At 54.9% G+C, this 44,071-nt stretch carries 42 protein-coding genes, 1 tRNA gene and 1 pseudogene; 31 read left to right on the plus strand and 13 right to left on the minus strand.

The window, feature by feature from the left end; translation table 11 throughout:
* Window positions 1-94: transposase (locus C8D90_RS20625; RefSeq protein ID WP_077273424.1), on the minus strand; the 94-nt coding region annotated here is incomplete at its 3' end.
* A 517-nt stretch (window positions 95-611) separates the two neighbouring features.
* Window positions 612-686 (minus strand) — tRNA-Arg (locus tag C8D90_RS20630).
* 343 nt (window positions 687-1,029) lie between these two features.
* On the opposite strand from C8D90_RS20630, the gene C8D90_RS20635 reads away from it, so the two are divergent.
* Entirely contained in the window at window positions 1,030-2,448 is a 1,419-nt protein-coding gene (locus C8D90_RS20635; RefSeq protein ID WP_115460356.1) for an AAA-type ATPase lid domain-containing protein, read from the plus strand.
* Between the two features lie 50 nt (window positions 2,449-2,498).
* Here the strand turns inward: C8D90_RS20635 and phsC are convergent, their stop codons facing one another.
* Genes phsC through C8D90_RS20655 form a run of 4 tightly spaced genes read right to left on the minus strand, consistent with a single transcriptional unit; the run spans window position 2,499 to window position 7,896 of the window.
* Window positions 2,499-4,169 carry a thiosulfate reductase cytochrome B subunit gene (gene phsC, locus C8D90_RS20640; protein ID WP_115460357.1) on the minus strand — a complete coding sequence of 557 codons (1,671 nt, stop codon included), beginning with the start codon at window positions 4,167-4,169 and terminating at the stop codon, window positions 2,499-2,501.
* Window positions 4,170-4,191: 22 nt separating this feature from the next.
* Entirely contained in the window at window positions 4,192-4,608 is a 417-nt protein-coding gene (locus tag C8D90_RS20645; protein ID WP_115460358.1) for a cytochrome c3 family protein, read from the minus strand.
* A 1-nt stretch (window position 4,609) separates the two neighbouring features.
* Complete coding sequence (locus tag C8D90_RS20650; protein WP_115460359.1) at window positions 4,610-6,184, minus strand: flavocytochrome c; 1,575 nt, start codon at window positions 6,182-6,184, stop codon at window positions 4,610-4,612.
* The gene (locus C8D90_RS20655) at window positions 6,184-7,896 is read right to left on the minus strand and encodes an HAL/PAL/TAL family ammonia-lyase (protein WP_115460360.1); all 1,713 of its coding nucleotides are present in this window, start codon (window positions 7,894-7,896) and stop codon (window positions 6,184-6,186) included. The genes C8D90_RS20650 and C8D90_RS20655 overlap by 1 nt, the downstream gene beginning before the upstream one ends.
* A 532-nt stretch (window positions 7,897-8,428) precedes the next feature.
* On the opposite strand from C8D90_RS20655, the gene ccmA reads away from it, so the two are divergent.
* From ccmA to mlaA, 10 genes are all read left to right on the plus strand, one after another.
* Window positions 8,429-9,061 (plus strand): cytochrome c biogenesis heme-transporting ATPase CcmA, encoded by a 633-nt coding sequence (gene ccmA / locus C8D90_RS20660; RefSeq protein ID WP_115460361.1) that lies wholly within the window; start codon window positions 8,429-8,431, stop codon window positions 9,059-9,061.
* Window positions 9,055-9,714 (plus strand): heme exporter protein CcmB, encoded by a 660-nt coding sequence (ccmB, locus tag C8D90_RS20665; protein WP_115460362.1) that lies wholly within the window; start codon window positions 9,055-9,057, stop codon window positions 9,712-9,714. Before ccmA ends, ccmB begins: the two co-directional genes overlap by 7 nt.
* 178 nt (window positions 9,715-9,892) lie before the next feature.
* Window positions 9,893-10,657, plus strand: coding sequence for a heme ABC transporter permease (locus C8D90_RS20670; protein ID WP_115460363.1), 765 nt, complete (start codon window positions 9,893-9,895; stop codon window positions 10,655-10,657).
* Window positions 10,654-10,902: a heme exporter protein CcmD gene (gene ccmD / locus C8D90_RS20675; protein ID WP_115460364.1), complete on the plus strand. Its 249-nt coding sequence runs from the start codon at window positions 10,654-10,656 to the stop codon at window positions 10,900-10,902. The genes C8D90_RS20670 and ccmD overlap by 4 nt, the downstream gene beginning before the upstream one ends.
* Before the next feature lie 2 nt (window positions 10,903-10,904).
* Window positions 10,905-11,408 carry a cytochrome c maturation protein CcmE gene (ccmE, locus tag C8D90_RS20680; RefSeq protein WP_115460365.1) on the plus strand — a complete coding sequence of 168 codons (504 nt, stop codon included), beginning with the start codon at window positions 10,905-10,907 and terminating at the stop codon, window positions 11,406-11,408.
* Window positions 11,405-13,366, plus strand: coding sequence for a heme lyase CcmF/NrfE family subunit (locus tag C8D90_RS20685; RefSeq protein WP_115460366.1), 1,962 nt, complete (start codon window positions 11,405-11,407; stop codon window positions 13,364-13,366). Before ccmE ends, C8D90_RS20685 begins: the two co-directional genes overlap by 4 nt.
* On the plus strand, window positions 13,363-13,914 hold the full coding sequence (locus tag C8D90_RS20690; protein WP_115460367.1) for a DsbE family thiol:disulfide interchange protein: 552 nt from the start codon (window positions 13,363-13,365) through the stop codon (window positions 13,912-13,914). The genes C8D90_RS20685 and C8D90_RS20690 overlap by 4 nt, the downstream gene beginning before the upstream one ends.
* Window positions 13,914-14,399, plus strand: a complete 486-nt coding sequence (locus tag C8D90_RS20695; protein WP_115460368.1) for a cytochrome c-type biogenesis protein — start codon at window positions 13,914-13,916, stop codon at window positions 14,397-14,399. Before C8D90_RS20690 ends, C8D90_RS20695 begins: the two co-directional genes overlap by 1 nt.
* Complete coding sequence (gene ccmI / locus C8D90_RS20700; protein WP_115460395.1) at window positions 14,399-15,616, plus strand: c-type cytochrome biogenesis protein CcmI; 1,218 nt, start codon at window positions 14,399-14,401, stop codon at window positions 15,614-15,616. Before C8D90_RS20695 ends, ccmI begins: the two co-directional genes overlap by 1 nt.
* 64 nt (window positions 15,617-15,680) lie before the next feature.
* Window positions 15,681-16,436, plus strand: a complete 756-nt coding sequence (gene mlaA, locus C8D90_RS20705; protein ID WP_115460369.1) for a phospholipid-binding lipoprotein MlaA — start codon at window positions 15,681-15,683, stop codon at window positions 16,434-16,436.
* 115 nt (window positions 16,437-16,551) lie between these two features.
* On the opposite strand, the gene yeiP is transcribed toward mlaA, so the two are convergent.
* A complete protein-coding gene (gene yeiP / locus C8D90_RS20710; protein ID WP_115460370.1) occupies window positions 16,552-17,124 on the minus strand; it encodes an elongation factor P-like protein YeiP in 573 nt (190 codons plus the stop codon).
* 197 nt (window positions 17,125-17,321) lie between these two features.
* Complete coding sequence (gene mtr, locus C8D90_RS20715) at window positions 17,322-18,575, minus strand: tryptophan permease (protein WP_115460371.1); 1,254 nt, start codon at window positions 18,573-18,575, stop codon at window positions 17,322-17,324.
* Between the two features lie 245 nt (window positions 18,576-18,820).
* Here mtr and C8D90_RS20720 point away from each other — a divergent pair, with 245 nt between their 5' ends.
* From C8D90_RS20720 to dagF, 10 genes are all read left to right on the plus strand, one after another.
* Window positions 18,821-19,075: a YkgJ family cysteine cluster protein gene (locus C8D90_RS20720; protein WP_115460372.1), complete on the plus strand. Its 255-nt coding sequence runs from the start codon at window positions 18,821-18,823 to the stop codon at window positions 19,073-19,075.
* Between the two features lie 475 nt (window positions 19,076-19,550).
* Window positions 19,551-20,210: a hypothetical protein gene (locus tag C8D90_RS20725; protein WP_115460373.1), complete on the plus strand. Its 660-nt coding sequence runs from the start codon at window positions 19,551-19,553 to the stop codon at window positions 20,208-20,210.
* Window positions 20,207-20,851, plus strand: coding sequence for a helix-turn-helix transcriptional regulator (locus C8D90_RS20730; protein ID WP_115460374.1), 645 nt, complete (start codon window positions 20,207-20,209; stop codon window positions 20,849-20,851). The genes C8D90_RS20725 and C8D90_RS20730 overlap by 4 nt, the downstream gene beginning before the upstream one ends.
* A 94-nt stretch (window positions 20,852-20,945) precedes the next feature.
* Entirely contained in the window at window positions 20,946-23,738 is a 2,793-nt protein-coding gene (gene dagR, locus C8D90_RS20735) for a transcriptional regulator DagR (RefSeq protein ID WP_115460375.1), read from the plus strand.
* A 157-nt stretch (window positions 23,739-23,895) separates the two neighbouring features.
* Window positions 23,896-24,330 carry a PTS sugar transporter subunit IIA gene (locus C8D90_RS20740; protein WP_115460376.1) on the plus strand — a complete coding sequence of 145 codons (435 nt, stop codon included), beginning with the start codon at window positions 23,896-23,898 and terminating at the stop codon, window positions 24,328-24,330.
* An 18-nt stretch (window positions 24,331-24,348) separates the two neighbouring features.
* Complete coding sequence (locus C8D90_RS20745) at window positions 24,349-24,834, plus strand: PTS system mannose/fructose/N-acetylgalactosamine-transporter subunit IIB (RefSeq protein ID WP_115460377.1); 486 nt, start codon at window positions 24,349-24,351, stop codon at window positions 24,832-24,834.
* Between the two features lie 24 nt (window positions 24,835-24,858).
* Window positions 24,859-25,611, plus strand: a complete 753-nt coding sequence (locus C8D90_RS20750; RefSeq protein ID WP_115460378.1) for a PTS mannose/fructose/sorbose/N-acetylgalactosamine transporter subunit IIC — start codon at window positions 24,859-24,861, stop codon at window positions 25,609-25,611.
* A complete protein-coding gene (locus C8D90_RS20755) occupies window positions 25,605-26,465 on the plus strand; it encodes a PTS system mannose/fructose/sorbose family transporter subunit IID (protein WP_162844440.1) in 861 nt (286 codons plus the stop codon). Before C8D90_RS20750 ends, C8D90_RS20755 begins: the two co-directional genes overlap by 7 nt.
* Window positions 26,466-26,468: 3 nt before the next feature.
* The gene (gene dgaE / locus C8D90_RS20760) at window positions 26,469-27,593 is read left to right on the plus strand and encodes a D-glucosaminate-6-phosphate ammonia lyase (RefSeq protein ID WP_115460380.1); all 1,125 of its coding nucleotides are present in this window, start codon (window positions 26,469-26,471) and stop codon (window positions 27,591-27,593) included.
* Entirely contained in the window at window positions 27,580-28,323 is a 744-nt protein-coding gene (gene dagF / locus C8D90_RS20765) for a 2-dehydro-3-deoxy-phosphogluconate aldolase (protein ID WP_115460381.1), read from the plus strand. Before dgaE ends, dagF begins: the two co-directional genes overlap by 14 nt.
* A gap of 60 nt (window positions 28,324-28,383) precedes the next feature.
* Here the strand turns inward: dagF and C8D90_RS20770 are convergent, their stop codons facing one another.
* Window positions 28,384-29,301, minus strand: coding sequence for a LysR family transcriptional regulator (locus tag C8D90_RS20770; protein ID WP_115460382.1), 918 nt, complete (start codon window positions 29,299-29,301; stop codon window positions 28,384-28,386).
* A gap of 265 nt (window positions 29,302-29,566) precedes the next feature.
* Between C8D90_RS20770 and C8D90_RS20775 the strand changes: the two genes are divergently transcribed.
* Together C8D90_RS20775 and C8D90_RS20780 are read left to right on the plus strand one after the other, a co-directional pair.
* Entirely contained in the window at window positions 29,567-30,604 is a 1,038-nt protein-coding gene (locus C8D90_RS20775) for an alpha/beta hydrolase (RefSeq protein WP_115460383.1), read from the plus strand.
* A gap of 68 nt (window positions 30,605-30,672) precedes the next feature.
* The gene (locus C8D90_RS20780; protein WP_115460384.1) at window positions 30,673-31,101 is read left to right on the plus strand and encodes a cyclophilin-like fold protein; all 429 of its coding nucleotides are present in this window, start codon (window positions 30,673-30,675) and stop codon (window positions 31,099-31,101) included.
* Window positions 31,102-31,220: 119 nt separating this feature from the next.
* Here C8D90_RS20780 and C8D90_RS20785 read toward each other — a convergent pair whose 3' ends face one another.
* Window positions 31,221-31,820, minus strand: coding sequence for an NAD(P)H-dependent oxidoreductase (locus C8D90_RS20785; protein ID WP_115460385.1), 600 nt, complete (start codon window positions 31,818-31,820; stop codon window positions 31,221-31,223).
* 263 nt (window positions 31,821-32,083) lie between these two features.
* Between C8D90_RS20785 and C8D90_RS20790 the strand changes: the two genes are divergently transcribed.
* The 7 genes from C8D90_RS20790 to phrB all read left to right on the plus strand — a co-directional run bounded on the left by C8D90_RS20790 (window position 32,084) and on the right by phrB (window position 41,294).
* Window positions 32,084-32,989 (plus strand): LysR family transcriptional regulator, encoded by a 906-nt coding sequence (locus C8D90_RS20790; RefSeq protein WP_115460386.1) that lies wholly within the window; start codon window positions 32,084-32,086, stop codon window positions 32,987-32,989.
* A gap of 559 nt (window positions 32,990-33,548) precedes the next feature.
* Window positions 33,549-34,091: a fimbrial protein gene (locus tag C8D90_RS20795; RefSeq protein ID WP_115460387.1), complete on the plus strand. Its 543-nt coding sequence runs from the start codon at window positions 33,549-33,551 to the stop codon at window positions 34,089-34,091.
* Between the two features lie 161 nt (window positions 34,092-34,252).
* Complete coding sequence (locus C8D90_RS20800) at window positions 34,253-34,981, plus strand: fimbrial biogenesis chaperone (RefSeq protein WP_115460388.1); 729 nt, start codon at window positions 34,253-34,255, stop codon at window positions 34,979-34,981.
* A gap of 23 nt (window positions 34,982-35,004) precedes the next feature.
* A complete protein-coding gene (locus C8D90_RS20805) occupies window positions 35,005-37,563 on the plus strand; it encodes a fimbria/pilus outer membrane usher protein (RefSeq protein ID WP_115460389.1) in 2,559 nt (852 codons plus the stop codon).
* 15 nt (window positions 37,564-37,578) lie between these two features.
* Window positions 37,579-38,778, plus strand: a complete 1,200-nt coding sequence (locus C8D90_RS20810) for a fimbrial protein (protein WP_115460390.1) — start codon at window positions 37,579-37,581, stop codon at window positions 38,776-38,778.
* Window positions 38,779-38,891: 113 nt separating this feature from the next.
* Window positions 38,892-39,845, plus strand: coding sequence for a YbgA family protein (locus C8D90_RS20815; protein ID WP_115460391.1), 954 nt, complete (start codon window positions 38,892-38,894; stop codon window positions 39,843-39,845).
* A gap of 15 nt (window positions 39,846-39,860) precedes the next feature.
* Complete coding sequence (phrB, locus tag C8D90_RS20820; protein WP_115460392.1) at window positions 39,861-41,294, plus strand: deoxyribodipyrimidine photo-lyase; 1,434 nt, start codon at window positions 39,861-39,863, stop codon at window positions 41,292-41,294.
* 80 nt (window positions 41,295-41,374) lie between these two features.
* On the opposite strand, the gene C8D90_RS20825 is transcribed toward phrB, so the two are convergent.
* Entirely contained in the window at window positions 41,375-41,899 is a 525-nt protein-coding gene (locus C8D90_RS20825) for a lipocalin family protein (RefSeq protein WP_115460393.1), read from the minus strand.
* Between the two features lie 456 nt (window positions 41,900-42,355).
* Here C8D90_RS20825 and C8D90_RS22125 point away from each other — a divergent pair, with 456 nt between their 5' ends.
* Window positions 42,356-42,496, plus strand: a complete 141-nt coding sequence (locus C8D90_RS22125; protein ID WP_162844439.1) for a hypothetical protein — start codon at window positions 42,356-42,358, stop codon at window positions 42,494-42,496.
* Window positions 42,497-42,940: 444 nt separating this feature from the next.
* Here the strand turns inward: C8D90_RS22125 and C8D90_RS20830 are convergent, their stop codons facing one another.
* Both C8D90_RS20830 and C8D90_RS22435 read right to left on the minus strand, forming a co-directional pair.
* Window positions 42,941-43,687, minus strand: a complete 747-nt coding sequence (locus C8D90_RS20830; RefSeq protein ID WP_115460394.1) for an SDR family NAD(P)-dependent oxidoreductase — start codon at window positions 43,685-43,687, stop codon at window positions 42,941-42,943.
* A gap of 70 nt (window positions 43,688-43,757) precedes the next feature.
* Window positions 43,758-43,847, minus strand: a pseudogene (locus tag C8D90_RS22435) (helix-turn-helix transcriptional regulator); the annotation flags it as partial.
* Window positions 43,848-44,071 lie beyond the last annotated feature (224 nt).

Here is a 44,071-nt window from a genome sequence, read left to right on the forward strand (position 1 = left end):
CGGCTTCGCGGCAGACATCTTTGACGGTTCGTCCGGCTTCGACGGATTTCAGAACGGCAATAATCTGGTGTTCGGTGAATCGGGCTTTACGCATGATGATCTCCTCAGGGAACATAATCAGTATGTCCGGAAGATCTCTAAAAGTGAATGGTTCGGTTTAGTGGGATACTTACATACGTACGATATTCTGGGACGGCGCGTTGGTAAACGGCTGCCCCACCAGAGAACGTCACGTTTTACTGGAGCGGTATGCGTTTGTGCGGTGAAAAGCGGGATGGCTCTTTGTGGGAGCAATGCCTGTATGTTTACAATGCAGGAGGCTATGAGCCACTGGCGCGGGTAGACACGTTGAGTCATGATGGTAAATCCCGCAAGGAAATCCACTATTATCACGCACATCTGAATGGCCTGCCGGAAGAGTTGACCAGTGACGGGGGGTGAGATTGTCTGGCGTGGCGAGTATGAATTATGGGGGAAGATCACCATCAGGCATACCATCAAATGTATGAGATGCAACGGATGATCATTTAACGATAGGAGACGTGAACCCTTTATTAATTAATTTAAATCAACGGGATAGCTACAAACTGAGGCGTCATGGGAAGAGATTCTGGCGTCCCCGACAGGAATCGAACCTGTAACTAGCCCTTAGGAGGGGCTCGTTATATCCATTTAACTACGGAGACAGCGCGCTACATTATACGCATTTTTTGCCGGAGAATAAGACGCCGGCATACCGTTTGCTCACTATAGCGGCAAATATGCCGCAGAAACCGGTTGGCTACCCGTTTTGCGAAGAGGTCCGCATCGTCATCCGAAACCCGCTTCTCCTTCCCTCTGTGGTTATGGCATAGTTATCTATGTCATTATTTTCTATCAAAATTATTTTAATAAAGAACGTTAGTTGTTACTAATGATGACTAAATTTTGCAAATTGTATTCAGCACAGTGAACAATGGGTGCGCTATGGATCGGAGTTCGTCACATTTGCGGGCGGCGTTATGCAGTAGTACACAGTTGGAGAAATCCATGTACGCCTGCCTGAAGTCTATTCCGGATTCTGTTGTCTGCGACGGCATTTTCTTCAATTATTATCGCCATGATATCCGCAGCATTCAGTTTCTGGCACTGGCAACACATAAGGCGGCGCGGCTGAAGTGGGATGTGGTTCCGATCCCGGAGAATATCGCCCGTCAGTTTGATTGCATGGATAATTTTTCAACCCAGTTGATCAACGATCTCAGCCAGGATCCGTTGACGGAGTATGTCGTCAGCACCAGCTTTCGCAATATAAAATCGCTGATTCTGATGCGTATGCACCTGGATGGACTGCGTCTGGGCGCTCTCGGCGTGTTCAGCTATCGGGCCAATGCCTTTACGCCGCAGCACGTGGAGTTGTTTGAGTCGGTGCGCGGCGAGCTTTCCCTGCTGGCGTTTATTGCGTTGTCGCGCCATAACCTGTTGGCTCGTGATGATGCGTTACCACAGGCGACGCCGGTGCCGGCGTTGCTTGATGTGGCAGAGGACGAGCCGTTCGTCGTTAGCCCGGCTAATGGCCCGTTGTATCAACTTTATACGGCGCTGGATGAACTGGCGCGCAGCGAGCAGCCGGTATTAATCTTGGGAGAAGAGGGCGTCGGGAAAAAAACCTTTGCCGCCTGCCTGCTTCAGCGTATGCCCCGTCATAACGGCTGGCATGGCGTTCTTGATGCCATCGGAAGCCGTTTAATCATCATTAAAGACGGGGAAACGGAGCGCAGTGTGTCGCTCGATTTTAGTCAGCCGCCGGATATCGCATTGTTCCTGCCGTTACATCAGGGATCGCTGCAGATAAATGAGCTACTTACGTTACCGGAATGCTGGCAAACCTTTTTACTGCGGCTGGCCTCGTACTATCGCGCGTATTGCCGGATACAGGTGATCGCGCTTCAGACGCAGTCTTTTTCTTCCGCTCAGGTCAGCCATCGGCAGGGTGGCTATGACGCCGATCCCTGCTACCTGACCAGCCGTCGCTATGGCGATGTTTTTTGTCAGGTGATTACGCTGCCGCCGCTGCGTCACCGCCATGAAGATATTCCCCTGTTATTAACGCACTACCTGACCCGGTTAGCGCGGCTTAACAACCGTACTTCGCTGCCGGTGCTGGGAAATGAAACCCAGCGCCTGCTGTGGGAATATCGTTGGCCGGGTAATATTTCTGAGCTGATCGCCCTGCTGGAAAATGCATTTTTTCAGGGAGCATCCCACGAACTGAATATTTCGCTGCCCGGCCCGCAGAACAGCGACGCTATCGTTCCGCTTGATGAGGCTATGCGTCAGCATATCTTGCTGGCGTTACGTCAGTGTCAGGGAAAAATATCCGGCAAAGGTGGGGCCGCAGAGCTTCTGGGGGTTAACAGCAACACGCTGTACAGCAAGATAAAAAAACTGGGGATTGTAGTTAAGTAACGATGAGCCAAGTGCGGGGGAAAACCTTTCGGTTTCCCCCGCAGCCTGAATTAGTGGTGCTTATTTGTCTCCTTCTTGGCCGCATCCGGTGATTTCAGCGTACGGTGGAAGCCGTCAATCATGCCCTTCACGAGTGCGCCTACTGTGTCGCCGGTACTGCACAGGTAGAGGTGTACCGCAATAAACATCACCATAATCAGCGCAATGCCGTAATGCAGATAGGCGATGACCTGTTTACCGGGCAGGGTGAAGATATGCTCCGGAGTCAGGTGCGGATACATCATCAGCAGCCCGCTGGCGATCAATAACGGCACCAGAATGAACATCACGCCGATATATCCCAGCTGTTGCAGAATGTTGAACTTGGCATCCGGCGATGCGTGTTCTGGATGCGGTTCACCGCGGAAAATACCGTATAAGTAATAGTGTGTCTGACGGATCAGGCGGCCGGTAATTCCCTGCAAACGTACCCGGTAGTGATGCCCGTTGCCGCACAGCGCCACGATGATAAACCCGACCCAGATCGCACACAGCGTAAGGCCGGCGGCGTTATGCACGTCTACCCACAGCGAGAACTTCCCGCTCACCCAGTGCAGGGCGAAACCGCTGATGAGCAACACGGCGAAGCAGATGGCATTCAGCCAGTGCCAGAAGCGTACCGGCAGCGTGTAGAGATAACTTTTCTCTGTCACGGCGCCAGGCGCAGGCCGGCGGCGGGTGATGAACCGCCCCAGTCCATGGCAGAGCAGAACGCCGATCAGCCCGGCCAGCGCGTAAGCGTAGAGCCCGTCAAAGCGGTCGCTGCCGTTGTTGCCGATCATATAGCTATCGCTGAACCAGGTGCCGTCAACCTGACGTACGGCGGGTTTGTCTGCGGGAACCGCCGCCAGTTTGGCAATCAGCGCCCGATCGTCAAACAACTTCTTGCCCAGCATGCTGCCCGCCGTTGCCGCTTCGTCTGGCGCCGGGGTTTTCAGCCGTGCTGTCAGGAGGGCGCCATCCTGGTGGCACTGCTCGCAACTGACGGCTTGTTCGGCAGGAAGAATGCGGTGCAGGGTGCTGTCCGCGGTGTCGGCGTGACAGTCGATGCAACGCAGGCTGTCCAGATGCTGTGCCGCATAGGGCAGGGCGGCATGTGCCATATCCTGAGTTTTGGACGCTTTCCCTTTAGACAATTGCGTATAAACGCCGGCGCGTGAATGGCAGTCGGTGCATATCAGGTTGCTTTCCGCCATCTGGCGTTTACCGGGCTGCGTGATCTCGCCGGCCGTCATGGTGTGGGCATCATGACAGGAGGTGCAGGAGAACAGATCCTTCGCGATCTTCTCACCGTGTACGCTTTGCTGTACGGCATGCACCGTATCGCGCATCGTAACGGCGTGACAGCTTTCGCACATCGCTTCAGGGCGGGGTTCCAGCTCGTGGGGCGTTACCGCAAACCCCTTACTGCCGGGCGTACTCTGGTGGCAGGCGATACACGGCACACCGCCGTGTACGCTGTCATGATATTTCGCAGGGGCGACGAACAACTGCCCCTGCGGCTTATCTGACGAAGCGCCCTGAATATCACTGTCGGCATGACATTCCATACATGCCCGGTTCATATCCTCAACCTGTACGCCCAGCGGGATAGGCGTGGCCAGCGCGGGAAAGACCATCAGCCCCAGCAGGAGGCCAAACAGGCTTTTAAACCGGAATCCGTTTCTAAACAATCCGCGCATTAAGTACCTCATATGGAACCTCTCATGGCTTCATGTTCGGATATTTGAAAAGATGGCAACTGTTGCAATAAATTTCCGAAGGCCGGTGTTCGTTATGGCACATGGTACAAGGAGCATCCTTGCCGTAATGCATGGAATCATGCGGGTTCGGCTCGGCGTTTTTGTCCTTCGGGTCCGGCAGGGTCAGCGCGGCGACTTGATCGCGCGATCCGTGGCAATTCAGGCAGGTTCTGTCGTCCGGCGCAGAGACCGGCGTTTTGGTGCCATGGCAGAGCTGACATGACGTATCGCGGCCGGTTGCTCCCAACGACTGGTGATAAGACTTCACGTTCATATCGTTCAGCCTTTGGTGAAATGCCGCTTCGCCATCTGCGGCAAACAGGGGCGCAGTGAACATGCCCGCCAGCAACATCAGTAAGGCGGTCCAAATCTTTGTCATGTTAAATCTCCCCGGCGTTATACGAATTGTCAGTAACCGGCGCCGCCGTAGCGGCGCTGGCGCCGGCGATGCGGCCGAATACCAGGCAGTCGGCAACGGCGCAACTGCCGAGACGACTGCCGCCGTGCGATCCCGCCGTCGCCTCTCCGGCGGCATACAGCCCCGGAATCGGCTTGCTGTCGGCGGCGTTAAGCACCTCGGCCTTCATGCTGATCTGAACGCCGCCCATGACGTAATGCACCTTGGGCCAGACGCGCACTGCAACGTACGGCCCGCGTTCCAGCGACACGGCGCGGCTGACGTCTTTCTTCATCTTGTCGCCGCCCTTGCGCGCGACCGCCGCGTTGTATTCGTCCACCTCTTCCTTCAGCGGTGCGTATGGCGTACCGAAATGGGTTGCCAACTGTTCCAGCGTGTCGAACTGCCAGGCGACGTCGTAATGCAGGGCATGCACCAGGCTTTGCGCCTGTTTGGCGCCTTCCAGCGTGGTGAAGCAAATCGGGTATTCCGGGTTCCCTTGCTCATCCACCTGCGCCAGAATGCCGTCTTCGCGCTCTTTGCGGTCGGCCAGTTCGTTGGTGAAGCGCCGCCCGGTACGTGGGTTGACCATGATGCCGTGCGGAAAACCGGCGATGGTGTTGAACTGCGATACATAGCCGAAACCTTTCTCATCCGGCGATGACCAGGGGCCGAGCTGAATCAGGTCGAGCTGTACCGGCGTGGCGCCGATGCGCATCATCTGCACCAGGCATTCGGCGGTGGCGCCGGGATGGTTGGTGGAGTCCATGCGCTCGTCCAGCTTCGGGTTTTGCATTTTGCGAAAACGCAGGTCGTTGGAGAAACCGCCGGAGCACATCACCACGCCGTAACGGGCGCCGTAATGGCGGATCTGGCCGCTTTGTTCATCGGGGAAGCGATAGCCGTCGCGCACTTTGACGCCAATAACGCGCCCGTCCGCATTTTGAACAAAAGACTCCAGCTTGCAGCGGGTACGGAACATAACGCCCAGCTTTGTCGCCGAATCTTTCAACGGCCGCGTGATGCCAGCGCCGGAGCTTTGCACGGTTTGCAACGTGCGCGGCACCGAGTGACCGCCGAAGTGCTGAACGAACGGCTTGTATTCCACCCCGTGCTGCAGGGTGAACTCATAGGCGGCATTGGTGTTATTGACCAGTATTTTTAGCTGCTCTTTATCGTTCAGCCCGCGTCCGGCTTTCAACATGTCCTGGTACATCAGTTCTGGTGAGTCGGTGATGCCTTCTTTTTGCTGCAACGGCGAACCGGCGACGGCCACCGCGCCGCCGTTAATGGCCGAGTTGCCGCCGCAGACCGGCATTTTCTCAATCACCAGTACGCTGCGGCCCGCCAATGCGGCCTCCAGCGCGGCGGCCAGGCCGGCAAAGCCGCTGCCCACCACGATGACGTCATAGATTTTGTGATAGCGGACGGCCGGCGCCAGCGCACGATCTCCCAGCGCCCGTGCCGGGCCGGTCAGCGCCGCGAGGGCGCCGCCGGTAGCTAAAACCGTGCTTTTGGTCAGAAAAGCCCGCCGCGAGGCATTGACGGTTTTTTTCATTATTTCCCCTTACTTCCCGTTTCATCGCTCACCAGTTTTCCGGCCGGGAAAGTTTCAACCAGCGTGGCGGAATCCTGAATGTTGTCGCTGAAAATCCGGTCCTGAGAAACGAAGGGCACCTTCTCGCGGTAGGCTGCATAGATTTTGCCCGTCTGCTCACCCAGCTTCAGCGCCGGATTTTTCTGCTTGCGCAGATCAATCGCCTGGCTGGCGTGCAGCAGTTCCAGCCCGTAAATATTGCTGAGGTTGCCGGCGATCTGGCTCAGGCGTTTGGACGCGCGCAGGTTGTTGGTGTAGGTGTCCTCAATGGTGCCGGCCATCGGCTGCCCGTCGAGGGAAACCGGGTTTGCCAGATCGCGGATGTCGGCCAGCAGTGCGACCTGGGGTTTCTGAATCGCGCCGAAGGCATGGCCCTGCTGATTGGTGTCCGCCGCCAGGAAACGACTCAGGCCGGTGAAATGATCGTCAGAAAGGTGCAGCGTGCGCTGTACGCTGTTGTGCGCCAGATGCCCCAGAGAGAGGGACAGGTTCTGGATGGCGAGCGCCAGCGGCAACGGCTCGAAGTTGGACGTTGGGAAAATCGCGCCGCTGAGGGTTTCTCCGCTGGCGTCTTTTGCGCTGACGAAGTATTGCGCCACCTGGCTATTGTCCGCCAGCGTCCGGTCGGCGTCGACGATCACCGCCGGGTTGTCGTCAGAGCTGTTCATCTGGATTTCCAGCATCTGATAGGCTTCGTTCCATTCCCGCCGCGCTTCGTTCAGAACAAAGACCGTGGTGCGGAATGAAAGCGGATCCTGCAACGGACGGCCTTCCTGATGCTGCCAGAGGTAAGAGCCTTTCAGCGCATCGCGCAGGTGGCCCGCGGTGTCCTGAATACCGGGGAAGGGACGTACGCTCAGGCTTTGCGCCAGGAACGGCGCGACGTTGCCGTTGAGCGCTTCCAGCGACAGCCCGAACACCGCCGGCGTAATGTTGATGATTTGACGGGTTTCCAGCAGTGCCTGCGCAGAGTAGGCAACGGAGATTGCGTTGGTGGACAAAATGGACAACGCGTCTTTACCGACCGGATCGAGTTTGGCGATACCCGCTTGCTTCAGGGCGCTGGCGGAGTCAATTTCCTTGCCGTTGACCCGCACGCGCCACTCGCCAATCATCACATCGCCGATGTGCGAGGCCAGCGTGATATCGGCTTCGCCCACCGAACCGCGAGAAGGAACGACCGGGGTGATGTTTTTATTGAGTAACTGCTGATACAGCGTAGCAACCTGCGGCTGGGCGCCGGTGCTGCCGACCAGCAGCGTGTTGAGGCGAATAACCATCGCCATACGCACCAGCTCATCCGGCATGGCGGGGCCGACGCCGGCGCCGTGGGCGCGCAGGGCGTTGACGTTAAATTCGCGTGAGGCCTGAAGCACTTCCGGCGTAAGCTGCCCATGGGCGTCGAACAACGATTTGTCTTTGTTCAGCCCGACGCCGACGGTCAGCCCGTAAACCGGAACGCCTTTCCCCGCCGCGATCATCAGCAATGCGTTGGATTTTTCCACGCGTTTCATGGCGTCCGGCGCAATTTCAACTTGTTTTTCCCCGCGGGCGACAGCCCAGGCATCTTCCAAAGTGAGTGAATGACCATCCAAAGTAATGGCGGAGGCGGAAAACGCCAGCGCGGGAAAAAACAGTGAGGCGCACAGCGTCGCAACAACCGTCTTTTTCATTTCTTATACTCCTTTATAGTTAAATATGGCGCGATATTAGCTAAAAAGGGAACGGTGAAGTTTGAGGTGTGCCCTGCATTTCGCCGGATAATTTTTGATATATCAAAAATAAATACAGAGTATTATGCTGGTTTTTTTACTGATTGATTTTTATGGGGTTTAGTCAAACAGGATTTCATTATGACAGTGATAGGGGATAATTATTAAGAGGTATTTGTTATTTTGACGTTAATCAAGGAAATAGCTTTTTTTAAAATAATGATAAAAAGCGTCACTCAGTCAATTGTGATTAATAGCAAACATTTTCATTATTGCATGAATAATACTTTTTTAATTCAGAAGGGCTCTGGTATAAATAGCCAGAGCATATTCTATGGATAACCCGGCGGTGAATAAATGTCGCCGCAAATTTGTTTATTTAATGTACCGTAGGTTTCGTATTGTCGTGCAATCCTGAAAAAACGCGGGTACGAGCACTGGATGAGCCTATGCTATGATAGATAAACTTTAGTTTTCAGGAGTCTCGCTTTCCATGCTGACCGTTTCCCGCCTTACCTGCAGCCGCGATGAACGCGTGTTATTCCGCGATCTCAGCTTTCAGCTTCAGGCCGGGGAAATGATGCAAATCGAAGGGCCGAACGGCGCGGGAAAAACGACGCTGCTACGCATGCTGGCCGGCCTGTCCCAGCCCGAGGAGGGCGAAATTTCCTGGCAGAACGTCGCCATTCACCGTCAGCGTGATTTATTTAATCAGCAACTGCTTTACCTCGGCCATCATCCCGGGGTGAAGAGCGTGCTGACGCCGTTTGAGAATCTGGCGTTTTATATGGCGGTGCAGGGCGGAGGGGAGCAGGATGCCATCTGGGACGCGCTGGCGCAGGTTGACTTGGTCGGTTTCGAAGATGTGCCCGTGGCGCAGCTCTCCGCCGGCCAGCAGCGTCGGGTGGCGTTGGCGCGCCTGTGGCTGACGCGCGCGCCGCTGTGGATTTTGGACGAGCCGCTGACCGCCATCGACAAATCCGGCGTGGCTAAACTGGTGGCGCTGTTTTACCGCCATGTGGAAGCCGGCGGCATGATTCTCCTGACGACTCACCAGGATCTGGATACGCAGGCCGGAAAACTGCGCAAATTGCGCTTGCCTGGCGACGGAGTTGCCGTATGTTAATGACGCTGTTACGCCGCGAGCTGAAAATCGCCCTGCGCAATGCCTCTGAAATTATCAACCCGCTGTGGTTTTTTCTGATCGTTATCACGCTGTTTCCCTTAAGCATCGGCCCGGAGCCGCAGTTGCTGGCGCGTATCGCGCCGGGTGTGGTATGGGTAGCCGCGTTGCTGGCGTCGCTGTTGTCGCTGGAGCGGTTGTTTAAGGATGACTACCTGGACGGTTCGCTGGAGCAACTGATGCTGATGCCGAGCCCGCTGGCGCTGACCGTGCTGGGCAAGGTGATCGCGCATTGGCTGGTGACCGGCCTGCCGTTGCTGATCCTGTCGCCGCTGGTAGCGCTGCTGCTGGCATTCGACGCCGCGACCTGGCGCGCGGTGGCGTTAACCCTGCTGCTGGGCACACCGACGCTGAGCTTCATCGGCGCGATCGGCGTGGCGCTGACGGTTGGTTTACGCAAGGGTGGGGTGCTGCTCAGCCTGCTGGTGTTGCCGTTGTATATTCCGGTGCTGATTTTCGCGACGTCTACTATTGATGCAGCGTCGATGGGACTGCCTATCGGCGGCTATCTGGCGATCCTCGGCGCGATGCTGGCCGGAAGCATGACGCTGGCGCCATTTGCGGCCGCTGCCGCATTACGCGTCAGCGTACAGTAAACGGCGGAAGTTTTTATGTTAGTTTTAGCTTGTTTTATTTGAACGATATCGCTTGAGTTGTTGCGCCGCCGGGTTGGCGGCAGGCGGCAGGCAACAAACCAGAAGATTGCCCCGCACGGGTCGCCGCGGCGTGCAGCCACGGCAGACGAGACACAGTTTTGATGTGAGCAAGAACACTATGTGGAAATGGCTACACCAACTTGCCAAGCCTGAACGGCTGTATCATTTATGCGGCAAATTCGTGCCCTGGCTGGGGCTGGCCGGGGCAGCATGCCTGCTGATTGGCTGGATCTGGGGCTTCGGCCTCGCCCCGGAGGATTACCAGCAGGGCAACAGCTATCGCATTATGTATATCCACGTCCCGGCGGCCATTTGGTCGATGGGGATCTATGCATCGATGGCGATCGCCGCATTTATCGGCCTGATTTGGCAGATGAAAATGTCGGATTTGGTCAGCATGGCCATGGCGCCGGTCGGGGCGGTGTTTACTTTTATCGCCCTGGCGACCGGTTCCGCCTGGGGCAAGCCCATGTGGGGCGCCTGGTGGGTGTGGGACGCACGCCTGACCTCCGAGCTGGTTCTGCTGTTTCTCTATCTGGGCGCCATCGCCCTGTACAATGCCTTTGAAGACCGCCGCCTGGCGGGCCGCGCCGCCGGCATTCTGGTGCTGGTCGGGGTAGTGAACCTGCCCATCATTCACTTTTCCGTAGAGTGGTGGAATACCCTGCATCAGGGTTCCACCAATATGCAAAAGAGCATCGATCCCAGCATGCGCTATCCGCTGCGCTGGGCGATTTTCGGCTATCTGTTCTTCTTTATTACGCTGACGCTGATGCGTTTGCGTAACCTGATTCTGATTCAGGAAAGTCGCCGCCCGTGGGTCAGTGCGCTGGTGGGGATCCGTCGTGATGAAGAGAAAAGCAATAAGGAGGCCTCATCATGACGTGGGCTTTTTCATCCTGGCAGGATTTTTTCGCCATGGGCGGGTACGGCTTTTATGTCTGGATTGCCGTGGCGGCTACCTTGCTGCCGCTGGCGGGGCTGGTGTTGCATACCATGATTCAGCGCCGTCAGTTACTGGCGGAGGTTCGCCGGCGCGGGGCGCGTGAGCAGCGCATCGCTCAGGCGCGCAAGCGGGAAGAAACGACGTCAGAACGATATAAGTCAGAACAACAAGGGGAGAACTGATCATGAATCCACGCCGGAAAAGCCGGTTGTATCTGGCGATCGTCGTGCTGTTCGGTATTGCGATTACCACAACGCTGGTGCTGTATGCGCTGCGTTCCAATATCGATTTGTTCTATACCCCGGGTGAGATCCTTCAGGGGAAAGGCGAAACGCATGAAAAGCCGGAGATCGGGCAGCGCCTGCGCATTGGCGGTATGGTAATGCCGGGGTCGGTCAAGCGCGATCCTGACAGCCTGAAAGTGACGTTCAGCATTTATGACGCGCGCGGCGCTATTTCTGTGACCTACGACGGCATTTTGCCCGATCTGTTCCGTGAAGGGCAGGGCGTGGTGGCTCAGGGCGTGCTCGCTGAGGGCAACGTGGTACACGCCAAAGAAGTGCTGGCAAAGCATGATGAAAACTACACCCCGCCGGAGGTGAAAGAAGCGATGCAAGAGAACCATGTCCGTCCGGCAGAATCATATCAACAGAATAACGGCGCGCAGGCAGGGAGTTCCGGTTCATGATACCTGAGATTGGTAACTTTCTGCTGTCGTTGTCGTTAGCTCTGGCGGTGCTGCTGAGTATTTATCCGCTGTGGGGAGCATCGCGCCACGATATGCGTATGATGGCGACCGCGCGTCCGTTGACCTACGGCATGTGCGCCAGCATTGCGCTGTCGTTCGGTTGCCTGGTGTATGCCTTTATCTCCAACGACTTTACCGTGGCTTACGTCGCGTCCAACTCCAACAGCCAACTGCCGGTTTACTACCGCATTGCGGCGACCTGGGGGGCGCATGAGGGGTCGTTGTTGCTGTGGGTGCTGCTGCTGAGCGTCTGGACCCTGGCCGTAGCGCTGTTCAGCCGGGCCATGCCGCAGGATGCAGTGGCGCGCGTGCTGGCGGTAATGGGGCTTATCAACATTGGCTTCCTGCTGTTCATTATTCTGACTTCCAACCCGTTTACCCGCACCCTGCCGGATTTTCCGATCGACGGGCGCGACCTTAACCCGCTGTTGCAGGATGTCGGCCTGATTTTCCACCCGCCGTTGCTGTATATGGGCTACGTCGGCTTCTCCGTGGCGTTTGCTTTCTCTATCGCTTCGCTGATGACAGGGCGGCTGGATACCGCCTGGGCGCGCTGGTCGCGGCCGTGGACCCTGGCCGCGTGGGTGTTCCTGACCCTGGGGATCGTGCTGGGTTCCGCCTGGGCTTACTATGAGCTGGGCTGGGGCGGTTGGTGGTTCTGGGATCCGGTAGAAAACGCGTCGTTTATGCCCTGGCTGGCGGGAACGGCGTTGCTGCATTCTCTGGCCGTGACGGAAAAACGCGGAACGTTTAAAGCCTGGACCGTATTGTTGTCGATCACCGCATTTTCGCTGTGTTTGCTGGGGACGTTCCTGGTGCGTTCCGGGGTGCTGGTTTCCGTGCATTCCTTCGCCTCCGATCCGGCGCGCGGTATGTTTATTCTGGCCTATCTGGTCATTGTTATCGGCGGTTCGTTGCTGCTGTATGCGCTGAAAGGCGGTCAGGTACGCAGCCGGGTGCAGCACGAAGTGTTTTCCCGTGAAACGTTCCTGCTTGGCAACAACGTTTTGCTGATCGCCGCCATGCTGGTGGTACTGCTCGGCACGCTGCTGCCGCTGGTGCACAAACAGTTGGGACTGGGCAGCATCTCCATCGGCGAGCCTTTTTTCAACAGCATGTTTACCTGGCTGATGGCGCCGTTTGCGCTGCTGCTGGGCGTCGGTCCGCTGGTGCGCTGGCGTCGTGACGAACCGGCGAAGTTCTGGAAACGCCTGGTGGTTGCGCTGGTGGTGACCGTCGCGCTGTCGGTATTGCTGCCTTGGCTGATGCAGGATCGCATCGAAGCCATGACCGTTATCGGGCTGATTATGGCGCTGTGGGTCGTGATCCTTACGCTGGTGGAACTGCATGAACGCGCATCCCACCGCCACGGTTTCTGGCTTGGCTTGAGAAAGCTGTCGCGCAGCCACTGGGGCATGGTGCTGGGGCACCTGGGCGTGGCGGTAACGGTCATCGGTATCGCGTTCAGCCAGAGCTACAGCATTGAGCGCGACGTACGCATGAAGGCGGGCGACAGCGTGAGCATTCACGATTACCGGTTTGAATTCCGCGACGTGCATGAGATCACCGGCCCCAACTATACCGGCGGCGTCGGGATCATCAGCGTCACGCGCAACGGCAAACCGGAAGCGGTACTGCGTGCGGAAAAACGTTACTACACCACCGCGCGCAGCATGATGACGGAAGCCGCCATCGACGGCGGGCTGACTCGCGATCTCTACGCGGCGCTGGGTGAAGAGTTGAACGATGGCGCCTGGGCTGTACGTCTTTACTATAAACCGTTTGTGCGCTGGATTTGGTACGGCGGGGTATTTATGGCGATCGGCGGGATACTGTGTATTCTTGACCCGCGTTATCGCACCCGTCGTCAGCAGGAGAAAAAGGAAGAGATAGCATGAACCGTAAGCTGCTTTTTATCCCGCTGGTCCTGTTTTTGCTGCTGGTGCTGGCCTTCGTGGTGCAGTTGCAGCGCAACGCCGGCGGTGAAGACCCGACGATGCTGGAGTCGGCGCTGATCGGCAAACCGGTGCCGGCGTTTAAGCTGGAGTCGCTGGACAAGCCGGGGCAGGTGTTTGATCAAAAAGTCCTGCGCGACGGCAAGCCGATTCTGCTTAATGTCTGGGCGACCTGGTGCCCGACCTGCTACGCCGAGCATCAGTACCTGAATACGCTGGCGGCCAAAGGAATTCGTGTGGCTGGCCTGAACTATAAAGATGATCGTCAGAAAGCGATCAAATGGCTGAATGAGCTGGGAAATCCTTATGCCCTGAGTCTGTATGACGGCAACGGCATGCTTGGCCTGGATCTTGGCGTGTACGGCGCGCCGGAAACGTTTTTGATCGACGGCCAGGGGATTATCCGCTATCGCCACGCCGGCGATCTGAATGAGCGCGTCTGGCAGCAGGAAATATTGCCGCTGTATCAAAAATATCAGGGGGGGCAATAATGCGCATAAGATACCTGACGGGCGCCTTGTTGGGCGCGCTGCTGAGCTGGAATGCCTGCGCGGCGATCGATACCTACTCGTTTAAAACCGAGGAGCAGGAGCAGCAGTATCGCCATCTGACCGAACAATTACGCTGCCCGAAGTGCCAGAACAACAGCATTGCGGATTCGAATGCGGTCATCGCCACCGATATGCGCCAGAAAGTGTATGAACTGATGCAGGAAGGATATACCCAGCAGCAGGTGATTGATTACATGGTGGCGCGCTACGGCAACTTCGTTACTTATGAACCGCCGGTGACGCCGGCGACGGTGATCCTGTGGGCCGGGCCGTTGCTGTTCGTGCTGATCGGCGGCGCGGTGGTGGTTATGCGCGCGCGTCGTCGCAGCTCGGCGGGCGTTCAGGCTTCGTCTGAGCTGAATGATGCGGAGAAACAACGTTTGCAGCAATTGCTGGATGAGAAAAACAGGGGACAATCTTCATGATGGCATTCTGGTTCGTTGTCCTGATGTTATTGGTGATTGCCGCCGCGCTGCTGGTGCTCCCGGTGCTGCGTGAACCGCAGCGGGATGAGGTGCTCGATCGCGATCGTCTCAACAAGAGTTTTTATCAGCAGCGTCTGCGCGAGCTGGAAGAAGATGAAGATCAGGGCGTCGTAGCAGAACGCGGCGCCATGGTGCAGGAGCTGCAACAGAATTTACTCAGCGACATTCCGCAGCAGCAGGCCGCCGTACAGCAATCCCAGCCGCTCAGCCGTTGGACGCTGCTGCCCGGCGTCATCGTGATGGTAGTGATCGCAGTGGCCTTTTATCTGAAAAGCGGCGGGTTAGCGCAGGTGCAGGGTTGGCAGATGGTGATGCAGGAAATGCCGCAGCTGCGCGAGCGGGTCATGAATGAGGATAAAAAGCCACTGACGATGGAAGAGATCGCCCGCCTGGGGCTGGGCTTGCGAACCGAGCTGCAACAGGATCCGCGCAACGTGGCGGACTGGGTGATGCTGGGGCGCGTCGGTCTGGCGCTGAACAACGCCACGACGGCGACCCAGGCGTTTGCGCATGCTTATCAATTGGCGCCCGAGCTGCCGGAAGTGTCGATGGGGTACGCTGAGGTATTGACGCGTTCCAGCGATCCGCTGGATAACAAGAAGGCTGCCGATATGCTGAGCGGTATGCTGGGCCGTAACCATCAGGATGTGAGGGCGCTGAGCCTGCTGGCGTTTAATGCGTTTGAGCAGGGCGACTTCAAGAAGGCGATCGGCGCCTGGGAAATGATGCTGAAGCTGCTGCCTGCCGACGACAGCCGGCGTGAGGTGATCAAGCGCAGCATTGAACAAGCCAAAGCGCAATCCGGCGTGGATAATGCCAACCTGACCGTAAACGTGACGATGTCGCCGGAAGTGGAAACCACCCTGCCGCCGCAGGCGGTGCTGGTGATTTCCGTTACCGATGGTTCCATGCCTGTGCCGGTGGCGGTAAAACAGTTACCATTAAGCCGTTTTCCGTTGACGGTGTCGCTGGACGATACAAATGCTATGATGCCGGAACGTTTGCTTTCCGGGATGAAGCAGGTCAAAGTGCATGTGCGGGTTTCCCGCGATGGCCTTGCGACGCCCCAGTCGGGTGACTGGTACGGGGACAGCGCGGTCGTGCCTTATGATAAAAAAGGTAAGGTAGACATACAGATTGACCGTCAGGTGCCATAATCAGACAAGGCATGAAAGAATAATAATCAGGTCGCGGCGGCGGCCTGAATTCATGGAGAATCATATGAAATACCGCCTGGCTGGGGTAGCTTTGGCAAGTGTGATGTTGGCCGGATGTGCCACGAATCCGGATCAGGCTGGTCAACGTTCGGACCCGTTTGAAGGTTTTAACCGCGCAATGTTCAACGTCAACTACAACTATCTGGATCCCTATGTGCTGCGTCCGGTAGCCGTAGCGTGGCGTGATTACGTGCCGGTGCCGGCGCGTAACGGTATGACCAACTTCTTCGTCAACCTGTCGGAACCGGCCAGCATGGTAAACAACTTTGCCGAAGGCAAAGTGTATGAAGGCTTCAAACACTTCAACCGTTTCTTCCTTAACACCATTCTGGGGATGGGCGGTCTGATTGACGTCGCGGCCATGGCGAACCCGAAACTGGCGAAGGAAGATCCGCACCGTTTCGGCAGTACGCTGGGTTATTACAACGTTGGCTACGGCCCGTATGTGGTGCTGCCGGGGTACGGCGGTTTCACGCTGCGTGAGGACGCCGGCGGCTACGTGGATAATCTTTATCCGCCTTTGAGCTGGCTGACGTTCTGGATGTCGGCGGGCAAATGGATGGTGGAAGGCATCGAAACCCGTGCTCAGTTGCTGGATTCCGACGGCCTGCTGCGCAACTCTACCGACCCGTATGTCATGATGCGCGAAGCATACTTCCAGCGTCACGACTTCCTGGCTAACGGCGGTCAGGTCGAAGCAACGGACAACCCGAACGCACAGGCGATTCAGGACGATCTGAAAGACATTGATTCCCAGTAATGAAGAAAGCGCCCCGGGGCGCTTCGGATTACAGCAAACCCCGTCCCGGTGACGGGGTTTTTTATTAGCACCGGGCTTGTTTTCCGGACTTGTTTGCCGGGCTTGTTTTCCGGATTTAGTCCGCGCGGCCCATGTAGCGGCGCTCTGCGATGTGAATGCGGATTTTCTCTCCGGCGCTCAGATATTCCGGAACCTGGATCACCAGCCCGGTGCTGAGGGTCGCCGGTTTGTTGCGGGCGCTGGCTGATGCGCCTTTGATGCCCGGCGCGGTTTCGACAATTTCCAGGTCGACGGTTTGCGGCAGTTCAAGCGCCAGAACCTGGCCTTCCATCGTCAGCACCTGAATCCCCGGCATGCCGCCTTCGGGCAGGAACAACAGTTCGTCTTCAATCTGATCTTTCTTGAAGGTATACGGCGTGTAATCTTCATCATCCATAAAGATGTACTCGTCGCCATCAATATAGGAAAAGGTCACGGTGCGGCGGGTCAGGGTGATGGTATCGAGAATGTCGTCGCCCTTGAAACGCTCTTCTACTTTCAGCCCGGTACGGACGTCGGAAAAACGCATTTTGTACAGTGTGCTGGCGCCACGGGCGCTGGGGCTCTGAATATCGATATCACGTACTAACAACAGTTTGCCGTTGTAGTTAATTGCCATGCCGCGTTTGATTTCGTTAGCTCTTGCCATAGAAAAACCTTGTAGATGTCGTCAGATATGAGTTTAAGAATAGTGGCGACACGTTACTCGCGCACGTTCAGTGAGGCAAGAGGGAACAACGAAAAAAATGAGGCGGAAAACGCAGGTGAATGCAGGGGGAGAAGAGGACGACCAGGCGTCACCCTCAGGCCGGTAATAACGCCGGTTATACCGGCGTTGCTGAACCGTTATTTATAAACCGGAAGCAGATCTCCCAGCGCCATCAAATGCGCCACGGCGTTGATGACGCCGAACAGAATCACGAAGTAAATCAGCGTACTTCCTCCCGGCGCCCGGTACGTGGCCTGCGGGAAACGGCGGCGGCTGGCGCGCGCCATCATCGCCGGCACAATGACCGCCCAGATCGTCGCCGCTAATCCGGCAAAACCGATGGCGTACAGGAACCCGTTCGGGAACAGCAGGGCGAAAACGGTCGGCGGTACGAAGGTGATCAGCGCAGACTTTGTGCGCCCGCCTTTATCGTCGCTGAACCTGAAAAAGTCGGCGATGAAGTCAAACAGTCCCAGGGAAACGCCCAAGAATGAGCTGGCCAACGCCATGTACGAGAAAGCGTTCAGCAGTTGCGTGATCAGCGGGCTGCTGGCGACGTCGCCCATCTGGCGCAGCAGGCTGCCGATATTGCCCCCTTCGGCCATCACCTGACGGAAGGCATCACGGCTGATGTTGCCCTGAATCACATACTGCCAGAACACATAAATCGCCAGTGCGATCAGCGTTCCGTACAGCAGGCTGCGGGATACGGAGCGCGCATCCTTGTGATAATACTTCACCAGCCCCGGCACGTTGCCGTGGTAGCCGAACGACGTCAGCAGATAAGGCAGCGCCGCAAGGGCATAAGGGAGATAGCTGGCGTCGCCGTCGGCGCTGTTGAGCAAAATGGCTTTATCGACATGGGTGAACATATCGCCGATGGACAACGCAAAGGTGATGACCATGCCGCCGATCAGGATCGTGCTCAGACGATCGACCGCGCGGGTGGAGATCCAGACGATAAACGCCACCAGCGCGGCAAAAATCAGGCCGGCGACGGTTTGGCTGAGCGCCAGATAGGACTCCAGCGTGTGGGTAATGATGGAGCTGCCGGCGGAAATATAGGCATACGTCAGGATATACAGCACGAAGGTGATGGACAGACCGTTGACGGACCCCCAGACCTTGCCCAGCAGATCGTTAACCATGGTGTGAAAGCTGGCGCCGGTCGGATAGTTCAGGTTAGCTTCCAGAATCATCAGGCCGGAGCAGAACATACAAAACCAGGTATAAACCAGCAGGGCGACGGAGCCGCTGAACCACACGCCGGAGGTGACCACGGGAATTGAAAACATACCGGCGCCTACGGCGGTGCCGGCGATAATCATTGCGCCGCCTAATACGGACGGGCGGCGCTGGGGGGCGGACGACAAAGCGTTCTCCATGGTCATTACCTGTTCTCCTGATGACCAGAATGGTCAATCTCATGTACTAGCTGAATGGTACTGGAGCGAATGCCGGAAGTAAACCAGGACGGGGAAGCGGGAAGTGGCGGAGGTGGCGGGAAGCGGAAATTATTATGTACAGTGGCGTATCCGGGGCTGGCAAGCATGCGTCACCGGCGCCGTGCTGGTGTTTGGCGGGGAAGGTTGTTAGTCTGTCCGGCACGCCGAACGCGATTGCCGGAGAGTTGTCCATGAATTGCCGCCCTGACTGCGGTGCATGCTGTATCGCACCCTCCATATCCAGCCCGATTCCGGGCATGCCGGACGGTAAACCCGCCAACGTTCCCTGCGTGCAGCTCGACGAGCAGATGCGTTGCCGCATTTTCGGTTCTCCCCTGCGTCCTGCGGTATGCGGACAACTGCGGCCGCAAAAGGAGATGTGTGGCGACACGGCTGAAGATGCACTGACCTATCTCATCACTCTGGAACGCGCCACCGCGCCTTAATCGCTTTCCCACCCATTTTTTACTCACTGTTTTCTGTCTCCCTGCCGATAATCCGTTAACTACGGAAGGTATTACATTGCTGAAAAATACATATGCATAAGATCAACAGGGTGAGGCAGGTGTTGCGTTATATACCCGGTTAATCAGCCTGTTAGGAGGCAGGATGGAAAATATGCCTGTGCTGATAGGTAAATACGTCGTCATTTCATGATTTTTTCTATACTTAAGTTGGCTATCGAAAAGTATAACTCTGGTTCTCGTCAGCGTCGGTTTTGCCTGGCGTAGCAGAATCATCCATCGGAATGCCGTTGGCGTTGCCGATGAAAAGAATATTGTCGCTACTGGCGATATTTATCTTTAGAGCCACCTGCGGTTCAGTGCGATTTTCGTGCTGAAAGGAAGACTATAGAAAAACGGGAAGAGCCAGGGGGTGGCGATGTAAGTGCCGCATTTATGCCCCCGGAGGGATGTTGAAATGACGAAACCAACGGAAATGGCGGGCATCGTGCTGCCGTCAGATATGCATATTCTGCTTTTTGAGCCTTATACCGCCGTGTATTTAGGCATCAGCGACATCCTGTCATCGGCTGGCGTTAAGCGTAATCATATCTTACGGGTGCATACCATGGCGGAAATAGCTTCCGCCCTTGCCCGCGGTGTCGGGGGAAGCATTTTACTGCTTTCCGGCGGACACAAAAACGCGAATCTGGCGGAGTTGCTCGGCTTTTTATCGGATGAGCGGGCGGGGCGGGATAACTCTCCGGTGATCATCCGGATGGACAATCCGAACCCGCTGTTGATGCGGCTGCTGACGGCCTTCGGCGCCGACGAGGTATTGCCGTCGGATTGCTCGGGCGCGATGTTGCTGCATTATCTCAGGATGGTATCCGGGCCGGCGTACACCCGTGACGGAGAAAGCCGCTTCACACCGCGTGAGCGGCTGATAGTTCGGCATATCTTGTCCGGCGATAGCCTGGGCTTCATTGCCGGGCTGCTGGCGCTGGATATTCGCCAGGTCAGCGAATACAAGCAGCGGGCCGTTGTTAAACTGCGCATGGACCAACCTCATGAACTGCGCCTGCTTGCCAGGCTCCTGGCCCGCTTCGGCCACCTGAATGAGGTAAGGCAACCATGAAACCATTACAGCTGGCGTTGATGCATTCCAATCCGCTGATGTTGCAGGGGCTGCGTTGCCTGGCCGGAAAATTACCTTTCCCGGTGTCGGTGAGCTGCTGTTTTTCCTCGCTGGAAGAAGGGCTGAAAAGCCGGGGAGTCAACGCCGCCGAAGCGCTCATCGCGGAACTGATGGAGCCGGCGGTAAAGCACGCGGAAATTTTGCTGTGGTTGCAGCGTAACACTGCGTTGCAGACGCTGATCGTCATGACGGGCGGCGAAGATATGGATCTGCTGCTGAACCTGTTCGCCGGGCGACCGGTTTCCCTGCTGTCTCCGCGCGAGCCGGAGGAGACGTCCATCGCCCTGATCGCCGGCGCGTTGCGCGGAAAAAATGCGGTCAGCCCGCTGATACTGCGAATGATAAATCCTTTCCCTTATGCGATCCGCCATCAAATCGCCTCGGGGCTGACGGAAAGCGAACGGCGGGTGCTCAAATGGCTGCTGGCGGGCTATGACATCGCGCAGATCGCCGGCCAGATACGGCGCAGCGTAAAGACGGTGAGTACGCACAAACGTAATATCATGAAAAAGCTGGAGGTATCGAACGACGATGAACTCTTCGCCGTAGCCCGTTATACCGGAACCGACCCTGCCGCCTGACTCCTTGCTCACAGCTTGACGCCTCTGCGCTTTTCATCAGGTACTGATATGGTATGTTCAGAAACCGGGGCGGAGTCATAATAAAAAGGCATACATGAAAAGAATTGAGGTCATTGGCAGGGAGCTGGAGCGGCTGACGCAGGCGCTGAGCCTGGCCGATCTGGAGAAAGAAGTCGCGTTCACAGCGGAAAGCATCGGGTTTAATTTGGGTCTGGCGCGCAATTCGGTCAGCAAGGATTTAAACCAGCTGTGGAGCGAAGGGCAGGTCATCAAGGTGAAAACCCGGCCGGTTTTCTTCCTGCATCGCGCTACGGTGGAGGCATTGTTGGGTTCCCGCATCGCCGGCGATTGCCCGGAGGTGCGCTTCGTGGCGGAATTGCTGCCGCAACGTGCCGGACCGGCGGAGGAGAAAGATCCGTTCACCGCATTGATTGGCCACGATCGCAGCCTGCGCGCGGCGGTGGAGAAAGGCAGGGCGGCGGTGTTGTACCCGCATGGCCTGCATGTGCTGCTGACCGGGCCGTCCGGCGTGGGTAAAACCTTTTTCGCCGAGCTGATGCACCGCTATGCCTGCCAGCAAACGGGCAACGACGCCGTTCCGCTGGTGTATTTTAACTGCGCGGAGTATGCCAATAACCCTGAGTTACTCTCCTCCCAGCTTTTCGGCCACCGGCAAGGGGCGTTCACCGGCGCCAGCGAGAATAAAACCGGACTGATTGAGCAGGCGGACGGCGGCTATCTGCTGCTTGATGAAGTCCACCGGCTGCCGTATGAAGGGCAGGAGAAGCTGTTTTCCCTGCTGGACAAGGGCGAATACCGCCCGCTGGGGTCGAGCGCCAGAGCGCGCGCCATCAGCGTACGTTTGATTTGCGCCACCACCGAACCGGTCAGCTCCGCCCTGTTGCGCACCTTCCAGCGCCGCATTCAGGTAAATATTGATTTACCGGCGTTACGTGAGCGCTCACTGGGGGAACAGGCCGAGCTGATCACCGGTTTCCTGCAACGGGAAAGCCGCAAAATCGAGCGTACTATCCGCATTGATAAAACGCTGTTGCTTTGGCTGCTGAACAAGCCGCTGGAAGGCAATATCGGTCAGTTGAAAAGCGATATCCAGTTCCTGTGCGCGCAGGCCTGGGCGGCGGGAATGGGGCAACAGGACGCGGATCTCACGCTGGACAAACGTCTGGCCGGCGAACCCTTCAGCGCAGGCGCCGAACAGCGTCAGCTGATCGATGCCCTGTTCGACGGCGGGGAGTGGCTGAGCATTGATGCCCGTACTTTGCCGGTGCTTAAATCTCCGCTGGCCGGGCCGGATGACAGCGATCTGTTTTACAGCTTCCTGACCCGTGAATACGTTAACCTGCGCAACAGCAACGTGCCGCCGCAGGAAACCCTGGCGATTCTGAAGAATAAGCTCAGCTCCATTTTTGAGTACGGGCTGTACAGCCGCGACAGCGATTCCCGCCCTCAGGGCTACGGCGGGCAGGTGGAGGAACGCGTCACGCTGCTGATCGGCTGCGTGGAGCAGGTGCTGGGTTTCCCGCTGCCGGCCAATCTGGTCAATCCGTTACGTAAGCACTTTCTCGCGCTGCTGAACTACGTGCAACGCGGGTTGATACCGCAGCTTTACTCTTCCAGCCTGATTCTTGACCACTGTAAGGATGAGTATGACAACGCCACCCTGCTGTGCCGCCGCATTGATGAGATTTTTCATATTCAGTGCCCGGCCACGGAGGTGGTTTATCTGTGCCTGTTCCTCAAAGAGTGCCGCCATTACCGCCAGCGCATCGACGCCAGCCCGGAATGCGGCATTATCCTGATCGCCCACGGTGCCACCACCGCGACCAGCATGGCGCAGTATGTCAACCGGGTGCTGGAGCGGGAGCTGTTCAGCGCCATCGACATGCCGTTTGAGCAGTCGGTGCACGACACGCTGGAAGCCCTGATTCAGACGATCCGCGAACGCGGCTACCGGCGGCTGATCCTGATGGTGGATATCGGTTCGCTGGTGCACTTCGGCAGTACCGTCAGCAAGCTGTTCCAGATTGACGTTTTACTGATGCCGAACATCAACCTGACCAGCCTGCTGGAAGTCGGGCTGGACCTCAGCTATGAAACCAGCGATCTGGCGCCGCTGGCGGCGTTGATGGAGGAAAAGGGCATTCCCTGCCAGCTGTGTACGCCGCGTCAGGAAACCACGGGCAAAGTGTTGGTTATTTCCTGCATCACCGGCATGGGCACGGCGGAAAAGATCAAAAAGGTGCTGGAAGAGAGCTTCGGCGAACTGATGGGGCAGGACACCCGGATGACCATCCTCGATTACAACGAGGTACGCAGCCTGGAACGGGTACAGCAGGCGCTGAACGCCCGTGAACGTTTGGTCGGCATCGTCGGAACCTTCCAGCCGGGGCTGCCGGATATTCCCTTCATTTCGTTGGAGGAACTGTTTTCCGAACAGGGGCCGGAGCTGGTGCTCAGCCTGCTGAACCCGGACCTTTCCAGCGCCGAACGCCGGCTGGAGGTGGAGCGCAGCTCGATGCGCTTTATCAGCGCCCTGACGATGGAAAGCATCATCAACCACATTTCCGTGCTGAATCCGCAGCGCATTTTGCAGGAGATGGAGGAAGTGTTGCATCACCTGTGCGGCGTGCTGGCGCTCAAACCCAGCCGGCAGGTGACACTTCGCTTCCTGATCCACTGCTGTTGCATGGTGGAGCGTATCGTCATCAGCCGCAAACCGTTACAGATGGCGCTGGAGATGAAGCCGGATATGGACATGCAGGCCTTTACTGTCATTAAAAACGCCTTTTTGCCGGTTGAGGAAGCCTATTCCATCCGCTTATCCGACGCGGAATATTTCTATATTTACGAACTGCTTTACGGTTGAACCCGCATCCGGCGGGGCTTCCGGCCCCGTCGCCGCCTTTCATTCCCCCGCGTGACACATTTTCTGGCACACCTCTTGCTCTGTAGTGAATAACCCACCGTTACCGGCAGTGAATAACCGTTGGCAACGACACGAACTACAGCGCCAGGAGGCTATTTTGACAGCAACTTCATCAACCCGACCCTTACCGCAGATCCTGCTGCTGACGCACGGCGGGTGGGGCAAACAGCTCTGCGACAGCCTGCGCATGGTCGCCGGTGAAATCGCGGGCGTAACGGACATCGCCCTGATGCCGGTTGACACCATGGGGGAATTTTTTCAGCGCGTCGAACAGGCCGTGGCGGCCATGCCGGCCGGTTCGCTGGTGCTGACCGACTTTATCGGCGGCACCACGTCCAACGTGGCGGCGCGCCTGAGCGTGGACTACCCCGTCGGGGTGATTTCCGGCCTTAACGCCTCGCTGCTGCTGGAGGCGCTTGAGCGCAGGGAATCCGGGCCGCTGACCGGCTGCATTGCCGAGCTGGTTGAGGCCGGGCGCGGCAGCTGCCTTGACGTCGTGGCTCACGTTAGCAACTTACAACAAAACGTATAAACACCGGGGAAAATTATTATGGCAAACATCGTGTTATGTCGCATTGACAGCCGTTTGATCCACGGCCAGGTGGTGACCAAATGGGTGGGGCAGTCTCAGGCCAACCGCATCGTGGTGGTCAGCGATGAACTGGAAGCCGATCCGTTTATGAAAAATATCTACCTGATGGCGGCGCCGCCCAGCATCAAGGTGGACTGCTACGGCAACGACAGCTTCGCCGCTGCCTGGAAAGAAAACCAACTGGGTGAAGGCAACGTGCTGGTGCTGTTTCCGTCGCTGGCGGCGATTCAGTACGTGGTGCAGCAGGGCTTCAGCGTCGACGGCATTCAGGTCGGCGGACTGGGCGGCGGACCGAACCGCAAGGCGGTGTTCCAGAACATCACGCTGGATGAGAAGGACGTCGTTATTCTCAGGGATCTCAGCGAGCGCGGTATCCGGGTAATCTTCCAGACCATCCCGGAAGACAAGCCGCAGGCGCTTGAGGACATCCTGAAAAAATTCTGATTGCCCTGATAAAAGGAAAAGATCATGGATACGTTACTTGTCGCAGTCTTTATGGGGCTGTACTACTGGTTTGCCCGGTTACGCCTCGGTTACACCTTCTCCGCCATGCTGCTGCAACCGATCGTTGTGGCGGTGTTCGTCGGCTTGCTGTTGGGTGAAATGCACACGGCGATGATCATCGGCGCCGGGATGCAGTTGGTTTATCTGGGCGTCACCTCCACGCCGGGGGGCAACGTGCCGTCCGATCCGGCACTGGCGGCCTGTATTTCAATTCCCATCGCGGTGAAGGCCGGGATGGACCCTAACCTGGCGATCGCGCTGGCTATTCCGTTCGGCGTTATCGGGGTGTTCCTCGATCAGCTGCGCCGTACGCTGAACGCCGCCTGGGTACACATGGCGGACAAGCATGCGGAAACCGCCAATATGTCCGGCATTATGCGCTGCGCCTTCATCTACCCGGCGCTGCTGGGGCTGGTACTGCGCTTCCCGGTGGTGTTCGCCGCCAACTATTTCGGCCAGGACGTGGTGGAAAAATTCCTTGCGCTGATGCCGCACTGGCTGACCCACTCGTTTGAAATCATGGGCGGCATTCTGCCGGCGCTGGGCTTTGCCATCACCATCATGGTTATCGGCAAGAAAAGCCTGCTGCCGTGGTTTATCGGTGGTTTCTTTGCAGTGCTGTACCTGAAGGTTGACATCATGGCGATGGCTATCTTCGGCACCTGCGTGGCATTCCTGGTGAAAGGCCTGGCTAAGAATGAAGGAGCGGCATCATGAGCAGCGATATCATGGAACACGAACTGGTTGAACGCGCGCGCCAGACCAACGTTTTGACCAAGCGCGACATTACTAAAGCCTGGTTTATTTACTGGTTGGGCGCAGAGGTTTCCAACTCTTATGAACGTCTGCAAAGCCTGATTTTCTGCGCCTCGATGACGCCGATTATCAAAAAGCTCTATCCGCAGAAGGAGGAGCAGGTGGAGGCGCTGAAGCGTCACCTGAACTTCTTTAACAGCGAACAGACCTTTGGCGCGGTGATCCAGGGGATCGCCATCGCGATGGAAGAGCAGAAAACCCGCGGCGAACCGATTTCCGACTCCTCCATCACCGGCATCAAAACCGGCCTGATGGGGCCGCTGGCCGGCATCGGCGACTCGGTCATCTGGGCGGCGGTCATGCCGCTGCTGATCGCCATCTTCATTCCGTTCGCCGCCAATGGCAGCGCGTTCGGCGGGATTATGCCGCTGATCCTCTATCCCGCCATTACGCTGGCGGTAAGCTACGGGCTGATCCACAAAGGCTATACGCTGGGGCGCGACTCGATTGTCGGCCTGCTGCAGGGGGGGCGCATCAAGGAATTGATCTACGGCGCTAACGTGCTGGGCCTGATTATGATGGGGGCGCTGTCGGCCAGCTACGTCAAAATCACCACGCCGCTGAAGCTGAGCGCGCTGGAAGGCTCCGAAGTGGTGGTGCAGCAGATTCTGGACTCTATCGCACCCGGCCTGCTGCCGCTGGCGGCGGTGTTCGCCATCTACTTCTATCTGGTGAAGAAAGGGCCGCGCTATACCACGATTCTGTTGTCCATCGTCGCAATCAGTATTGCCTGCTCGCTGCTGGGAGTGCTGTAAGCCATGACGGAAAATATCTATCAGCGTCTGGGCCTTAAGCGGGTGATCAACGCCTGCGGCAAGATGACCATTCTCGGCGTGTCGGCGGTGGCGGAGGAGGTGATGCAGGCCGCCGCCCGCGCGGCCGGCGCGTTCGTGGAGATTGACCAACTGGTGGAGCGCGGCGGTGAGCTGGTTTCACAACATACCGGCGCGCAGGACAGTTACATAACCTCCTGTGCGTCCGCCGGGATCGCCATCGCGGTCGCCGCCGCCGTCACCGGGGGAAAACCCTGGCTGGTGGCGCGGATGCCGGACAGCGCCGGATTGGCGAATGAAGTGGTGATGCTGCGCGGCCATAACGTGGATTACGGCGCGCCCATCACGACGGCAATCCGGCTGGGCGGCGGCCGGGTGGTGGAGGTCGGGCAGAGCAATCTGGCCTACCGCTGGCAACTGGAAAGCGCGGTAACGCCGCAGACCGCGGCGCTGCTGTTCGTGAAGTCTCATCACTGCGTGCAGAAGGGGATGCTGACGATCGGGGATTTTGTTGAGGTTGCGCGCCTGAAGGGGATCCCGCTGATCGTTGACGCGGCGGCGGAAGAGGATTTACGCAGTTGGGTCGCCAGCGGCGCGGACATGGTGGTTTACAGCGGCGCGAAGGCGTTCAATGCGCCGACCTCCGGTTTCATTACCGGCCGCAAAACCTGGATTGCCGCCTGCAAAGCGCAGCATGAGGGCATTGCGCGCGCGATGAAGATCGGCAAGGAGAACATGGTCGGTCTGATTGCCGCGCTGGATCGCTATCAGCAGGGGGAGGATGCGCCGGGCGTGGCGGTTTTGCAACCGATCGCCGATGCGATCTCCGCCATTCCCGGATTTGCTGCGGAGATCGAGCAGGATGAAGCGGGGCGCGCCATCTGGCGTGTCCGGGTTCAGGTATTGCCGCAGCGTCTTGGGCTGGATGCGCGTGAGGTTGAAGCGTTGTTGCGCCAGGGGGACATCGCGATCTATACCCGACGTTATTTCCTGCATCAGGGCGTATTCAGCCTCGATCCGCGTACGGTGACGCAGGCGGAGCTGGAATTGATCGTGGCGCGTTTGCGGGAAATTGCGCAGGCACAGGAGAAAACCGATGCAGTCGATTAAGTTTTACCGTGAGCGGGTAGCGATTAACGTGCTGGCGAAAGACATTGCCAACGCCCGTGAGATTTATGACGCGGCGCAAGGGCATGCGGTCATCGGCATTCTTTCCGCGCAGTTCAGTGATGCAGAGCAGGGGATCGCGGAAGTTAAGCGCTGGATGGCGGAAGTGCCTTCGGTTTCCGTCGGGCTGGGCGCGGGCGATCCGGCGCAATATTACAAAGCGGCGATGATTGCTGCGGGCACCCGTCCGGCGCATCTCAACCAAACGTTTACCGGCTGCGGCTTTGCCGCCGGTGCGCTGGCGGCTACCGGCGGCAGGGGAACTTACATTAACGCGCTGGTCAGCCCGACCGGTACGCCGGGTGAGGTGTTGATCTCCACCGGGGTTATCAGCGGGCAGGGTACGCCGGCAAGGGTTTCCTGTGACAGTGCAGTACGGATGATGACTGACATGGGGGCGCATGCCGCCAAGTTTTTCCCGATGGGCGGCGAGAAGTCACTGGATGAGCTGAACGTGCTGGCAGAAGCGGCGGCGAAAAACGGTATGATCCTGATTGAACCGACCGGCGGCATTGATTTGGATAACTTCGGTGTCATCGTGGAGTGCTGCCTGCGGGCCGGGATGCCCAAAGTGATGCCGCATGTTTATAGCTCGATTATCGATCCAGCAACGGGGAGAACGCGGCCGGAAGACGTTGTCAGGTTGATGGATATCGTGAAAGGGATTGTGTGATTGGCTCAGGCCCTGGCTGTGGGTATTGCAGGCCCGGGTGAAAGCTGCGGTTTTCCTCAGTCACGTTACCTGCTTTACCGGTTGTCGCTCCCGGTAAACGCGCAGGGCGTCGACCACCAGTGAAAATGCCGGGGAAGGTTGCTTACGGCTGGGGTAATACAAATAGTATCCGGGGAAAGGCTTGCACCACGATTCAAGTACCCGGATCAGGCGACCTTCCTTAATGTGAGTACCAAATTCTTCCTCCGGTAAAAACGCGATCCCCAGCCCTGCCAGCGCGGCAGAAATAATGTGTTCTGAAGTGTTAAACGTCACCTGCCCGCTCACGCGCACGTTCAAATCGCCGCCGTCCTGATCAAAATCCCAGACGTACAGCCCACCGGAACTGACCATGCGCTGGTTAATACAGCAGTGCTGTGTCAGTTCATGCGGTGTTTGCGGGATAGGGTAACGCGAGAAATACGCCGGAGAAGCCACGGCCGCCATGCGCAATTCCGGGCCAATCGGGATGGCGATCATGTCTTTATCAATGGTGTCGCCCAGGCGCACTCCGGCGTCAAAACGGTCGGCAACAATATCGCGGAAACCGTGGTTGGCGTCGAACTCAATATGGATATCCGGATATTCGCGCAGGAGTGGCGTGAGTTTGGGTAACAGCGTGCTGCGTAAAACGTCCGGCCCGCAGGTGATTCGCACCGTGCCGGCGGGTTTATCCCGCAATTCCGTGAGCAGTTCCAACTCTGCCTCAATCTCATCAAGGCGGCTGCCGATGGCCTGCAACAACCGTTCTCCGGCAGTGGTTGGCGACACGCTGCGGGTGGTTCGCGTAAGGAGACGAATTTGCATCCGCTCTTCCAGCGCGGAAATCGCCTGGCTGAGCGCGGGTTGTGTTACGCCAAGATGAGCCGCCGCGCGGGTAAAGCTTCTTTCGCGCGCGACGGTGACAAAGTAGAGCAGGTCATTCAGATTGCGTTTCATCTGGCCGGCGCCTCCGATTAATAAGCTATGGTTATAAGCCCATTAAGTATTCATTAGCTAGTCAGCCTACACGCATCGTGTAAAACTTTCATCAAGAGATAATCGTGAATCATGCGTTCTATTTTAATGCGCTTTTTTGGTGTTATTCCCGTGAATAGCGCCCGGCCGGGGCTTACCTGAATTCTGCCGGGCCGGTATTCAGGGGCAGCAGAGGTGACATCTCTGGCATCACGTACAGCACATCACACACTAAAGGATGAATTCCATGAAAAATATCACTCTGGCGCTGGGGCTGTTCGTCAGCGCATTCGCCGCCACCGCGGCGGATATATCAAAAGACACGGACAACTTTTATAACAGCGATAAGGTTACCCAGCAAAAGGTGACGTTTAAAAATCAGTATCAGATGAACGTCGTGGGCAATCTGTTTATCCCCAAAACGCTGAATCAGAATACTAAAAATCCGGCGATTGTTGTCGGTCATCCGATGGGCGCGGTAAAAGAGCAAAGCGCGAATCTGTATGCGCAAAAAATGGCGGAACAGGGCTTTGTAACGCTGGCGATTGACCTCTCTTTCTGGGGCGAAAGTGAGGGCAAACCGGGTCATCTGATTTCGCCGGAAATTTATGCTGATGACTTCAGCGCGGCAGTCGATTTTCTCAGTACCCAGGCATATGTTGACCCCCGGAATATCGGCGTACTGGGTATCTGCGGCAGTGGCAGCTTCGTAATAAGCGCGGCTAAAATTGATCCGCGTATGAAAGCGATTGCCACTATCAGCATGTATGACATGGGTTCTGCTTTCCGCAATGGCCTGAATCATGCCCAGACACCCGCGCAGCGTGCGGCCTTTATTAAATCAGCAATCGAACAGCGGTTTGCAGAATTCAACGGTGCAGAGAAGGCCTATATTCCGGGGACCGTTAATAAACTGGATGAGTCAACACCGGCTATTCAGCGCGAGTTTTTCGATTTCTATCGTACTGAGCGGGGCGGATATACCCCACAGGGCGAGAAAGAAGAACTGACAACCAAACCTATGTTGAGCAGCATTGGTAAGTTTATGAACTTCTACCCGTTTAACGATATTGAAACGATTTCACCGCGTCCGGTGTTGTTTGTTACTGGCGGGCAGGCACATTCGAAGGAGTTTAGCGAAGATGCTTACCAGCGCGCAGGTCAACCGAAAGAGCTCTATATTGTTCCGGGTGCAGGCCATGTCGATTTGTATGACCGCACTGACCTGATTCCGTGGGATAAGCTGATCTCATTCTTTACGCTAAACCTGAATACGAATACATGATGTGTTGTTTAAACGGCACGGTTTCCTGTGCCGTTTAACTAAAAATTATAAATAAAATGGAGCGTTTTATGTTCAAACCGATCCTGTTTGCCCTGGCTTCCCTGACGGTTGTGTCATTCTCATCAATGGCTGCTGACGCTGAAGGCATCAAGGTGAAGATCACCGTCGGTGACCAGGTAATGACGGCAACGTTTTATGACAATGCAACCACGCGGGCGCTTGTCTCCCGATTCCCGCTGACGTTGCCTATGGAAGATTTATATGATCGTGAGATGTGTTACCATTTTCCCGACGCACTGCCAGCCAACGAAATACAGACCAGCGGATATAACGTAGGCGATATTGTCTACTGGGCGCCGCGCCATAGCTTCGTCATCATGTATGAACAAAACCATGAACAAATCAGTAATCTTCAGAAGGTTGGATATATCCATTCCGGCGTGGAGGTTTTCAGGCATACCGGCAATATTGATGTGACATTCGATGTTGCAAACTAATCTTGAATTCAATGATTGTAATGCAAGACATATCGCCTTGCTGAGTAGCTCCTGGAGCTACTCAGCAAGTTATTTTTCTTTAAACCGGGGACCAGGGGGGCGAAAGCCAATAAAATGAATTACATTTTCAGGCGTTCAATTAATTGGCGCTGATATTCCGCCAGCTCACTACTGCGGGCATTTTCGAAAACGAGCGGGGGAAGATAAGTCATACCGGCATGCCGGGCGCTGGCTTTCATCGGCCAAAACACATCGGCAAGCGTAATGCCAATTCTTCCTCCCTCACCATAAGTCGATGCTCCTCCTGCGGCGGTGCTGACAATTAACATCTCTTTTCCCTGCCATAAGCCTGGCCCGACGCTGCCCCAGGTATCATTTAGCCAGGCTTTCATCATCGGCGTAATATTGAACCAGTGAGTCGGGAATATAAAAACGATACGTGAGTGTTCACGCATCATCCGGCGTTCTTCATCAGCATTGATTGTGCTGGTGTCAAAACCATATCGTGTTTCAAGGTTACGCACCGTCACGCCCTCAACGCTTTCCGCCGCGCTCTGTAATCCTTTCGTTAATACTGACCTCTCAGGATAAGGATGAGAGACGATAACGAGCGTTTTTATATCGGTTTTATCTGCACTGATCGCTTCACTGACTGGTAACAGAAATATAAAAATAAAGGTAATCAGATTTGCTGCTTTGTGTAAGCGGGTCCATTTCATTTGCTTCTCCTAATGGTTAATGGCTTAGCTGGCATTCAGTCTATGTCGGGCGTATTCTGTTTTTTAGTGCATCAATAGCTTAATCACTTTTAGCCAAAAGCTAACAATGGCCTGGTGCGCGGTGGAGATACATCGTCATTATTCCATCATGATGACTAATCCTGATGTACCAGATTAAGCGTAATTTTTTGATTTAAATAGATAACCACAGCGGCTTAGCCCGTCGTTAAGAATCATCAGACGACTTCTTCAGGGATGACGTGATGAATAACGTGATTTATAACCAAATACGCATCTTTCAAAGCATTGCTCGGGAAGGCAGCATCTCTGCTGCCGCCAGGAAACTTGAGATTACCCCTCCTTCCGTCAGCAAAGCGCTTAAGCTGCTTGAGGAACATATCGGTCACCCGCTTTTTGTGCGCACAACACGACGAATTGAACTGACGGATGCCGGGCAACAGTTGCTGGATCAGACAGCAGCAGCAGTGGATTCACTGGAAAAATCGCTGGAGAATATCCGCAATCAAAATCAGGAACCCTCCGGTTTGGTCAGAATTACGCTTTCACGCTTTGCTTACTTACTGATACTCAAACCGGTCATGGGGGCGTTTTGCCAGCGATACCCCGGTATTCAGCTTGAAATTTCCGTTTACGACGGTACGGTCAATATTATCGATGACCGCTTTGACCTGGGGATCCGCTTTGGCGATATCCTGGAAGGCAGCGTAGTGGCCCGCCAGTTAATGAAACCGTTTCGGGAGGGGCTCTATGCGTCATCGGCCTATCTTAAAACATTCGGTATACCAACGACGCCCGCTGAACTGCAACAACACAAGCTGATTGGCTATCGATTTATCACCAATAACCGCATCCTGCCGCTGATGCTGGATGACGAGGGGAAACCGCTGACGGTTGAGATGCCGGGGCATTTAATCAGCAATGATATTGACGTGATGGCTGACGGGATACGTAACGGGTTAGGAATAGGAAGGTTGTTTGAGCCCATTCATCAGTTACAGCCAGACAAAGAGAAACTTATTCCTGTCATGAAGAATTACTGGAAAACTTACCCAGGCGTTTATCTCTATTATCAAAAGAACGCCGGGAAAACCAAAAGAGTGAGAACACTGATCGATTTCCTCATGAATCAGGCGGCGCATAAAAACTAAACCTGAAGTCAGGGGTATTTATTGGGTAAGGCGTATAGTTTCTGCACTGAAAGGTGTCATTTCTATCTTCTTGAATTATAGTGATGTCAGAAATCATTCTGATTGAATTATTATTTACCTAAAACTATCAGTTCCATTTTTATTTTATTTCTTTTTTAACTACTGTCAGTTTGTTGAGTGGATATAGGCGCTTACTTAAGTGAAATAGTAAAGATAAATCACCTGATTTTGTCATAATGCATTGATATATATGGCTTTAAGTTTGTGTTATGTTTTTTTGCATTAATACCTGAAAATCATATAATCAATTTGGTTGGATTAATCCTATTTCATAAATATAGTGTTTGTTGTTTTTGTTGCTTATTTGTATAACATTTTTTGAAGTGTTGTTTTTTTAAGCGGCCGCGCAAACATGTCTGAAGTAGGTGATTCTGATTGTTGTAGTATGATTTTCATTAAATTTTCATCGGAAGAGTGTGACTTTCCAGATGGGCAATACTGCCAGAACAGAAGTGATATTCCCGATGCAACCCATGGATTTGTTAAATTAAGGATAGTCATGAAAAACATTACGCTCGCAGTAATCTCGTCGCTCATTATATCGTCTCCAATGGTCATTGCCGCCACAGGCGGAACGATAACGTTTAACGGAAAACTCACGGCCACAACCTGCAAAATTGATATTGAAGGTCAGGGTGCTGATGCTCTGGTTAAACTCCCCACGATTGGCGTAAACCAATTAAGTGCTCTGGGGGAAACTGCCGGTAGCACATCATTCAATATGGCACTGAGTGGCTGCTCGGGTACCCTGTCATCTGCATCCGCATTTTTTGAGGCCGGTGGCGGTAATGTTGACGTGGCGACCGGTCGCCTGAATAACAGCGGTTCAGCGCAATTGGTGCAGCTTCAGCTACGTGATGGCTCAAGCTCCAAAAATGCCATCATTAAAGCGGGCAGTCAGGAGCAGGCAATGTCAATGACCTATGTTGATACCTCCTCAGGTACAGCAACGCTGCCCTACCTCGTGGAATATTATGCACAAGGGAAAACCACGCCGGGAGACGTTGTGAGTAAGGTGGTGTATTCCATTCAATATAAATAACGAAAACTGCCATGCCTTTATTTCAGGGCATCGTAATCCGGTTTGGTTTCGCCCGTCTGATATATTTTTTCTTATTGTAACAAACTGAATATATTCAGATATATCAAGAAAGGGATGGCTGACATCCCTTTGTTTTTATCATCCATGCAGGAACCGTACTTATGAATAAATACGGGCTGTGGCCTCTGAGAATCATCTATGGTCTGTTGATCATGATGGTAAGCGTGCACAGTATGGCCAGTATTATTATTAGCGGCACACGGGTTATTTATTCCGCAGAACAAAAAGAAGTCACAGTAAAATTGACCAACGTGGGGAAAAAACCTGTTTTGATCCAAGCCTGGATCGATCGCGGGAATACGGATGAAAGCCCGGAGTCTATTCGTGTTCCTTTTATTCTTACGCCGTCGATTAATCGCGTTAACCCTGACCAGGGCCAAATGTTGCGCCTGAGTTTTACCGGCCCCGCGCTACCGGCAGATCGTGAGTCCGTTTTTTGGCTCAACGTGCTGGAGTTGCCCGCCAAGGTCCGTGCCGAGCAGATGCAAAATCATCTGCAGATGGCATTTCGTACGCGGATAAAACTCTTTTACCGCCCGGAAGGGCTGAAGGGCAAGGCTAATGAAGCGATTAAGGAAGCACAGTGGTATTCAGCCAACGGGAAGATAAGCGTCACCAATCCTACGCCTTATCATATATCGCTTGTTTCCCTGGCTTTTAAAACACCGCATGGCGAAAAAATAATTGAGGGCCAAATGTTGGAGCCTCAAAGTACCCGGGAAATTCCGTTTAACGAAATGCGTCATGAATATAGCGGGCAATCATTGAATGTTGAGTTTGTGAATGATTACGGCGCAATAAATAAAATGATGGTCAGATTGAGCGGATAACCCTTAATTAAGGATGAACACTTATGTATCAAGGATACGATACCTGTGTGGAAAAGGATGCATCCGGAGGGGGCCGGCTGATACTGCCTCTCGGATTGCTGTGCATCGTCGTCAGTTTTTCATCCCCTCTCTGCGTTGCGGAAACTGATATTGACGTCGTCGAATTCGACCCGGTTTTTCTTAACCTCAGGCAGGCCGGCTCTGTTGATTTATCCCGGTTCAGCAGCGGTGCGGCCGCGCAGCCGGGGAAGTATAACGCAGAGATCTATATCAACTCACAACAGGTGGGAAGTGAGATGATTGAAATTCGTGAGCGGGCTGATAAAACAACATTTCCGTGCGTCAGCCCGGCAGTTTTACGCCACGTGGATTTTGCCGCTATCGGTGATACACCGGCTGTTCCGTCGGCCGGAGAGGCGTGTATCGATCTTGCCGCTCTGCTGCCTGTCGGTCAGGTAACGTTTAATAGCTCAATGCTGCGGCTGGACATTATTGTGCCGCAAAAATACCTGCTCAAAACGGCCAGAGGAATGGTTAACCCCGCACTGTGGGACAGCGGCATTCCTGCGTTGCTGCTGGGCTATAACATGAACGGCTATACCCGGGAAGTGGCGGGCAGGCACTACCGTTCTATCTATGCGGGACTCAACGGCGGCCTTAATTTAGGCGCCTGGTATCTGCGTCATAATGGTAGCTACATGTGGGCCTCAGACAGCGCCCACCAATATGAGTCCATCAATACCTACCTGCAACGCGATATTCCGTCATTAAGCGCCCGTCTGCTGGTGGGGCAGTCCAATACAACCGGTATCCTGTTCGACACGCTGCCATTCAGCGGTATTCAATTAGCCAGCGACGAGCGCATGCTGGCAGAGTCGCAGCGTGGATATGCCCCTGAAATACGCGGCGTAGCCAGGACAAACGCCAAAGTAGAGGTAATACAGAATAACCAGACGATTTATGAAATCACCGTAGCGCCCGGCGAATTTGTTATTGATGATCTGTATCCGACAGGATACGGCGGCGATCTGCGGGTCAACGTACGTGAAGCAGACGGCAGCATGCAAACATTTACCGTGCCTTATGCTTCATTGGCGCAGCTGCTGCGCCCTGGCGCTGAACGCTATTCGGTCACGGCAGGAAAGCTGCGTTCTGCCGCTTTATCCTCAAAGCCTGAGTTTTATGAAGCAACGTATCAGCGCGGGATGACCAACGCCATCACCGCCTACGGCGGGCTTCAGGCCAGTACGCACTATGCGGCGCTGCAATTGGGCGCGTCTTTCGCCACGTCATTCGGGGCGCTGGCCTTTGATGTTACGCAGGCCAGGGCGGCAATGCCCGGGCTGATGCTGCAAGACGGCACCCGCAGCGGCGGAACACGGAAAGGGCAGAGTTACCGGCTGAGCTTCAGTAAGGCCATTCAGGAAACGAACAGCAACCTGTCGTTGGCGGCGTACCGTTTTTCAACGCGCGACTACATGGATTTCATGACCGCAATGCAATCGCGTGCTGCACTGCGTCGCGGTGACGCCGCCGACAGCATCTGGCGGGCGAAGAACCGCGTTACGCTGACGCTGGGGCAGGGGTTGCCCGAAAACCTGGGGCAGATTTACGCCAGTGCCTCACTGCAAAACTACTGGTATCACGGGGGCTATGAGCGGCAGTTTCAGGTTGGCTATAGCCACCGCTTCAGAAATGTGACCTACAACCTGAACGTCAATCGCAGCCGGGATAATAACGGCCGCACGCAGGATACTTACATGCTGAGCCTGAGCTTTCCGCTGGGGCGCAGCGGTGTTTCGAATACGCCTCAAATGCGTTTTGATCTGGCGCACGATACCGGGGGCCGCAGCCGGACGCAGAGTTCGCTTTCCGGCACCCTGGGTCAGGACAGCGCATTCAGCTACAACACGACGCTGGCCTATGCCAACAACGGCGCCGGCAGCAGTGCGACCCTGAATGGCCAGTACCGTAGCCCGCTGACACAGGCATTTGCGTCATTCAGCCGGGGTAATCACTACAGCAGCGCATCGGCCGGGCTGTCGGGGACGCTCCTGGCCCATGCCGGAGGCATCACCTTGACACCCTATACCAGCGATACCTTCGCGCTGGTTGAAGCCCCGGGCGCGACGGGAGCCAAAGTCTCCTCTTACCCGGGAATACGGGTAGACCGGCGCGGTTATGCGGCAGTTCCTTACCTGACCCCGTATCAGATGAATGAAATCAGCATCGATCCCAAAGGGATGTCACATCATGTGGAACTGAAAAATACGATGCAAAAGACAGCCCCCTATTCAGGCGCCGTTGTGAAGCTCAATTATCACACTGAGCGGGGCATACCGTTGTTAACCTACGCCACCTACCAGGGGGCGCCGTTGCCGTTCGGCTCCCGGGTTTTTAACGACCTGAATGAAAGCGTGGGAAGCGTCGGGCAGGCCGGGCAGGTTTTTGCCAGGGTGACACAAACACAGGGTCAGCTGCGTATTCAGTGGGGAGAGGATGACGCAACGTTGTGCACGATAAATTATGCCTTACCGGCGACACAAAAAGATCTTACCCCCTTCACATCAGTGTGTCGCTAAACAGGAGTCGACGTCATGTATTATTGCGTAACCAAGAGCATCACCTTTTCAGTCCGGATGAGAAAAATGGTGCTGTTCTGTGCAGAAAGCCTGCTGCTGTTCCTGTTCAGCGTGCAGGCCCATGCGCTGATTCACTGTTCAGCCACCGGGCCGGCAGGGATCACCGATATTTTGAATATCGCGCCGGCAAACATTTCCGCCGGCGCCGATGTTCCGGTTGGTGGTGAGGTGTATAAAGGGCGCTATGAACGCAGCAGCCAATTCATGGGCGAAGTATCGTGTATCAGCAATCGCGCGGAGAGGCTGAACATAAAAGCCGTGTGGCGTGTTACACGAGGGTCAGCCTACGGTATGGCTGATCCCGTTCCCGGCTCGCCGGATAACGGGAGAATTTATAAGACCAGCGTGCCCGGTATTGGTGTTGTGGTCTCCGCAGGTTCTTCCGGGGGGCTGACGGAGAACGTGGCACACACGCTGGCAACCGTTAATGAAATGCTCAGCCCGGATACCCCTAAATCGTCGCCAGGCACCGTTAAGCTTACCGCCTACGCGACGCTGGTGAAGATCGGCCCCGTGCAACCCGGTATTTATACATTCAGTGATGCGGATTTTCCCCAACTGAGTTACCGCTGGGAAAATAACGGCAGCGACATAACGGGGCTGCCTCATCGCGTTGTAACGGTAGGCTTTAGCGGGAATATCACGATGAACGTGCAAACCTGTCAGACGCCGGACGTTAACGTTGCGCTGGGATCGCATGACATTACCCGGTTTACGAACGTAGGGGCGACAACATCCTGGGTTGATGCGTCGATCGTACTGGTAAACTGCCCTGTATTCCACGGGTATTACAAAACCGGAAACCCGTCTCAGCTTTACCTGAACGGGCCGCCCGCGACGCCGACGGAAGCGCTGAGCAACTCAGTCCGCGTGCGTATTACGCCGGCAACGCAGGTCGTGAACGCCGCCGCCGGCATCATGACGCTGTCGCCGGACGCCAACGCCGCGAGCGGCGTCGGGATCCAACTGGGATGGGGAAGCGCGGATGCAACGCCGGTGCCGTTTGACTTTAGCGGGGAAAATACCCTGCCGCTGCCGAAAACAGGGCAGGCGACTATCCGGATCCCGGTGTCAGCGCGTTACATTGCAACAGAAAATACACTAACACCGGGTAAAGCAAACGGTGCGGCAACGTTTATGGTGAACTATTACTGAGTATGGCGCCCGTACTCATTCGTCGGACAATAAAATTAATTCAGGGTATCAAGCGGGTACATCTCAACAAACTCCTCTACACTGCTAACACGATCCGCTTTCGGGGAAGTGATATGAGTGACGGCATAAGCATCGGAATCAGTGCCTGTCTGCTGGGTAATGCGGTACGTTTTGATGGTGGTCATAAGCGCTGCGAATTTGCTGTGGAGCAGCTGGCTCCTTATGTAGAGTTTGAGGGGATTTGTCCGGAAATGGCGATCGGTCTGCCGACGCCGCGGCCAGCGCTGCGCTTGAATAAAGACCGGCAACAGGTGCGCTTGTGTTACTCCAATGACCGCAGCGTTGACCTTACCGGGCAAATGCAGACGTTTTCAGAGCAGCGCATCGCCAGCCTGCGGTGGCTGTGTGGCTATATTGTCTGCGCCAAATCGCCCAGTTGCGGGATGGAAAGGGTTAAAGTTTATGATGAAAACAGTGCCGGGGTGCGTAAAAGCGGCACCGGGCTGTTTACTGCCGAGCTGTTACGTCAGATGCCATGGCTGCCGGTGGAGGAAGATGGCCGCCTTAACGATGCCGGGCTGCGGGAGAACTTCATCGAGCGGATTTTTGCGCTCCACGATCTGAATACACTCTGGCGCGGTGGATTAACCCGCGGAGGCCTGATTGCTTTTCACAGCCGTTACAAACTTTCGCTGCTGGCGCATTCGCAACCAGGATATCGCGAACTCGGACGCTTTGTCGCGAATATCGAACACAGCGAAAGCCTTGAGGCGTTCGCGCAGGAGTACCGTCACCGGCTGATGGCGATCCTGCGTCAGAAGGCGACCCGCCGTAATCACACCAACGTGCTGATGCATGTACAGGGCTATTTCCGCCGCTATCTCAGCAGCGCGCAGCGCCAGGAACTGGCAGCCCTGATCGATCGCTATCGCCGGGGGATGCAACCGCTGCTGGCGCCGATTACGCTGATAAAGCACTATATGGCCGAATATCCGGACAGCTATCTGGCCCAACAGCGTTACTTTGAACCCTATCCGGAGGCGCTATGCCTGCGCTACGGCTATTAGCGGCTAAGACATATTATGATCACTCATCTGGTTTGGTTACGTAACGATCTGCGCATTACGGATAATAAAGCGTTGCATGCGGCCTGCAGCAATCCTGACGCCAGGGTGCTGGCCGTGTTCATTGCGACGCCACAGCAGTGGAAGCGCCATCATATGGCTCCCCGTCAGGCGGCATTTATCCATGCCAACTTGCTGGAAGTACAGCGCGCGCTGGCTGAGCGCGGTATTGAACTGGTCAGCCAGGAATGCAGCGACTTTCCCGCCGCAGTAAACTGGCTGGTGAGTTTTTGCCGTCAGCAGCAGGTATCGGCGCTGTTTTACAACCGGCAGTATGAAATTAATGAGCGCCGGCGTGATGAGCAACTTGAGCAGGCACTGACAGGCATGACGACCTGCCACGGCTTTGACGACGGACTGTTGCTCCCGCCGGGTGACGTAAAGACCGGCAGCGGTGAGATGTACAAGGTGTATACCCCGTTCCGCCGGGCCTTTATTCAGCGGCTGACGGAGTCTGATGTGACTTCTCTGCCACCTCCGCGCCCGAGGGGAAAAGTCATAGCCAATGCTGGTGTGGGCGCGTTTAACTATCCGCCGGCTGAGGCTGGAGCCGCTTATCCCGCGGGCGAAGAGGCGGCGTTGCGGCGGCTGCGGGCTTTCTGTCGTGAACAGGTAGCCGATTACCTGAAGCTGCGCGATTTTCCCGCCATTGCCGGAACCAGCAACCTTTCTCCGTATCTGGCCATTGGCGTGCTTTCTCCCCGGCAGTGTTTCAACCGCCTGCGCGCGGAGTGCCCCAGGGTGTTGGAGGAGCCGCAAAGCGGAGCTTTTGCCTGGCTTAATGAGCTGATTTGGCGGGAGTTCTATCGTCATCTGATGGTGGCGCATCCCGCATTATGTATGCAGCGCCCCTTTATCGCGTGGACAGACCGGATACGCTGGAACCGCAGCGAGACAGACTTACAGGCCTGGCAGCAGGGCTGTACCGGCTATCCGATCGTCGATGCTGCCATGCGCCAGCTTAATCACACGGGCTGGATGCATAACCGGCTGCGGATGATCTGCGCCAGCTTTCTGGTCAAGGATCTGTTAATTGACTGGCGCGCGGGCGAACGTTATTTCATGTCCCAACTGCTGGATGGCGATCTGGCCGCTAACAACGGCGGCTGGCAGTGGGCGGCTTCCACCGGCACCGATGCGGTGCCTTATTTTCGTATTTTTAATCCGACGACTCAGGGCGAGCGTTTTGATCCGCAGGGGCATTTCATCCGCCGCTGGCTGCCTGAACTGGCGGAGGTGCCAGATAAAGATATTCATCAGCCGCATCGTTGGGCGCAAAAGGAGGGACGGGAACTCGACTATCCACTGCCAATCGTCGATCACCGCCAGGCGCGGCTGGATACGCTGGCGGCCTTTGAGGCTGCCAGGCGTTTTGATGGTAATTCAATGTGAGTATTGAGCAGCAGGGGATATGGCATTACGTGTGCTGATACTCAATGCCGGTTTAAATTTTGTGCTTTCATACCGTCACGTTAATGTTTCACCCATACGAGTTGATCGACATTGAAACCCAGCATGCGCGCGGTATTCAGGTAATCCAGTTTTACGGTTTGCGGAATCGTTGGCGTACGTGACAGTATCCACAGATAGTCACGATTCGGGCCGCTGACCAGCGCGTACTGGTAGTTGTCGTCCAGCTTGATCACGTTATAACCGCCATAGAATGGCCCAAAGAATGAGACTTTCAGCGCTGCGGTGGTTGTGGCGCCAGTGAAATATGCTTTCCCTTCGCTTTCATTCCACTTATTTTTTAATGGATTGTATCCACGGTTCAGCACACTGATGCCGCCATCGCTGCGTTTACCGTAGGTGGCGGTAACTTGCTCAAGGCCTTGTTCGAAGCGGTTTTCCAGACGCGCGACTTCATACCATTTCCCCAGATAACGGCTGGCATCGAAGTGAGTGACGGGCTGCACCCCCTTTGGCGGTGTCGGGGACTGACAGGCAACCAGCGTTAGCATAAGAGCGACTCCGGTCAAAACAGGCCATAGCTTCATGAGGGTTCCTTTCTTTTTCGTGGCGGGATGTTAAGTGTAGTGCAAACTTTTTCTATTTCATTCGGCCTGGTGTGTATCGTGGAGTGATTTTTTGCTGTTGCGCAGGGTTGTTTTAATCCCTATCTGTAATATTTAGTTCTGTGGTTGATGGTTAATTAATGATGACAGATGAGATGAGACTTAGGGGAGGGGAGAGTTATGCAATCTTCAGTAATTGTCACTCAACCGGTCGTTTATGTGATAACCTTTTTTATTACTGGTTGCAGAAAATATAATTTTTAGGCGTAAAACCCAGGATAATGAAAAGACTAGGATATAAGCTCCATTATTATATTAAAAGGATGGAGAATCTATCGAATTTAGAGTTTTTTTTTGCAATTCATCTTGATAATTTTTAGTACACCCTCACATATTCACATGGAGGGATTTCCTCTAGGAATATAAAGGAGAGTTACCATGAGTCTTAAGCCTGGTCCAAAACGCACAACAGAAGAATCAGAGAAAGAAGAACGTGATCGCCGGCAGCGTGTAGATCCTAAGAATCCAAATTCTATAGATAAACATGTTCCTCCGTTAAAACCGGCAAAACGACCTTAATGCAATATTGAAGTTTATATCGTTGTTTAACCTTTCTGAAGCCCAATAGCCTGAAAACGTACGATTGGGCTTCAGCTCCTACTGAGTGTTACACTCTTTTTAGTGAAGAATTTTCTTGGGCTATGGCGTAGATAACTGATTAATCTGTTCCAGTTACGCTGAGCCAGCACTATATGAATGCTTTTTGCAAAGCAAATGTCTGCTTTTCGCTCACAGCGGAGCTTCAGCTCAGTTAGCCCGTTTCGTGCCAGAAGCGGAAGTTGTTAATGGCATGATGTATGAACCAATGGAGAGCCGATCATCTATGCTCCTGTTAATCCATACTGGAAATATTGTTATCACTGGCCCTGCAACGGAAGCGCTAACTATATATTCTAACACTCCCATTGAGTCTACTACTTTGGTTAGGCAATTCTTACAGTTTAAAAGGACTTTTGGGGAGTTTTACTCGGCTAAATACCCGCCATCAATTGGATAAACTCCTCCGGTACAGAACGCTGAGTTATCTGACAGCAAAAACAATATGAAGTTTGCTATTTCTTGCATTTTTGCCATCCTTTTCATCGGGTGGCTATTTGCGAAACTACGTACGATATTTTCAGGAAATTCACTCATTCGTGGGGTTTGGACATAGCCCGGAGCGACCGCATTGATTCGAATACCTTGACATGCAAACTCTAGTGCTGCGGTTTGGGTTAAACCGATTATACCATGTTTAGCCACGGTGTAAGGTGCTAATCCTGGAATACCAACCAGGCCATTTACTGCGGATAAATTAACAATAGATCCACCAAACTTCATCATCTGAGGTATTTCATATTTAAGGCAGTAAAAAACGCCGCTCAATGAGGTGGCAATAACCTTATCCCAGTTTTCAACAGTCTGCTCTGTAATGTTTTTACCATGTTCACCTGTTAAGCCTGCATTATTTACAGCATAATCAAGTCTGCCGAAATGTTTGATAACCTCATCGATCATTTGCCGTACTTGTTCAGGCTGTGACACATCACATCCGATCCCTATCGCTTGTTGTCCCTGTGAAGATAATCGTTTCGCTTTTTGTTTAGCCTGCTCTGACGAGCGGGATACAATAACGACCTTAGTGTCATGTTTGTGTAATTGATCCGCGACTGCCTCACCTATACCTGCGGTACTTCCTGTTATGACAGCAACTTTATTCTGAAAATTCATAATTCCCCCTATGAAGTAGAATTGAGTCTTTCATCTGGGTTAGTATACAAATTAGCTGTGACAGTTTTTGTCAGTACTCTTTCTCCTCGCAGATCACTTCTTTTACTCTCCATTTTTTCAATAAAACTGTTCTGCTTTCACTATATATAGAATCCAGTTGCACTGTAGTCCCTCTGATTTTTAGTACCATTGCCAGTTAGAGTCCCCGGCCAGTTTTTGTCTTGCATAGATAACTGGCGGTATATCACCGAGTGAGCTATGCGGACGCTCCTCGTTATTGGATTTCCAGTTAATGGGATGGACTACCTCCTCCCTCTACGGTTAACTGTACGAAATATGCTCAGCAGGAGAATCACCATGAATATCGTATTTCTGGGTATTGCT

Source organism: Enterobacillus tribolii (assembly GCF_003363015.1).
Taxonomy (GTDB): domain Bacteria; phylum Pseudomonadota; class Gammaproteobacteria; order Enterobacterales; family Enterobacteriaceae; genus Enterobacillus; species Enterobacillus tribolii.

What these genes read in the sequence shown, in the direction of transcription:
- C8D90_RS20635 (WP_115460356.1), top strand. Translation starts at nt 1,030, where the DNA reads ATGTACGCCTGCCTGAAGTCTATTCCGGATTCTGTTGTCTGCGACGGC.
- phsC (WP_115460357.1), bottom strand. Translation starts at nt 4,169, where the DNA reads ATGCGCGGATTGTTTAGAAACGGATTCCGGTTTAAAAGCCTGTTTGGC.
- C8D90_RS20645 (WP_115460358.1), bottom strand. Translation starts at nt 4,608, where the DNA reads ATGACAAAGATTTGGACCGCCTTACTGATGTTGCTGGCGGGCATGTTC.
- C8D90_RS20650 (WP_115460359.1), bottom strand. Translation starts at nt 6,184, where the DNA reads ATGAAAAAAACCGTCAATGCCTCGCGGCGGGCTTTTCTGACCAAAAGC.
- C8D90_RS20655 (WP_115460360.1), bottom strand. Translation starts at nt 7,896, where the DNA reads ATGAAAAAGACGGTTGTTGCGACGCTGTGCGCCTCACTGTTTTTTCCC.
- ccmA (WP_115460361.1), top strand. Translation starts at nt 8,429, where the DNA reads ATGCTGACCGTTTCCCGCCTTACCTGCAGCCGCGATGAACGCGTGTTA.
- ccmB (WP_115460362.1), top strand. Translation starts at nt 9,055, where the DNA reads ATGTTAATGACGCTGTTACGCCGCGAGCTGAAAATCGCCCTGCGCAAT.
- C8D90_RS20670 (WP_115460363.1), top strand. Translation starts at nt 9,893, where the DNA reads ATGTGGAAATGGCTACACCAACTTGCCAAGCCTGAACGGCTGTATCAT.
- ccmD (WP_115460364.1), top strand. Translation starts at nt 10,654, where the DNA reads ATGACGTGGGCTTTTTCATCCTGGCAGGATTTTTTCGCCATGGGCGGG.
- ccmE (WP_115460365.1), top strand. Translation starts at nt 10,905, where the DNA reads ATGAATCCACGCCGGAAAAGCCGGTTGTATCTGGCGATCGTCGTGCTG.
- C8D90_RS20685 (WP_115460366.1), top strand. Translation starts at nt 11,405, where the DNA reads ATGATACCTGAGATTGGTAACTTTCTGCTGTCGTTGTCGTTAGCTCTG.
- C8D90_RS20690 (WP_115460367.1), top strand. Translation starts at nt 13,363, where the DNA reads ATGAACCGTAAGCTGCTTTTTATCCCGCTGGTCCTGTTTTTGCTGCTG.
- C8D90_RS20695 (WP_115460368.1), top strand. Translation starts at nt 13,914, where the DNA reads ATGCGCATAAGATACCTGACGGGCGCCTTGTTGGGCGCGCTGCTGAGC.
- ccmI (WP_115460395.1), top strand. Translation starts at nt 14,399, where the DNA reads ATGGCATTCTGGTTCGTTGTCCTGATGTTATTGGTGATTGCCGCCGCG.
- mlaA (WP_115460369.1), top strand. Translation starts at nt 15,681, where the DNA reads ATGAAATACCGCCTGGCTGGGGTAGCTTTGGCAAGTGTGATGTTGGCC.
- yeiP (WP_115460370.1), bottom strand. Translation starts at nt 17,124, where the DNA reads ATGGCAAGAGCTAACGAAATCAAACGCGGCATGGCAATTAACTACAAC.
- mtr (WP_115460371.1), bottom strand. Translation starts at nt 18,575, where the DNA reads ATGACCATGGAGAACGCTTTGTCGTCCGCCCCCCAGCGCCGCCCGTCC.
- C8D90_RS20720 (WP_115460372.1), top strand. Translation starts at nt 18,821, where the DNA reads ATGAATTGCCGCCCTGACTGCGGTGCATGCTGTATCGCACCCTCCATA.
- C8D90_RS20725 (WP_115460373.1), top strand. Translation starts at nt 19,551, where the DNA reads ATGACGAAACCAACGGAAATGGCGGGCATCGTGCTGCCGTCAGATATG.
- C8D90_RS20730 (WP_115460374.1), top strand. Translation starts at nt 20,207, where the DNA reads ATGAAACCATTACAGCTGGCGTTGATGCATTCCAATCCGCTGATGTTG.
- dagR (WP_115460375.1), top strand. Translation starts at nt 20,946, where the DNA reads ATGAAAAGAATTGAGGTCATTGGCAGGGAGCTGGAGCGGCTGACGCAG.
- C8D90_RS20745 (WP_115460377.1), top strand. Translation starts at nt 24,349, where the DNA reads ATGGCAAACATCGTGTTATGTCGCATTGACAGCCGTTTGATCCACGGC.
- C8D90_RS20750 (WP_115460378.1), top strand. Translation starts at nt 24,859, where the DNA reads ATGGATACGTTACTTGTCGCAGTCTTTATGGGGCTGTACTACTGGTTT.
- dgaE (WP_115460380.1), top strand. Translation starts at nt 26,469, where the DNA reads ATGACGGAAAATATCTATCAGCGTCTGGGCCTTAAGCGGGTGATCAAC.
- dagF (WP_115460381.1), top strand. Translation starts at nt 27,580, where the DNA reads ATGCAGTCGATTAAGTTTTACCGTGAGCGGGTAGCGATTAACGTGCTG.
- C8D90_RS20770 (WP_115460382.1), bottom strand. Translation starts at nt 29,301, where the DNA reads ATGAAACGCAATCTGAATGACCTGCTCTACTTTGTCACCGTCGCGCGC.
- C8D90_RS20775 (WP_115460383.1), top strand. Translation starts at nt 29,567, where the DNA reads ATGAAAAATATCACTCTGGCGCTGGGGCTGTTCGTCAGCGCATTCGCC.
- C8D90_RS20780 (WP_115460384.1), top strand. Translation starts at nt 30,673, where the DNA reads ATGTTCAAACCGATCCTGTTTGCCCTGGCTTCCCTGACGGTTGTGTCA.
- C8D90_RS20785 (WP_115460385.1), bottom strand. Translation starts at nt 31,820, where the DNA reads ATGAAATGGACCCGCTTACACAAAGCAGCAAATCTGATTACCTTTATT.
- C8D90_RS20790 (WP_115460386.1), top strand. Translation starts at nt 32,084, where the DNA reads ATGAATAACGTGATTTATAACCAAATACGCATCTTTCAAAGCATTGCT.
- C8D90_RS20795 (WP_115460387.1), top strand. Translation starts at nt 33,549, where the DNA reads ATGAAAAACATTACGCTCGCAGTAATCTCGTCGCTCATTATATCGTCT.
- C8D90_RS20800 (WP_115460388.1), top strand. Translation starts at nt 34,253, where the DNA reads ATGAATAAATACGGGCTGTGGCCTCTGAGAATCATCTATGGTCTGTTG.
- C8D90_RS20805 (WP_115460389.1), top strand. Translation starts at nt 35,005, where the DNA reads ATGTATCAAGGATACGATACCTGTGTGGAAAAGGATGCATCCGGAGGG.
- C8D90_RS20810 (WP_115460390.1), top strand. Translation starts at nt 37,579, where the DNA reads ATGTATTATTGCGTAACCAAGAGCATCACCTTTTCAGTCCGGATGAGA.
- C8D90_RS20815 (WP_115460391.1), top strand. Translation starts at nt 38,892, where the DNA reads ATGAGTGACGGCATAAGCATCGGAATCAGTGCCTGTCTGCTGGGTAAT.
- phrB (WP_115460392.1), top strand. Translation starts at nt 39,861, where the DNA reads ATGATCACTCATCTGGTTTGGTTACGTAACGATCTGCGCATTACGGAT.
- C8D90_RS20825 (WP_115460393.1), bottom strand. Translation starts at nt 41,899, where the DNA reads ATGAAGCTATGGCCTGTTTTGACCGGAGTCGCTCTTATGCTAACGCTG.
- C8D90_RS22125 (WP_162844439.1), top strand. Translation starts at nt 42,356, where the DNA reads ATGAGTCTTAAGCCTGGTCCAAAACGCACAACAGAAGAATCAGAGAAA.
- C8D90_RS20830 (WP_115460394.1), bottom strand. Translation starts at nt 43,687, where the DNA reads ATGAATTTTCAGAATAAAGTTGCTGTCATAACAGGAAGTACCGCAGGT.